The organism is Nostoc sp., assembly GCF_036919575.1.
In the GTDB taxonomy this organism is placed as follows: domain Bacteria; phylum Cyanobacteriota; class Cyanobacteriia; order Cyanobacteriales; family Nostocaceae; genus Nostoc.
Genome location: NZ_JBALBY010000110.1, coordinates 57,672 through 111,588, shown reverse-complemented (window position 1 = coordinate 111,588; position 53,917 = coordinate 57,672). Strand labels below are relative to the sequence as shown.

The window sequence follows — 53,917 nt, the reverse complement described above, 5'->3', positions numbered from 1 at the left end:
TTGGTTCTTCAAGAAAAACACTCACTTACCAAAGATCAGCAAAAACGCCAATTAACACTAGCTGCAATCACAGCTATTGCAGATTATGCACCGGGTACTGAATTAAATATATTCTCGGACTTAGAGGGAGAAGACTTTTGCGATGATCCAGATGAAGACTTCTACAACTCAGGGACTTATGTACAGAGGTGAAGTCTGGCTAGTTAATTTAGATCCAACTGTCGGAACGGAAATTAGCAAAAAACGTCCTTGTATCATAGTCAATGATGATGCTATTGGGATTTTGCCTTTGAAGGTCATTGTCCCAGTTACGGATTGGAAAGAAAGATATGCAGTCAGACCTTGGATGGTGCGGTTAGAACCAAGCATAGAAAACAGTTTAGCCAAAGTTTCTGGTGTAGATACTTTTCAAATACGTTCAGTTTCAGAAATAAGATTAGTTAGAAAACTAGGTCAACTCTCCGACTCAGAAATGCAACTTGTTTCTCAAGCATTAGCTGTTGTCTTAAATATTTCTCATCCAACACTTTAGCGATCGCTTTTTTATCTCACGCAGAGGAAGAAGAGAGCGATGCCAACGGCTGGCTTTCCTGCGGAACGCTACGCGAACGCCTATGTACACTGAAGATTTTGCAGGCGATGCCAACGGCTGGCTTCGCCTACGCTTTTCAATGATTCACTCACCCTGATGTTTATATTGAGTTTTCTTTAAAAATGTTTTCAAAGGCTTACCATTTCGATTATATGTAACTACAATTTGTAGTTACAAGGGAATTATGGAGTTTGAATGGGATGAAAATAAAAGACTTGCCAATATCCGTAAGCATGGAATCGACTTTATTGATGTGGAAGAAGTATTTGAGGGTGACACGGTAACGGTTAAAGATGATCGTTTTAATTATGGAGAAGAGCGTTTTATTACATTTGGATTAATTGAGGGACGGGTTATTGCTGTTGTCGATACTGAACGAGACAACCTGATACGTATAATTTCTGCAAGGAAGTCAACAAAAAATGAAGAAATCAGATATTTCCAACAAATCGCAGACTGATTGGGAACGGTTGGATGCTATGAAAGATGAAGATATTAACCTTTCAGATTGCTCAGAAGTAACGCCGGAGATGTTTGCATCCGCTGTTGTGCGTCGTGGTTTAAAGTCTAATCCCAAGAAAGTACAAGTGACATTGCGAGTTGATAGTGATGTTTTGGAATGGTTTAAAGCAAGAGGAAGCGGATATCAGACGCAGATGAACGCGCTACTTAGAGCATATATGGAAGCACATCAATAATTAACGCGATCGCATATCCGATAAAGTCAGGTTAGGCGATCGCTTTTTTAACTCACATAAAGGCGCAAAGGAAGAAGAGAGCGATGCCTTCGGCTGGCTTCGCCTACGCACCGTGGAGATTTTGCAGGCGATCGCTCTTTTTAACGAACCACAGAGCAAGAAGAGAGCGATCGCTTAATTGATTACCTCGATCAGGAACCGATCCTTAATCTATTGGATAGCATGTAAGCGTCGGGACTTGATCAGGAAACTAAAAGAGCCATTCACGCTAAAATATAATATAACTACCAATACTAAAACCAATTAATATCTACTCGTGTTATTAAATTATGTACTTGGAAGGTCTTTATGAACAATAATCAACCTATCACAGCACAATCATCAACTACACCCCGCGCTGATTTATTATTAGAGATTGAACAAACTCCAGAAGAATATCTCCCAGAATTACTGCAATTTGTACGTCTATTTCGTCAAACTGTGACGATGAAACAGACATCATTAAATCAGTGGAAAAATGCTATCAATGAAATTAATCATAGTGATACCCTTAAACAACAAGAAAGGAAAACAAACATTAAAGAATTATTTGAGTCATGGAATGAGTTAGATGAACAAGAAGAACAACAGAAAACCTTAGAAATTATTGAATCTATGAAAGGCATTTCTATTTAGAATAGGATGAGTAAGGTTATTATCTTAGATTCTGCACCTGTGGGATTAATTACTAATCCCAAAGCAACACCTCTAGCTGTGCAATGTCAAGAATGGTTTTATACGCTCTTTGAGAGAGGGTATGAAGTAATTTTACCAGAAATTATAGATTATGAAATTAGACGGGAATTGTTAAGGGCAAATAAATTATCAGGAATTAGAAAACTTAATCAACTCAAGTCAGAAATAATCTATCTTCCTATTACAACAGAAGTGATGTTGAAAGCCGCAGAGTTATGGGCTGAGGTCAGAAATAAAGGTAAATCTACAGCAGATAATAAAGCTTTAGATGGTGATGTAATTTTGGCATCTCAATCTATTTTAGTTGCTAATTATGGACATGAGGTTATTATTGCCACAAGTAATAAAAAACATTTATCTATTTTTATTGATGCTAGAGAATGGCAAGAAATTTAGAAAAATAACCGAGCGATCGCAGGAGATTTAGCGATACCTTCGGCGGGCTTCGCCTACGCTTTTTTATCTAACGCAAAGGCGAAAAGACGCAAAGAAAGAAGAGAGCGATGCCTTCGGCTGGCTTCGCCTACGCACGCTGGAGATTTTGCAGGCGATCGCTTTTTTATCTCACGCAAAGAAAGAAGAGAGCGATGCCTTCGGCTGGCTTCGCCTACGCACACTGGAGATTTTGCAGGCGATCGCTCTTTTTATCTCATGCAAAGGCGCAAAGGAAGAGAAGAGGGCGATCGCACGCTGGAGATTTTGCAGGCGATCGCTTTTTTTAAAGAACCCCCAAGGACGTTATTGGCGTACTTTTTGAAGACCAATTTTTTGAATTATTATCAACTCTTAATTTTAACTTAAATCCTTGAAAGGGTGGATCAAGATTATATTCTGATGTAGTAGATTTGACAAATTCTTCAATTTGTAGTTTTCTGGTTTTTGAAACTATATCACGGTTTTCATTAGACACTGACGCTGCAAAAGTGAAAACAAGCCAAGCTTTATTCCAAATAAATGCTCCTAATTTTTCGGTCAACAAAATTATTGTTCTTTTTTCTTCTGGACGGAATCTTGTTTCATCTAAACGGGAAACATAAATTAATGTATCGATTGTATTCAAATCAACACTATTAATAATCAAATCTAAATATTTTTTGTCACACTCTATATCATCTTCCGCTAATCCTGGTGTATCAATCAGGCAAATATCACCTAAATGGCTAATATGATCATAATGCCTAATTATTTTAGTACAAGCTTCATATTTTGAGGTTTCAGCAATAGATTTGCCAACAACTGAGTTAATGAAGCTTGATTTCCCAACCCCTGTACGTCCAACAATTAAAAAATTACGCATTTCTACGACGGTCTAACTCCATCCATAGTCCCACTGCGGAACCTAGTAAACCACCAACTATTATTCCTCCTGGTCCAAATATTTGACCAACAACTGCCCCACCATAAGCCAATCCCCCAATCAAAAGTTTATTAATCTTTTTGTTAACTTCAGCCTTTTGCTTATCATCAAGATCAATTCTTGCTTCACCTGAAGATGAAGTTAAGCTGTCTTTCATTGCTGCTGCAAACGGTAAAGAACCCGATTCAGATGCTCTCATAAAAACTTTTGTGAAAAATTCTCCCAGCCATGTTTTTCCATCAGGAGTTGTCTTACTTTGATTATCTACTGCTACTGAAGGAATTTTACCAGCTTTATCTTCTCCAATGTATTTAGCAATTTCATGTCGGATTAATTCTGTTCTTTTATCTAAAGCTTCTTGATATCTTGATGCAGGGACAGAGTTCGCAAATGTAAAGACAATAACAGAATAGTCCCATACTTTTGTTCCCAAGTTTTCTGAAATTAGTTTAATACCTCGTTTTTCATCACTCGTAACTCTTGTTTCATCCAAACGGCTTACAAACAACATTGAATCCATTTGAGTTGTTTTTGAATTAATTAACTCCAAGTATTGTTGATCATTGCCAACTTCTTCTAGCTCATCACATAAACCTGGAGTATCAACTATTGCAAGTTTTAATCCATTTATTTCATGTCTATATAATGTAGCTGACATGGTTGTTGCTTCATAGTCACCAACTTTAGCGACTTGGCTACCTAAAAGGTTATTGATGGTACTAGATTTTCCAACACCTGTACGACCCACAAGTACAAATAAAAACTTCTTCTCAATTATTCTTTTAACCTTATCTTTTAATTCTGTGCTGATTAGTGGCAAGCCATCAATTTCTCGACAGAGGTTTTCTACTGATTCAGTTTTAGCACGTTCTTCATATATCCTCATGAGAAAAAGTTCCAAACCAATCTTAGTAAGAAGATCCCCCAGGACTCCAGTAAATCCAAGTACTGCAATCCCTCCAAGCATACCAGCCGGACCACCGAGAAATGCTAATGCTGATACGATAGCAGCCCCGCCAGCAAGACCTGTAGTTGCCATCACAATCACAAGTATTACACCTGGTAATCCCATAGCAACAACTTTTCTGATAACTTCATCCATAATGCTATATTTTCGAGAAAGGGAGTTCAAGTATAACTTATGACTTTTATTTTTACAAAAATCTAGTTGTTATTGTTTAGTAGCAGAAAGTACTTAGTAGCTTACAAAAAAATTGCCTCAGAAGCATCAAACCCCCAAGGCAAGCCAACCCTCTACATTCTTTCTTTACTCCGCGCTCTCTGCGCCTCTGCGGTTCGTTAAAGCTGCTTCACTTCCGAAACCAACTTCGACACCATATCTTTAGCGCCACCAAAGAGCATCGTCGTCTTATCCTTGTAGAACAACTCATTATCTACACCGGCAAAACCCGTACTCATCCCGCGCTTAATTACAATCGTCTGCTTCGCCCGATCTACTTCCAAAATTGGCATACCATAAATCGGACTATTTTTATCACTCCGCGCCGCCGGATTTACCACATCATTTGCCCCAATTACTAAAGCCACATCTGCTTGCTCAAACTGGGGATTAATATCATCCATATCGTACAACTGCGTATAAGGCACATTTGCCTCCGCCAACAACACATTCATGTGCCCCGGCATTCTCCCAGCAACGGGGTGAATCGCATACTTGACATCAACGCCCATCCGTTCTAGCTGATCTGACAATTCCCGGACGCTATGTTGCGCTTGGGCAACTGCCATACCATAACCAGGTACAATTACCACAGAACGGGCATAACCCAACATCATCGCCCCTTCTTCGGCATCGATGCTGCGGACAGTTTGATCAGTTGCACCACCAGTAGCAGCAGCACCACCAGAACTAGAACCTGTACCAAAAGCGCTGAACAGCACACTAAATAACGAGCGGTTCATCGCCTTACACATAATCTCGGTGAGGATTAACCCAGATGCTCCCACCAAAGCCCCAGCGATGATTAACATATTATTCATCACTACGAACCCCGCCGCCGCCGCCGCCACACCTGACAACGAGTTCAACAGCGAGATTACCACTGGCATATCGCCGCCACCAATGGGGAGAACGAACATCACGCCCAGCACCAATGAAACGCCAACCACTCCCAAGAATATAGGTAAGCTATCTGGTGTGATGATTAAATAGGCACTACCTACTAGATAAGCACCCAGAAGCAAGAGGTTAAATGGTTGCTGGAATGGAAATGTAATCGGCGAACCGCTAATTAAACCTTGCAATTTGGCAAAGGCTAAAAAACTACCTGTGAAGGTAATACCACCGATTAAGACGTCCAACAGGATGGAAATGTTGATATCTAGGGGTATGGACTGAGAACTATCTAATAACCGCCAGAATTCGGCAACGGCTACTAATGCCGAAGCCGCACCGCCCAAACCGTTGAGTAAACCCACCATTTGGGGCATTTCCGTCATTTGGACTTTGTAGGCAACGATCGCACCAATTCCCGATCCAATCGCCAAGCCCAACAATATCATCTCGTAGTTCAACACATGTTGATCCAGCATTGTCGCTGCGATCGCCAGCAACATCCCCACAGCCGCTACGAGATTACCGTTTCTCGCTGTAGCAGGTGAACCCAGCTTTTTCAACCCCAGAATGAATAACGATGCAGCGACTAAGTACGTCAGCTGAATGCCAGTTGGTAAAAAGTCGCTCACGCCTTAATCTCCTTCTTCTTGAACATTTGCAACATTCTGTCTGTCACTAAAAAACCACCCACAACGTTGACTGTTGCCAATACCACAGCAATCAAACCGAGAATTACTGATACATTCGTTTCTCTGGCACCAGCAGCAACGATTGCTCCAAGTACCGCAATTCCAGAAATCGCGTTTGAGCCTGACATTAAGGGCGTGTGTAGAGTCGGTGGTATTTTGTTGATGACTTCAAAGCCGATAAAAGATGCCAAAACAAATACAAACAAAGCAGCAAGTAATGCCTCTGTCATGAAATCAAAACTCCTTAATGTAAATGGGCATTGGGCACTTGTACTGAGCGAAGTCGAAGTATTGGGCATTGGGCATTAGTTCTTCCTCCTCATCTCCCTCATCTCCCTCATCTCCCTCATCTCCCAATTCCCTAACTAACCGCCGGTTCTTGAGTATTCAAAGCTTGTAGCGCATCCCGCACTCGTTGATTACGAATTTCACCAGCGTGGGTAACGCAAGCTGCATCAACGATGTCGTCGCCAAAGTCCACCTGCAAAGCTTTGTCTTTAATTAGCAGTTGCATCAACGATGTTATGTTCTTGGCATACAATTGGCTGGCATGAATTGGCATCGATGATGGGAGATTTATGGGGCCGATAATTGTCACGCCGTTCCAGACAATATCTTTGCCGGGTTCAGTACAAGCGCAGTTACCCCCCTGTTCAGCGGCCAAATCCACAATTACTGAACCGGGTTTCATCTGTGCCACCATTTCTTCTGTAACTAGCCGTGGTGCTTGTCTCCCAGGCACTTGAGCAGTGGTAATCACCACATCAGAATTTTTGACGTGTTCGGCGACAACTTCTTGAGTACGTTGTTTGCTAGCCTCAGAAATTTCCTTGGCGTAACCGCCAGCAGCGACAGTTTCTTCCTCTAATTTGACTTCAACGAATTTTGCCCCTAAGCTTTGCACTTCTTCTTTGACGGCGGGACGAATATCAAAGGCTTCTACCACTGCTCCCAAACGTCTAGCGGTGGCGATCGCTTGCAATCCGGCTACACCAGCGCCCATAATAAATACTTTCGCTGGAGCGATCGTACCTGCGGCTGTGGTTAACATCGGGAAATATTTCGGTAATGCTGCTGCGGCAATTAATACAGCCTTGTAACCTGCTAATGAAGCTTGCGAGGACAAAGCATCCATACTTTGCGCCCTGGTAGTACGGGGAATCATTTCCATACTCAAAGCTGTGACTTTGCGATTTGCTAGCTGCTGCGCCACAACGGGATTTCCCAAGGGATTCAGGAAACTGACTAAAACAGCCCCTTCCCGGAGTAATTCAATTTCTGAGCGTCCATCTTCTCGTTCTTGCGGTGGGCTGACTTTCAGCAGAATATCAGCTTCACCCCATAATTTGGCAGTATCGCTGATGATTGTGGCTCCTGCTGCAAGATATGCAGAATCGCTGAAAAAAGCTCCCTCTCCTGCACCTGTTTCTACCCAGACTTCCAAACCTTGTTTTACCAATCGGGCAACGGCGTCAGGAATTAATGCCACACGACGTTCACAAACTTCAATTTCTTTAGCAACTGCTATTCTCATGAAATCTCCTGAAGATAAATACCTAATCTCTGCTAAGTAAGCGATTGTCCAAATGAGGAGTATTCCGCACTTAATAATACTTAGGCAGGAACATCATCTATGAATTTTACTGGTAGATTGAACCTTGAATGTTTCCTTTCCCACTCTTAGCTCTCCAGGCAAAGCCTGACTTTGACGCTCGCAGAGGTCATATTTTCAGATAGTTGCAAACAGGGTTACGTATTGCACATCCTAAATTGATGATTCCCAAATTTTGCATCTTGATCTTCAGCTTATTTTCGGGATTGAGAAATTTTGGTATTCCTTTCTTATAGAGTAATATTGACCAAATTTTGAAAGTTTTATAATTTCCAAATTAAATTTTAAGGATTACGACTTTGATTCAAACTTATTTTAATCAATTTAGCGCAAGTTAAGTGGCGATCGCTAATGTTGCGGCTCAATTTTTATAACGAAATTCTCAAATTTAGATACACTTGTACATATTTGGAAACACAATCCAATCCTAACTGTGTTTCTATCTAGTTCAAATTTGACCAAGTTAGTCATCAAACCAGGACTCTACAAGGGTAATAAATTAAATCGAGTATATGTTAAATTTATATCTAAGTAATTTTGCTGTCGTCCAAACCTCTGCGAGGACGGCACTTTTTATTGTTATTAAACGTCCATTCTTAGGAAGTCAGTAGTAAAGTTTAGTAAAGAATACTAACACACAGTTATTTTAGATAACAGATTTACATTTTGGTAGAGGAAGCCCAATTATGCGACGTTTACTTTCTGCTTTAGCCTTGACTAGTTTTTTGGTTACTGGATTACCAGCCCTAACTTGGGCACAAAGCTTACCTGGATTGACGCTGTTTAGCGGTGTCAAAGGCGAAAATCAGTTGCCCTTTAGGTTAGATTTTGGTGGACAAGCTAATGGTTGGGATCGATACATATTGAGGATTCCAGCCAAAAGAATGAAATTGGCAGTTGGTCAATTTGCCATTACCTACCCTGATTATTACAAAGGAACTTTTGACCCGAAAAAAATTGAAGTTCGAGTCAAAGGCAAAGCAGTTCCGCTTTCCGAGGTGAAGTGGGACAAAGAAGGTAAGCTGATTAATATTTTTCCCCAAGAGCCGGTGCCAGCAGGTAGCCCAGTTGAGTTAGTCTTATCTAACGTCCAAAACCCAGCCTTCGGCGGTACTTACTATTTCAACTGTCAAGTTCTCTCCCCTGGCGATGTGCCGCTACTACGCTACATAGGAACATGGATTTTGAGTGTCAATTAAGGTGGGAGTAAGAATTTTAGATTTTGCGAAAAGTTGCGTGCGGGGGTTCCCCCCGTTGAGCAAACTTTTCAAGACAGATTTTGGATTAAAGAATTGAAATTTAATCCAAAATCCAAAATTGAATCGTCCAATTCCCAATTCCCTAAGAAAGTGATACAATATGAGATTGTGAGTTTTTATAAAAATCACCTAAGCGGAGAACTGTATGAAAAGAACACTGGGCGGCACTAGCCGTAAGAGAAAAAGAACCTCTGGTTTTCGCGCCAGGATGCGGACACCAGACGGCAGAAACGTCATTAGCGCCAGGAGAAGAAAGGGACGTCACCGCCTGAGCGTTTAGGGCATATCAAGCTAAAAGAGCATCTGTGGCTTTGCCCAAAGCAAATCGGCTAAAATCCCGCAAGGATTTCCAGGCAGTTTTCCGGGAAGGAATTCGGCGTCATGGCTCTTATTTAACATTGAGAGCCTTAAAGCCGTTATATTCAACCAAACCTTCTTTGGACACTGCCACCCAGACTACACAAGCAACTGACTCAGCAGATATTGCCAGCACGCGGATTGGCATTTCCATAAGCACAAAAGTCAGTAAGAGGGCAGTGGTTCGCAACCGAATCAAACGTCAAATTACTGGTGCTTTACATAACTTACTGCCTAAATTATCACCAGGATGGCGGCTAGTGGTGATTGTCAAACCCGCAGCAGCAGAATCTAAGTGCGTAAGCCCACAATTTCTGCAAGAATTAGAGCAGTTGTTGGCACAAGCTGAGGTGTTCGATGGGAATTCGTGAAGATGTTTATTATGAAGGTGGCCCCCATCTTGGGGATTTAATTATCAACCTGCTGATTGGGCTAACCATTGTCGGGATACCATTAACAGTCGGGGCAATTGTCAGGGCATTGTGGCTGCGTTTCCGCATCACCGATCGCCGAATTACCGTGATCGGAGGTTGGCAGGGGCGCGATCGCACTGACGTAATTTACTCAGAAATTGTCAAAATTGTCAAAGTTCCCCGTGGCATTGGCTTTTGGGGTGATATGGTGCTAACCCTAAAAAACGGTAGTCGTCTCGAATTGCGTGCAATTCCCAAATTTAGGGAAGTCTATGACTACATCAACGAAAGAATTGCAGCGAAAAATCCCGAATATAGCGCCTCTGCGAACAAGTGATGGGAGTAGGGAGTAGGGAGTAGGGAGTAGTGAATACAAAATTTACTCAGATAAAATCCCAAATCCAAATTAAGAACTTCCCACTTACCAAAAACTACATACCACTCCCCACTCCCCACTCCCCACTCCCCACTCCCCACTCCCCATTTTTAGGAATGTGCGGCTATCCGTAGCAAAAGATAGTCGCCGACAAATTATGATTTAGATAAATTAGATTCAGTTTACAGTACCTCAGGTTTAATTCAGAATAATGGATTTTGGTATCGGCTTTCTCTCGAACAACGTGATGCTGCCAATCATAGATTTTTTCTATGGTATTGTGCCTAGCTACGGATTAGCGATCGTTGCTTTGACACTGATAGTCCGCTTTGCGCTCTATCCCCTGAGTGCTGGCTCAATTCGCAATATGCGGAAAATGCGAATTGTACAACCTTTGATGCAAAAGCGGATGGCAGCAATCAAAGAGCGCTATAAGGATGATCCCCAAAAGCAGCAGGAGGAAATGGTCAATGTTCAAAAAGAATTTGGCAACCCTTTAGCAGGTTGTTTTCCATTACTAGTGCAAATGCCAGTCTTGTTAGCGCTGTTCGCCACTTTGCGGGGTTCGCCTTTTGCAGGTGTGAACTACAGTGTTAACCTAGAAATCTTTCCCGCAGAACAAATCGAACAAATTCAACCGCAAGCCTTTGCCACAGCTCCTCAAAATATTTACGTTGCCGATGGCGAACACGTTAAAGTAGCTGCAATCCTTCCCAGTGGTAACAAACTAGCGGTGGGAGAACAAACCAAGATACAATATCAGACCGTTGACGGGAAACCATTTCAAGTACTCTTAGCAGAACACCCTGAAAATAAGCTGATTCCTGATTGGAAAGTCACCAAAGGGGAAGATCGGATCAAAATTGATGCTCAAGGCAATGTCGAAGCCTTGCAGCCGGGAGAAGTTACCATTCAAGGAACTATTCCTGGACTAGCAGCAGACAAAGGCTTTTTATTCATTGATGCCTTAGGCAGGGTTGGCGCAAATGATCCAGATGGCACAATCCACTGGGATATTGTCGCCATGATTGTCTTTTTTGGGATCAGCCTTTATGTTAGCCAAATGCTTTCTGGGCAAAATTCCAGTGGTGGCAATCCGCAGCAGGATACAGTTAACAAAATCACCCCAGTCATCTTTTCTGGGATGTTTTTGTTCTTCCCCTTACCAGCTGGGGTGCTGATGTATATGGTGATTGGTAATATTTTCCAAACCGCACAAACTTATCTTCTCTCCCGCGAACCTCTATCAGAAGAACTGCAAAAAATCGTAGAAACCCAGGAGAAAGAAGCAGCAGTCACAGAACAAAAGGCATTGCCGTTTGAACCAAAAAGTGGTAAGAAAAAGGCCACAGGGGGATCATGAGCAACATTCCGATGCAACGAGGTCAGCAGTGGTTAAAAACACTGCTGGAACTCACTGGGATACCTGCTGAGATTCAGGGTCATTTAGAAACTGCCCAATCTCAAGATGGCGATTCCCCAGAACCAGATAACTACTGGTTGACAATTGACCAAACCAACTTTACGTCAGAACACATCCAGGTATTAATTGGTGCCGATGGTTCTGTGCTAGATGCGATTCAGTATCTAGCAAATTCGGTTCTTAACCTCAGCCAACCCCCGGAAGAACAAGCTTCTTACACTATTGAGTTGAATGGCTACCGGGTCAAAAGAGAAGCCGAAATTCGCGCATTAGCAGAAGCAGCAGCCGATGAAGTGCGCTTTTCTGGTAGAGAAGTGGAAATCAAATCCCTGAGTTCTGCTGAACGGCGTCAAATCCATACCTTCTTGAAGGAATTTGGAGATTTGGAAACCTTTAGTCGCGGTAAAGAGCCGCATCGTCATCTGGTTGTGCGTCCGGCTTCCTTGGAAGGAGTAGGGAGTAGGGAGTAGGGAGTAGGGAGAGACGCGATTAATCGCGTCTGTACAGGAGTTATGAGTTTGGAGTTAATTGAAAACTCATAACGATATAGTTTTAAAATTTCTCTTGTTCTTAAGAGAGAAAGTAAAAATGTAATATCAGTATAATTGCTGATAATCAAGATAAATTTTTAGTGAGGATGTCTCACAAATCCTATGGACGCAATTTATATTCCGCAGCTAACTCAAGCCCCGGAGCGGACAGAGGAAGTTCAGGTTCAGGAATTTCTGCCTGGTCTGGAAACGTTGACACCAGTTCGCGGTCATGTGCGCGTGCAGCATCATGGCAATTACTTGGAAGTGTCCAGTCAGGCAGAAACAATTATTACTTGTACCTGCAATCGCTGTTTGCAGCAATACAATCGACGTTTAGGGCTTGATACGAAGGAAATTATCTGGTTGGACGAAACTGCAAATCAGCTAAATGACTTGCCTTTAGAAAGGGAAGTGATTATGGAAGAATTGCTTGAAACTCTACCGCCCGATGGTTATTTTTATCCCAACGAATGGCTGTATGAACAGATGTGTTTGGCAGTTCCCCAACGCCAGCTGTGCGATCGCAATTGTCCAGGTATTCCTGTAAGTAGTACTATTGATAGTTCTGATAGTCCTGAAACTCCAGTTGATAATCGTTGGGCTTCGCTAGAAGCACTGAAAAAGCAACTTCCGGGATCGTAGCTTATTGCTTATGCCTCAAATTCTGTGATTTCCCGCCCGTGCGTAGTTTACCGCCGTAGGTCTTACCCTGAGCCTGCGCCGAAGGGCATCGCTTTCGGGAATATTAACTCGACAGAGACAGCATGGGTGGCAAATATATGAGGCTTGTAAGATGCGATCGGAAAGTTTATGTCTACTATTGTATCTCGGCTCGACATTACACAAATATTCTGTGATGTAGATGACTTCTGTAAGCAGTGGGAAAACTTATGGCAACAAATACCACTTTTACAAGGCATCACCGGAAAAATTAGGGTGACTGACCATCAATAACATTTAGAAAATCTTCAGCCGTGATAATCGGGCAAGAAAAATTATCTTTTAGACTGAGTAAATCGCGATCGCCGGTCACGAGATAATCAGCCTCACTGACCACAGCCAAAAGTAAAAAAGGCACATCAAACGGATCACGACATTCAGGAATTACAGGCAAGCGGTCGGGCATCGCTACAGCTTCACAAAAGAGTATGTAATCCGATAGTAAATCTTCTTGCTCAGTTGGCGTGAGCTTAAACTTTGGATAAGCCAGCACTCGGATTAACTCAGTTGTTGTCGCTTTAGAAACCAGCGGAGTGAAGAGATCGTCCTGCCATGCCAAACGAAGCCTAGATACTCTACCCCCAAATATCAGCGCCGAGATGATGATATTAGTATCAATTACCACCCGTGGACAAACCATTACGCTTGACGCGCCCAAGCCACTGCATCAGCCACATCCTGCTCACTCAGTCCTAAATCCGCCAGCTTAGATCGAACCGCATCAGCCCGATGAATTTTTACAGGAGTCAGAATAATTTGCCCTCCCTCCACCTTTACCTCAAAATACTCAGCCTCACCGATTTCACGAGTAATACTTTTAGGCAGCGTTAGTTGATTTTTAGAAGTTAACTTGGCGAGCATGACTTGCCTCCTAGCCTTTGCTATCAAATGTAAGGATTCCTTACTTGAGTATATACATTCTACCTTACTAAATCTAAAACCTTCCCAGGTTTGGTAACAGAACATTAAACCCACAGAATATGACAAGACTGGAATTAAAAAATCATCAAGTCTGGCAAGATTTAACTGAAATATTAGAAAATTTAGATGCCAATATTCTTGTTCAAGAGCATCTTAACCAAGGTGATTATAAAGTGTGCGGTTACTGGGATGAACAAGATGAATATTATGAAACAATTACGTTGCCTCGTATCCTAGATGCCGAATTAGTTAGCAGTTCTATTGGTGTTACTCACCAAAAACGTTTTTTACAACTAAAGTTTTCACTTATAGCTGATGGTGCTGATGCCACACAAGCGCAAAATAATCATACTCAAAAGATTGGTGAGTTAGTTCTTGTTTATGATGTAAATCTAGAATTTCTTGATGAGAATTGGCTTTTAGATGTAGATTCTCCAATGCTTGAGATAAGTTGAACTTCAGTCATTGCTTGCATCGATTTCTGGACAAAATTCGTCGTGACGCAAGACTCGGATCATCTCTCGACCAGGATGTTTGAACAACACATCAAACTCACTATTGGGCATTCTCAAGTTTTCAGGAATGAGATAGGTTTGGATTGGTTCTGTTAGCACTAACCCATGCCCAGGAAAGAGGATAATACTAATTTCACCACCACGCAGGCATCCTAAAACTCGTGCTGGGACACGCGCATAAAAGCACGAACTGTTAATAGCCATAACTTTTTGGGCATTTGGTGTATTTTCCTAGCGACTGCTATCTATATAGATGAGATTTTATTCACTCACCACGGTGGCTATGCCCTTTGGTGCTGTGTCAACAATGATCATCCATCCTGTCGTGACCAATCCTCAATCTTTAAAGAAGGCACTTGAGAAAAATCTCGATAGTTTCGCGCCACTACAACTGCATCATTCACCAAGGCAATTGCCGCAATTCGCATATCTTTCTGTAATCGCTGTTTCGATAACGTGGGATTTTCTAATCGCAATCGCACAAACGTACAAGCAGCAAAATCATCAAAATCCAACACCCTCACCCGTCCAAATAGAGCAACTGTCCGGCTCAACTTTCCATACAGTCGCACAACATCTTCAACTTTTCGCGCACTATTGATTCTCACCACCCAACCATTAAACAATTCCTGAACCGTCACAATAGAAATCGCTACCTCTGCTCCCACCTCTGACACCCGACGGCTCACGAATGGATGTCGCTCTAATAGAAGCGACACATGATCTGTATCTAACACCCAAAGGCTCATACAGTGCTATTTATATCTAATTCGCGCTCAGTACGGAGTTCCTGAGCAAGAGTTGCAAACTCATCATCTCCTTCAAACATCCCAATAAAATCTGTCCAAGGATTATTGGCAACTTCTAGCGTCAGTACCTCAATATTTGCCAGTCTCACTCTAACTTGCTCTTGTACAGCCGCGATCGCATCCGAACGGGTTTCAGCTTCGGCTACACAATCAGGTAACTCTGGCACTGAGGCGATAAAATGCCCCTTGGATGCCTGTTCAACCAGAACATGAAGAGACAGCCTATTCAAACTTGTGACTCTTTGAAGATTCATAGACAGCGATACTAGATTCACTTTCCCCATAATTATGCCTTAATCAAAACTCAAATACGTGATGCAAATAGGCATTGAGCCGAGAGATGAACGAAAAAGGTAATTCAGAAATGTTTACGTCTAAGTGTATTATAAAAATCTTGGTTTTTCGTTAGTCCACGGAGGCGGTCACTGAGCTTGTCGAAGTGTGGACTTTGTTTGTGTAGCGGTGAATTCTATTCGCCTAATATTTTGCTGAACAATGAGAGAATAATTAATAACCACAGCTATATATGAACTTTCGTGAAGAGTTTAAACTGCTGCTACGCGCCCGCTACCCCTTGATTTATATTCCTACCTACGAGGAAGAACGGGTAGAAGCAGCGATCCGGGAAGAAGCAACCAACCAGGGTAATCGCCCAGTGTATACTTGGGATTTTGTCGATGGCTACCAGGGAAACCCCAATGATGCTGGGTTTGGGCGGCGTAACCCGTTGCAAGCTTTAGAATTTATCGAAAAATTACCAGCTTCGGCACCTGCGGTATTAATTCTCCGAGACTATCATCGCTTTTTAGATGATGTAGCGATCGCCCGCAAACTCCGCAATCTGTCCAGGCTTCTCAAGTCGCAACCAAAAAATATTGTCCTATTGTCGCCACGCATCGCCATCCCTGACGACTTAACCGAAGTGCTGACAGTCGTCGAGTTTCCCTTACCCGCCGCCCCAGAAATTAAAGTGGAGGTGGAACGCTTACTACAAAGTACTAGTAACTCCCTTTCTGGCAAAGTTTTAGATGATTTGGTGCGTTCTTGTCAAGGACTTTCGATGGAACGGATTCGCCGGGTTTTGGCAAAAGCGATCGCTACCCACGGAGAATTGCAACCAGAAGACGTGGATCTGGTTTTGGAAGAAAAGCGCCAAACTATCCGCCAAACCCAAATCCTGGACTTCTACCCCGCCACTGAGCAAATTTCTGATATTGGCGGACTGGATAACCTCAAAGACTGGCTGATTCGTCGGGGAGGCTCGTTTACTGAGAAGGCGCGACAGTACGGATTACCGCACCCCCGTGGTTTAATGTTGGTGGGTATTCAGGGAACTGGTAAATCGTTAACGGCAAAAGCGATCGCTCATCACTGGCATTTACCCTTGCTACGTCTGGATGTCGGGAGGTTATTTGGTGGTTTGGTGGGTGAATCAGAATCTCGGACTCGCCAAATGATCCAAGTAGCTGAAGCCCTCGCCCCCTGTATTTTGTGGATTGATGAAATAGATAAAGCCTTTGCTGGAGTTGGTAGCAAAGGTGATGCTGGAACAGCCAGCCGTGTATTTGGTACTTTTATTAACTGGCTAGCCGAAAAAAGCTCACCCGTTTTTGTCGTCGCTACCGCCAACGACATCCAAGCTTTACCGCCGGAAATGCTCCGTAAGGGGCGATTTGATGAAATTTTCTTTGTGGGTTTGCCTACCCAAGAGGAGAGAAAAGCAATTTATGATGTTCATTTATCCCGATTGCGCCCCCATAACTTGAAAAGTTATGACATCGACAGGTTAGCTTATGAAACGCCCGATTTTTCTGGGGCAGAGATTGAGCAAACTTTAATTGAAGCGATGCATATTGGATTTAGCCAAAACCGCGACTTTGCTACCGACGACATTTTAGAAGCAGCTAGTCAGATCATACCCTTGGCGCGAACTGCTGTAGAGCAAATTCAGCAACTTCAAGAATGGGCTGCTGCTGGGAGAGCGCGTTTAGCATCGAAACACAATCCTTTGAGCGATCGCCTCCGGCGCACTCCGTAAACACACTCAGTTGGCAGCTACAATAATGAGTTAGTCAATAATTACTAGTTAATAGTCAATGTTGATAAGACTTACGCACTGAAAACCTGAAACCTCGTTCGCGTAGCGTGCGCGAAGCGCACTCCCCCCTAACCCCCCTTTTTAAGGGCAGGGTGGTTTCATACGAAAAAATAAAAATATGGAAGTCTTTATTTCTCGTGTATAACCATAGATTTTGCCCCCGCTTCCAAACCTCTCCCCGTTGGCGTCAGCCTGCCGTCAGGCAAGCGGGGAGAGGCTTTGAAACCCAGTTTTAGTTTTTCTCTGCTTGTATGAAACCACCCTGCTAACCCCCCTTTTTAAGGGGGGATCTGAAAAGCCCCCTTTTTAAGGGGGTTGGGGGATCTATAAATGCGTAAGTTCTATATGAATTACTATTGACTATTGACCACTGACGATCAAATTTTAACTATGTTGTCTGGCTTCACAAAATTTATACTTGGGTTTTTATTAGCGATCGCTGTGTTAATCGGTGGCGGTGTTGCAGTTGCACTCTATTTCATGAATCGCACTGGCATAGCCCCTGCCAAACCCGTTTTTTCCAACGATAGTCCCTCGGTGAAAGCCCAAGCTCCAAAAGGAACTGAGCCTGGAGGAGGTAAACCCACCCTTAAACCTGGGACTCAGGCTCAATCCTCTCCAAGTTCCGCTCCCACAGAATCACCAAAGGCTACCCCATCACCAAAACCATTGCCATCGGGAGCTTATCGAGGGCGTGTTAGTTGGGCTCAAGGGTTGAGTTTGCGATCGCAACCAAATCAAGAAGCTGAACGTATTGGTGGGGTTGGTTTTAATCAAAAAATTATTGTTTTAGAAGAAAGCGAGGACAAATCCTGGCAAAAGATCCGTTTGGAAGGTAGCGAACAAGAAGGTTGGGTAAAAGCAGGTAATACTGAAAAAGTTGATAAACAATAGCTTAAAAAATCAAATACTAGTACAGCACGGCGTAAATAAACCACCCATTTCAAATCAATAAAACGCTTACGCTGTATACCTGTTTGAATTTTGAATTTTGAATTTTGAATTCCGCCTTGCGGTACTAGTCCTAATAGTAATTTTCAACAAAACTAACTAATACCACAGGCTGCTAGTTTTACAGCTAAAGCATTGGGATATCGCCACGGTTGAGAACCACCAATCCAAATGCGTGAGGGTAAATGACCGATTGGTGCTTTGAGACTAAAATTGAATTCCGACTTGGCATAACTATAATTGTATATATGCCAACCAACTTGATTACAAAAAATTCCATAGTCTCCATTCACGTTTTTGTAAATAAGTGTTTGCACGCTAAAACCAAAGCGTCCATGACTGTAATTCACCCATAAATGGTCAATGGCCTGCAAATCTTGACAGGTAAATGTATCAATATTACTACTAAATATATAGCTACCTTTAGGCTTTGCTAGTGCCTGACACATCAGTTCCCAAGTTTCTCGATCTGCTAATTGCCATTTTCCTTTTGCTAATAAATTACGCAAATGCGTGTAATCAATAGTAGCTAATGTCTGATAATTAGAAATATTTAGCAATTTTTTTGGTTGTTGTTCTAGTGTCTGCAACGCTTCTGTTGCAGATTGGAAGCGTTGCGAAACCGCATTTTTTAAAAGTTTATCTAAGATTTCACAGAGGCGAATGCTAACAGTATTGCCTGCTGGTAAATATTCTTGCCATACCCAGCGATCGTTAGCAATATCGAACAAATCAAAGGGAGAGACATCGGTGAGTAAGTAAATACATGTTACACCCAAGCTGTAAAGATCGCTGGCTGCTAATGCCTTTCCTCGCAATTGTTCGGGAGCAACATATTCTGGACTACCTACTATTGTGCCTGTACGAAGTCGCCTCGTATTAGTGGCTAATTTAGCAACTCCGAAATCTATTAAAACCAAGTCTCCTTGAACCGAACGGCGCATAATATTTTCCGGTTTAATATCTCGGTGGATTACTTGTCGGGAATGGATAAATTGCAGTGTGATCAATAAACTTTTTAATATCTCCCAAATTTGCAGTTCTTTAAAAACGCCTTGTTGTTGTAATTCCTGGGCGAGTGTTTGTCCATCTACTAATTCCTCGACGATATAAAACTTTTTATTTTGTTCAAAGTGTGCTAGTAATTTGGGTATTTGAGAGTGTTCTAGTTCATTGAGACGAAGCGCTTCTTGGTGAAATAGTTTGACTGCTTTGTGCCACACCTCAGTATTTTCCTCTTGAAAAGATAGCTGTTTGATCGCGCATTTGGGTTGACCTGGAAGATGTTCATCAATAGCTAAAAACGTTCTCCCAAAGCCACCACGTCCAATGAGAGCGAGTGGGCGATATCGCTGTTTGAGTAACAATTCCTGCCCACAACTATTACAAAAATGAGAGATGTCAGAATTTTGCGGACGCAGGCAATCAATATTGGTACAGTAGCTCATACTATAGGAGTCTTATTTGTTGCAATTACTATATATAAAGTATTCCCATGCGATCGCCCTCTTACTAACCTAAACAGGATCTCAAATTCAGTCGCGGCTGGGAAAATTTCTTGTAAAGAATCATACTAAAAAAAATATAATACAGAGCAAATAGTATAATTGCGTATAGCCATAACTTCAAAAAAGCAAGTGAAAACAGGGGTAGATAGCTATTTAACCAAGCTTGCCTCAGTCTACGAGGCATCCGAAAGTGTCAAGGTTGTTCCTACCGTAGCTAATTTCAAATTTTTGAATTGGAAAAATTTATCTAGCAGTGCGGCGATGCGTCTTTTGTCTGTGGCACTGACTATGGGGCTTCTGAGTATTGCTGGGCAAGCTTTAGCGCTTCAGAAAATCGGAAGTAATGGGGCTGAAGTTAGCAGTAGCCAGAGGTGCTTAAAAAAATTAGGCTACTTTAACGGTCCGGTGAGTGGCAAGTTTGCTACCTTGACTAAAAATGCTGTGATCAAATTCCAGCAAGCCAATAGAATAGCTGCTGATGGAGTTGTGGGTATTAGTACTCAACGAGCCTTGCAACGAGCCTGTCAAGGTAAAACTTCTAGTAGAAATACCAGTGGCACATTGCGTAGGCGCAGCCCAACCCAGGCATCGCCAGTTGGTGAATACCCTACTCTTTCTCAAGGTAAAACTGGTGCAGCCGTGACCAGGTTGCAACAGCGTCTCCGGCAGTTAGGCTACTTGAATGCTAATCCCACGGGTAATTTTGGACAAATTACAAAAGATGCTGTAATTGCGTTCCAGCAAAATTATCGCCTACCTGCTAACGGGATTGTGAATCGACAAACTTGGAACAAACTACGAGGTTCCTCTCCGACTCCAGCGAGATCGAGTCTCTCGACTCAACAAGTGAGAGAACTACAAGTACGTTTGCGGCAGCTAGGTTATTTTAAGACTAGTCCCACTGGGAATATTGGCCCAATGACTAGAGAAGCTGTAATTGCATTCCAGCGAAATTACCGCTTACCTGTTGATGGTATCGCCAATGCCCAAGTTTTGGAGTCAGTACGTAGTGCCTCCACGGTTGGATCTACTATTCAACAACCAGGTAGAAATTATCTGACTGTAGGCGATCGCGGAGAAAATGTCAGATTAGTTCAAGAGCGTTTGTCGCAGTTGGGTTTCTCTAATACCAATCCTGATGGCCTTTTCAATGATTACACCAGACAATCTGTGATTGCATTCCAGCAATCTTCTCGACTTAATTCTACTGGAAATGTAGATTGGCAAACTTGGCAAGCTTTAGGGTTGAATAGCTCTACTGTAAGTAATTCTGTTGAGACTAATGGTGATGCATTACTTCAGACTACTCGCAATGTATTACCTCCTACTAATGACTATGTAGAACCTGTTACCAATGGCAACACATTAGTTGCTAATAATCCCTACAGAGTAATAGTGCCAATTTCCAATAATGATACTCTGAGTAAAGTGCAACAGTATATACCCAATGCTGTCACGGAGGAATCCGGTCTAGGGGATTATGTGAATGCTGGGGCATTTAGCGATCGCACCCAAGCCGAAACGCTAACGAAAAAGCTCCGCTCCTATGGTCTTGATGCACGGGTAAAATACAATTAAAGAAGAATGCAGAATTCAGAATTCAGAATTCAGAATTGTGTTCGCGCAGCGACGACCATAGGAGAAGAACCCCACCCCCAGCCCCTCCCCGCCGGCGGGGAGGGGAGACAAAGCTACGCTTTGGCGGGGTGGGGTTCCGGGTATTATGCTTAATTACCCGGACATGATATGACTCCTGACTCCTGACTCTTGAATTCTTCCTGTTAAATTGACAAACTCAACTGCGAACCTTCCTGAGTTTTATTCACTTCAATCCGGGCTTGAAAAGCTTCTTTGAGGTGGGGCATGTGGGTTACAGTGAGAATGCAGGCAAAATCAGAGGCGATCGCATTAATCGCGGCAATCAAGCGATCGCATCCTTCAGCATCCTGTGTACCAAAACCTTCATCCACAATCAACAATTGCAACGCCGCCCCCGCCCGTTGCGCTAATAATTTCGCCAGGGCTAAACGGATGGCAAAGTTAATTCTAAAAGCTTCCCCACCTGAGTAAGTTTCATAAGATCGCGTTCCTCTAGAATCGGCGATTAAAATATCTAAAGTGTCTATCAATTTGGCATTTTTCTTGGTTGATTTCGCACTGCGCCCAGCTTTTTGAGTAATAAACTGTACATGAAACTGATTCCCACTCAACCGCGAAAGTAGTTGATTAGTCTCGGCTTCCAGTTGCGGCAACACATTCTCAATCATCAGTGCTTGGATACCATTTTTACCAAAAGCTTGCGCTAATTCCTGATAAACACGATATTCCTGCTTGCAAGATTGTAATTGCTGCTGCTGTTGATCATACTGAATTTGCAGCGTTTCCAGTTGATGCGCTAGCTGTTCTAAACGCCCCAACTTTGTTATTTGCTCATCAAGTTGCCGTCTACGTATTGCTAACTGTTGCTCTAGAGCTTGAATTTGGGCAGATGGGTTAGCTGTAGCTTGTAGTTGCTGGATAATGCTTTCGATTTGTCCGCCGAGTTTTTGGCGCTCCGTTAATCTGGCGTTTCTGGACTCCTCTAACTCTTGCAATCTCGTCTGGAGTTGGGGATACTGCTGCTGGGCTGATAGTAGTTGTTGATACCGCAAATGCCAAGATTGAGCTTTCTTTACAGCTATACGCAGGTTGTTATGCTGCTCAGAACTGTAGCCAATTTCAGTAATGTGACGCTCAAGAGCCGCGATTTGTTTAGCACATTCCGAATCAGTCTGATCCTGTTGGATTCTGGTTTGTAATTGGGCAATAGCGGCTTGAAGTTCTGGTTTTCGGGCTAATAGTTGCGCTTGTCGCTTAGTCGCATCTTTAATTTGCCCTTGTTTAATTTCTGCCCATCGCCACCGCTCAACTTCGCTCCGCGCCAGGGCGTGATCTTGTTCATTATAATTAGCTTGTTGGAGATATTGGTCTAGTTGCCGGAGTTCGGCTTGTTTATCGGGAGCGTAATCACCACCTTGGAGCGATCGCTCTAAATGCTGTTTTTCGGCGGCAATTTGTTGTAACTGTTGTTGGACATCAGTTGTAGCCTCTAACTGTGCTGCCAACTGTCCCCGTTGTTCACGTAAACCATCGTAGCCCGCCAATTGTTGGGAAATTTCCCGATATTCCTGCCTAAGTACCTGAATTTCTCTGTCAGACACAGCCATTTGTTCCCGCACTACCCAAAACTGCCCTTGAGTATCTTCTAACTCAGCCTGGGTTTTTTCCACCACCCGACTCCAGTGATGTTCATCTAAAGGACGCTCACATAATGGACAAAGAGCTTCAGGATTTTGGAGCATTTGCAATTTCTGCTCTAATTCTGCCAGCAGTTTTTCATAATCCCGTTGGTGAGCTTGCAGACGTTCGATAAAGTGCCGCCTTTCTTGCCCTTTTTCTTGCACTCGTTGCAGATAAACTCGCTTTTTCTCCAGTTCCTCAATCTGGATTCCCACATCCATCACCGCTTGTTGCAGTTGCGGTTGGCGGCGTTGCTGGCGTTGCAATTGGTTCTCAGTAGTTTGGAGTTGTTCGAGTCGCGCTACTAAACCCGCATGAGTGCGATCGAGTTGGCTTTGTAAAGTTGCTCGTTGTTGCAACAAGGGAGTCACTTGCATTTGCAGTTGATCTAAACGAGCAACATGATGACGTGCTGCGGCCAGTTGTGACAAAGCCGCTTCTACTTCACCGGATTTAGTCAGAGTTTGCTGAATGTCTCGCTCTTGTTGCTGTAAAGCTTCAATTTGGGCTTGGGCTTGTTGCAATTGCCGTTCGATTTCGTGAATTTGTTTGGTAAGCTGTTGTTGCTTTTGTTGACGATTCTGCCCGGCGCGGGTGTATTCTTCAAATTTGACAGCAAAAGCTTCTTCTTGAGATTGTAGACTTTGATATTGGGCGTATCCAGCTTTAATCTCAGCTTCTTGGTGTAATATTTTTTCTAAATCCGATCGCTGAGAGCCAATAGCTGATTGTTCTTGTTGGAGGCGATCGCAATCTTGGGTAAGATTTTGGTATTGCTGCTTGACAAAGTTGAGTTGTTGTTCCCAATTTTGGCGCTGGTGCTGGACAACTTGCAAACTTTGTAATTGAATATTATCAAAAGCTTGCACTTGTTGCAGTTGGTTAAGTTCGGCTTCTAACTCGACTCTTTGCGCTTCGGTTGTCTGGCGTTGTTGCAACTGAATTTTTATCGACTCCAAAGAACGCTCTAACTCTAATGCCTGTGCTTTGAACTGACGAGAAGATTCCTTTGCCCGTTCTTCTAAATCATCGTACTGATTGAGTTTCAACAACTCCGCTAAAATTTCTTTGCGTTCGGTGGGGCGCTTGAGCATGAATTCATCTGCACGACCTTGACGTAAGTAGGCAGAATTAATAAATGTATCATAATCTAGCTTGATATGTTCTAAAATCAAATCTTGGGTTGCTCTTACCCCTTTGCCAGTGAGTGAGCGAAACCCAGATGGTATTTCTATTTGAAATTCCAGGACGCTAGTACCTGCCCGAATTCGGGTACGAATCACCCGATATTTTTGCTGATTACTTTGGAAAGTAAAATCAACCCGAACTTCTTTGGCACCAGAATAGATGACATCATCTTCAGCAGTGGCGCGACTTTCACCCCAAATCGCCCAAGTGATTGCTTCCAGAAGTGAAGATTTCCCCGCACCATTGGAACCACAAATACAAGCCGTATGCAAACCGCGAAAATCTAAAGTTGCATCACGGTAACTAAGAAAGTTTTTGAGAACAAGTTGTACTGGGATCATTAAGACTATAGCGCCACATCTACTTTTAATAATTAAGAGTACAGATGCACTGTTTGCTAGTTTAGCTATCTAAATATCAGGTTTATACTTTTGAAGACATCAACTTTACAAAATTTAACAATAGAATAAGTAAATTTTTATTGTTGCATGAATAATTTTGCGATCTTCGGAGAAAAATGAAACTTCCGTGGAGGCTTCTGGTTATTTTTCCCTGTTGGGGGAAGAAGCGTTAATATACTCAGTAAAGATAGACATCATAAACCAATGGATATAGCTGTTCAACTGGTTAAATTTCTCGCTCCCTATCTGCCATTTTTGTTAAATGTCGGTAATAAAGCCGTAGAAGGGGCATCTCAGAAAGTAGGTGAGGATGTTTGGAATAAAGCCAAAGTTATTTGGGCTAAGTTACAACCAAAAGTGGAAGCGAAGGAAGCAGCGAAAGAAGCAGCAACGGATGTAGCGCAAAATCCAGAAGATGAAGATTTACAAGCAAGTTTGCGAGTGCAATTGAAGAAGATTTTAGAAGCGGATACAGCACTTGCGGAGGAAATAGCTAAGATTTTGCAAGCATCGACTGACAAACCAGGAGACAATATTCAGGTCAGCGCTAATGCTTATGACCAAAGTACGGTAAAACAAGTTGGGAAGATTGACGCAAACCAAGTAAGTTTTTAATTGAGTAATTAAAAGTTAAAAGGGCGGTTAGAAACCGCGTCTACACGAGGCTTTACCCACCTCCGTGGGTTAATAATCCTTGATTTTGTATTAGTCCACGGAGGTGGACTTTGTTTGTGTAACCGCGTTCGCGTCAGCGTGCCGGAGGCTCTATTCTATTCGCCCCGGCTCTAAGTTCCCTCGTTCCCAGTCAGAGACTGGGAATGCCTATAGAAGGCTCCGCCTTCTGACTTGCGGCAGAGCCGCAATGATCAGCATTTCCAGCCAGAGGCTGTAAACGAGGTTTTGAAAAATTTTGATGTTTCGAGTTCTGAACACCAACTTCCGAGTTCTGAACACCAACTTCCGAGTTCCGAACATAAACTTCCGAGTTCTGAACACCAACTTCCGAGTTCTGAACACCAACTGCCGAGTTCCGAACACCAACTTCCGAGTTCCGAACACCAACTTCCGAGTTCTGAACGCCAACTACCGAGTTCTGAACGCCAACTACCGAGTTCAGAACACGAACTACCGAGTTCACAACGACAACACCCAGCAAAATTTTTACCTGTGCTGATTAACTATGGCGGAAGAACCAAACCCCAGTAGTCAAAAAATCATTAAGGTGGAGGGAACTGCTAAAGATCAGAGCAAACTAACTCAAATTGGTTCTATTAAAGCAGAGAATTTTTATTTGACCGCAGAACAGTTGCAAATTCTTGTTCAGCTAGAAAGCATTAATAAACCAGAATCGCCTGGAGTTCTCAAAGCTGGCAACCCTAACAAAAGTTTGGCTTACTGGCAGGGACGTAAAATAGAAATTGCCCAGATACAGCAATGGTTAACTGATAAAAATACCTTCCTAATTGGCATAGAAGGCATCGGTGGCACCGGTAAATCGATGCTAGCAGCTAAAATTTATGACGAAATTGAGGGTTTCCCGAAGGGATTTAGGGGATTTTGTCGAATTGGTAGATGGGCATCCCCTGTTGTTGAAATTGGTCGCAGATTTATTAAAAGAAGAATATCCCCAAGACCGGGATTTAAGACGATTGGCAGATTTAGGCTTAGGGAATTTGCGGCAGTTGTTGACAGATCCCCAAGTGGTAGGTATCCATCGTCGGGAAAATGTGGGGATGGTGTTGGTGTTGGATGCCAGTTTTGAGCGGTTGAGTGAATTACAAAAGACGTTGTTGCTGAATATTAGTGTTTATCGTGGTGCTGTTGATAGTGCAGCAGCAGTGGCTATGTTGCCGGGAAGTTCAGCACCAGAGATTGAGAAAGAATTGAGGAATCTGGTTAAGCGTTCTTTGTTGGTAGACAAACTCAATGGTAAGCGGCAATTTGATTTTCAGCCCGTGATTTTGGAGTATGTGCGCTATCAGGCTGGCGATCAGAGTGAGGCGCATCAAAAAGCTATAGGTTATTATTACTCAATTGCTAAACAACCGCCTTGGAAAACAAAAGATGATGTTAAAGAATACTTGGAAATCTTTGATCACTTTTATCAGTTGCAAGATTATAACTCTGCCTTTGATAGTATTTGGATTTGCAATGATTTTTTAACCTTGCGGGGTTATTATGCAGACCAAGTAGAATTATATGGGCAATTGGTAAGTAAATGGGAAGAAATTGGCGCTACAGAAAATTGGAATTATCGGGCTGCTCTCACTTCATTAGGCAATGCTTACAACTCCCTGGGACAGTACCAACGGGCGATAGAGTTCCACCAGCAGTCTTTGGAAATATCTAGGGAGATAGGCGATCGCAATGGCGAAGGTAATTCCTTAAACAATTTGGGCAGTGCTTACTGTTCCCTGGGACAGTACCAACAGACGATTAAGTTCTTGCAGCAGTCTTTGGAAATATTTAGGGAGATAGGCGATCGCAATGGCGAAGGTAAATCCTTAATCAGTTTGGGCAATGCTTACAAGTCCCTGGGACAGTACCAACGGGCGATTGAATTCTACCAGCAGTCTTTGGAAATATTTAGGGAGATAGGCGATCGCAATGGCGAAGGTAATTCCTTAATCGGTTTGGGCAATGCTTACGACTCCCTGGAACAGTACCAACGGGCGATTAAGTTCCACCAGCAGTCTTTGGAAATCAAAAGGGAGATAGGCGATATTCAAGGGGAAGCGATCGCATGGTTTAATTTAGGTCTGTCATTAGAAAACCTCAACCGAGAATCAGACGCGCTGGGTGCTTATCGCAACGCCCGCGAACTTTATCAGGCGATGGGACTTGATGCTGATGTGCAAGATTGCAACAATGCAATTGAGCGTCTTTCTCAACCAAAAACGCCTGTAGTCTCTCGTCGTGATTTTTGGCGTTGGTTGCATCGGTTGTGGCGTTGGGTACGCAGTTGGTTTTGGCAGTAAAATAAGGTGTAGGAATAGTGATGAACATAAATTTAAGACAGGATAATATTTGACACTATGTTACAAAATACCTATCAACTCCCCTTGACATTTGAACAAATTCTTACCCTAGTTAAACAACTTTCTGATTCAGAAAAATTGTTACTTAGCAAAGAGCTAGAAAAAGAAACCTTGAATAAAAATTTAACGCAATTACTAGAAGTATTTCAAACAGATGAATTATCTCTAGAGGAAATTACAGAGGAAGTAGAAATCGTCCGTTCTCAAATTTATGCCAGAAAACAAAACAATCAAGATAATCATTGATACTAATCTTTGGATTAGCTTTCTAATTGGTAAGGAATTAAAACAACTACAAAATCTTTTACTTGAAGAAACAATTCAAGTGGTAGTTTCTGAAGAGATATTAGAAGAAATTATCTTGGTTACTCAACGTCCTAAGTTCCAAAAATATTTTCCCCCTAACAAAGTCGATGAATTAATTCAAATTTTGCGAACTATTGGTTTATTTATAAATATAATATCCGAAGTTTATCTTTGTCGGGATGCAAAAGATAATTATCTTTTAGCACTAGCAAAAGATAGTGATGCTAATTTTTTACTCACAGGTGATCAAGATTTATTAGAGATTACAAAATTTGAAAATACTGAAATTATTACCTACCAAGAATTCTTACTGAAATTATAAATTTATTGAATAATAGTAAATTGAAAAAATAGCTGCGGAGAACTTGGATAAATAAACAACAATTATGACTCAAACAACAACTACTGAATATAAACATATTTTAGTCGATGAAGGCAATGTTCCTTTCATTAAAGGGACATCTATGAAAATTGTGGAATTAATTACTTCCATTCATGCTTATGGTTGGAGTCCAGAAGAATTACATTTTCAATATCCACATTTGAGCATGAGCCAGATTTATTCGGCTTTAGCTTATTATTGGGAACATAAAGAAGAAATTGATGCTGATATGCAGCAACGCTTTGACTATGCGGAAAGATTACGTTTAGAAACAGGAGAATCTCCATTATCTAAAAGACTCCGTGCAGAAGGATTAATTAAATGAGTGTTGCTCTTTATATTGATGAGAATGTGCATCGAGGAATTACAGATGGATTACGGATTCGGGGTAACAGTACAAGAAGATGGGCGGACTAGCTTTCCTGATCCTCTTATACTTGACCGTGCGACAGAACTTGAGCGTGTTTTGTTTTCCCAAGATGACGATTTTCTAGCTGAAGCGAACCGTCGTCAAGACAAACAAATAAATTTTGCTGGTGTTATTTATGCCCATAAACTCAGAGTTACTGTTGGTGATTGTGTTCGTGATTTAGAAATTATTGCTAAAACTGCCTATCTTGAAGAATTAAGCAATCGTGTTCAATACTTACCTTTGTAAGATTCGTGGAGACATGAGATGGAAACTGAAAGTGTAAATAAACCAGAATCATTCTACATTGCTATAATTCTCTATAAATCATCTTCAGATAAACCTGATTATCAACCTTTGTACCAAGAAAGCTTTGTTTTGATTAAAGCCACTTCTTTAGAGGAAGCAAAAACAAAGGCTTTGAATCATGGTAAAAATGAAAGTGTCAGCTATACAAATGAAAATGGAGAAACTATTACTTGGTCTTTGCAGCAAGTAGTAGACGTAAATTCAGTTTTAGATGATGACTTTGATTCATCTGAGGATATTGTTGATTTATATGCTCGACATTTTCGGAATTATGACGCTTACCAGTTATTTGAGCCATTATTGTCTAAAGAGCAACTTTAGGATTTACGCATTCTCTGATCGTGAGCTATAATTACTCACAACATTTCATAGAGTCAATCCTGGATAAGAAAAAATTCTTTCCTTGACTCTTACCCCTGATTTCAGGCGTGGGGTATTCTGAATTCTGAATTCTGAATTCTGAATTCTGAATTCTGTCTACTGACTCCTGCTCACTAATTTTTCTAGTCAACAACTCTCAACAAATAGTTAATTATGCTAGAAACAATTGCTAGCACAATTGAACCTAGCAAAGCAGGTAAAAAACCCTGAATCTCAAAACCATAACCAGGAGTTAAGGCACTTGCCAGCCAAAGGGTTAAGGCGTTGATCACTAATGTAAATAAACCAAAGGTGAGTAAGGTAATTGGAAACGTCAAAATCTGCAAAATTGGTCTAATAAATGCATTAACCAGACCAATAACAAGGGCAGCGACTAAGGCAGTCAGAAAATTCTTGATAAAGAATCCCGGAACGATATTAGCAGTAATAAATAACGCCACCGCACTACCGAGCCAAGTTAATAAAAAGTGTTGCATAAGTTTTTTTAGAGGAATTAGCAGTTTAATTAATTTGACTCTTGCCAGTTGTAATCTGTAACACTATCAGGTGTCGTTGTACTTAGCTCCGAAAGTTGCCATCATCTTTTATCAGCCCAAAAACAATGTAATTTTTCAGCGATCGCATCGAGAGATAGTTTCAATCAGGGTATCTTTATCGTATTGCAGGATGTACCACGAATTAAATTCATTAAAAATGATCTGAGCAGCAAAACTCCTACAGAGATTGCTCTCGGTCGAGAAACCTCCCGATCTAAAAGAGCCTGTATAGCATAAGCAAGCTCCAAAGTCAATAAGGGAACTGGCAAAATTGCACTATAGTGGATGGCAACTTTAGGATCAGCCTAACGCTGTTGGGGCGATCGCCGCAAAAGAACCTCCCAGGTAGAGCCACCAACTACACCGTCAGCTTCTAAACCATACCGCTTTTGTGCAGCTTTCACAGCTTCCTCGGTTGTCACGCCAAAGTCTCCATCGGCACCGCCTTTCAAAAAACCAAGCTTTTTCAGCTGTTGTTGCAACTTAACAACTTCAGAACCACGTAACCCTATACGCAAAATTGGCAATCCTTCTGAGGTGTATTGAACACCAGGAGTTCGCTTAGTAGTTGTGTTTGACTGAGTGGGAGTACTTGATGTAGTACGATTCGGCGTTTTCCGTGTGCTTGAAGTTGTAGCTTTTTTTGGGGTAGCAGGTTTTGGCTCCGGGTTGGTCGCAACAGCTTTTTTTGGGGTAGTAGGTTTTGGCTTGGGGCTAGTCGCAACAGCTTTTTTTGGTGTAGTAGGTTTTGGTTGAGGGCTAGCCGCAACTGCTGTTACAGCTTGTCTTGGAGGGTTGGGGTTGGGATTTGCAACGTTGGTGAGGTTGCTAGCCTGGGTTGGAACAGGAAAATTTGTGGTTGAGTTAAATCTTGGCTGGGATGAAGGGACGGTTGATGCTGCTACCGATTCATTGGGGAAAAGTCGTTGCCAAGTGCTGGCATCAACAACGCCATCTGGATTTAAGCCAGCTGCTTTTTTAAACCGGGAAACAGCACTGGCCGTATTCTGACTATATACACCATCGACGGCACCAGAATAATAACCCAAAAGTTTTAAAGCTCCTTGAAGTTCAGACACGCGTTCGCCTTGACTACCAACTTTGAGGGTAGGGCGGTTGATCGCAACTCCAGGATTTACTTGGGCAATTTTTTGTGGTGCAGCTATTGATACTACAGGCGTTGAGGCAATCAAGAGAGGTGTAGTGGAGAACAAGAGTATTTCAATCGCTGATAAACATTTACAGCTTTGTCTCCACCAACCTTTTTGCCGTTTTTCCATCCGAAAGCGATTTACAGTTGGATCTAGTAATTTTAAGTAACTCAAAATACTTGCTGTCAGGCTGCTTTGCATGGAATTTACTCCCAGAATATTCTCATGCTAATAGTACAGCCGCTTGGTCTAAAAAACAGCTGCATTTACGATGTCTTTGACGGGCGTAGCTGCGGCACACAATCCAATATCCCTAACCGTTCTCAAAAAAGAGAGAATTAAGGCAAAGCTATACGATCGCATTATTAATTGCTTCTTCTTGACCAACTAAAGACAAGTAAGGTGATTTTAAATACTTACAAGCTGAAGCGATCGCATCTTTGGCACTCACAGCCGCAATCAATTCTTGAAACTTTGTATCAAAATCAATTCCTAAGCCCAAAATTTCATACCAGCCGTATATTTGAGCAATTTGACCGTTTGTTTGTTTACCCAAGGCGTACTGCCCCAGAATCTTGTTTTTAGCAGCTTGGAGTGCGCTTTCGGTGACTTCGGCGGTAGACAATAAATCTACTTCTGTACGCAGTCCCTCTAGGGCGATGCTGGTGTTCTCCGGTGCTGTACCCATGTAAACCACAAATGACGCTGGAAATAGCCTTGTGGAGTAAAAGGCAGATACTTCGTAAGCTAAACCTCTTTTTTCTCGTAATTCCACAAACAAGCGACTAGAAAGCCCATTTCCCAAGTAGGTAGACAGCAACTTCAGTGGGGCGTAGTCAACAGAACTCACCGATGTTCCCAAATAACCAAGCATGACGATTGATTGTTGTGTCTGTACTGCCTTCAATCTTACCTGCGGTTCTACCTTAATCTCAGGTAAACTCAGTATTGGCAGTGCTTGGGCTGTAGTTTGCCAATCACCAAAAACTTCTTCCACCAATGCTACTGCATCTGTAGGTGTGACTCTACCAGCAATACTAATTACTAGATTATCTGGACGGAAATAAGTTTGGTGATACTGCACTAAATCCGCACGAGTTAAGCGGCTCATGGTGGTTTCATCTCCCAGCACTGACATAGAGTAGGGATGATTTTGGTACATTACCTGCCGCATTTGTTCAAAGGCGACATTGAACGGTTGCTCTTTTTGGGAACGAATATCTTGGAGTGCTAAACGCCGTTCTAGTTCCACTTCAGCTTCGGGAAAAGTAGGCGATCGCAAAATCCGCCCTGCCAATGTTAAAATTTCTGCAAAATCGGATGTTACCGTTTTGAAAGATAGCAAAAAATAATCAGTACTGGCATCTGCACTCAAACTCGCCCCTACAGACTCGACAATTTCAGCAATTTCCAAACTAGAAAGGCCATCGCACCCCTTTGTCATCACTGCTGATAGCAAATGTGCCAACCCTGCTTGCTCCCGGTTTTCGTGACAACTACCGGCACGCACAAAGATTCGCGCCGCAACAATATCCGCAGCCGGATTTTCTGCCACCAGCAAGACAATGCCATTATTCAATACAGTGCGATGGATAGGCGATTTTTGCAGCAAGGTTGTCATTTGTCATTTGTCCTTTGTCATTTGTCATTTGTCAGTTGTCCTTTGTCATTTGTCTTTTGCTAATGACTAATGACTAATGACTAATGACTAATAACTAACACGGTTTAAGTACAGTAACCGCATAATTTTGCGGCGAGAGATACTGTTTAGCTAATTTTTGCAGTTCTTGGGCATCAAAAGACTGAATCTGCTGGAGATATGTCACAGCTAATTCAGCTTGGGCGATGGTATTGTAATACCCATAAAGCCCCGTTAGCTGATTTGGCGTTTCGGTAGAAAACGCATACTCATTACATAGCAGCCTGCGTGTACGGGCAAGTTCCTGTTCACTAATTCCTCTAGTCTGCAAATCATCCAAATGAGCGCAAATTAAACACTCAACTTTCTCCAAATTTTCTGGTTCCAACCAAGCAGTAATTGTAAATAAACTTGATTCCCGTTGTAGAGAAAAACTACTGCCAATTCCCTGTACCAATTGCAAATCTTCTCGCAAATCGCGCACTAAACGCGAAGTCCGCCCTTCTGCCAATAACACCGACAACATATCTAAACCATAGCCAGTGCGGATTGACTCTACTCCGGGTACTAGCCACGCCATCAACAATCGCGCTTGCTCTATGCGTGGTAAACACAGTTCTTCACGCTGAATTCCTGTTATCACTGGCTTTGCCACTTTCTCAAACTGCGGACAATTCGAGCGTTCGGCAAAATCAGCAAATGAATGATTTAGCATTTCCCAAGCTGGTTGCTGGGCTATACCTCCGGCAATTACTACCGTCATGTTTTCCGGCTGATAGTAAGTGCGGTGAAAACAGCGCATTGCTTCTGGTGACTGCTGCATCAGTTCTTGCTCAGTACCCAGCACCGAACGTCCGTAAGGATGATGCTGATAGATGCTTTGAATCAGAGCTTGGAATCCTATCCAGTCGGAATCGTCTTGACAAGAGCGAATTTCCTCTAGCACCACGTCCCGTTCGCGGCTAAATTCATCTTCTGGAATTGCCGCATTCAGCAGTAGTTCTCCCAAGTAGGGCAGAGTATCTTTTAAATAAGGGGCAGCTGTGGTCAGTGAATAATGAGCATAATCATAGCTTGTCGCCGCATTACTGACGCCACCCCGGTTTTCAACCTTATAATCGAACATTCCAGGGGGTAGCGTCGCCGTACCTTTAAAAATCATGTGTTCTAAAAAGTGCGCCATGCCGAACCACGGTTTTGGCTCTAGGCTTGCTCCAGCACGCACCCAAACATCCGCCACAACTACAGGGGTAGTGGGAATTTCTTGATGAATAAAGGTTAAACCACTCTCTAGTCGGAAGACCGAAGCTGGAAATACGCTATTAGTTAGTTGTTTTAACAATTTTTTGTAGCTTTAACCACAATTTAAGATAATTTTGTTATCTTAACTCTGAACGAGACCTAATTTAGAATCAAGTTATACAGATTTTGTTTTTATCACCAGCTATTGCTAACTTCAGTAGACGTGACTCTTTTGTAAGTTGACAAAATAATAAGGGTTTGTGCCGATGTTTTTGGGACTGACAACAGCAAGCGCAAGCGATCGCAGAAGAAATTTTTTACAATCAATCCTATTGCTCAAAAAACTGTATCATAAAGTACTATATTTTAGCGATACCTTCGATAGCTTTGGTGAACTACCTGATACATTTCTGGATTTCGCCGAATGAACTGAATACAAGCATCTACACAACGAAGGAATTCTTCACCCAAACCAAGTTCCTGCTCTTGATACCAGATACAAGCCTGAGCCACATCTTCTTCGGCCTCTGGCAAAATAATCAGATTTATAAGCACCATACTGTCTAGTACGAATTCGCTCGTTAACTTCTTCCCAGGAACTACCTGAGTCAGGATTTTGTAAATAGATTGCTTTTCTCTTAGCAAGTTCTTCTTTTTGCCAGTCAAGCACAGGAATTTGTTCTGGAACTTGGGCAATGCTATCCCATAAGTCTTCAACAAGCTGCAATTTTTCTGAGAGGGTTAACTCAAAAATCTGGGTGAACTCTGCGTTCATACCAACCTCGTTCAGTAAACCTCTTGCGAAAATACTTGAACCGCCAGGGACTCAAGTCCCTCTCTTATAGCAAAAGTCCGTTGAAACGGACTGAAACTACTGTTATTAGTCGGTTTAAACCGACTAGAGCTATAAGAAAAGAAAATTTATTTTCGGGTGGATGTTCGACTTTTGCAAGAGGTCTAGTGACTAGCAATTTTGTTCTAAGTCTATCACTGGCAACACCGATGCTTTCAGAATGGCGTTTTGAAAAGCTTATTAAAAAGTCTTATTTTCTACCAATTCCAGTGGCACTTGTTGCAGTGCTATAAGTTTTTCTGATTTAAATTATTAAAGCTCCCAAATTCTAACTGACTTTGGGAGCTAATAATTTTAAGTTCACCGCGACGCCGTTTTACCTAAGTTTATGACCTGGTTTAACCAGGTGGGAACCTAAATTCCTCGTTTAAAGTTTCCGGGTACATGCCCGGTTTACTGCCACGAGAACTGTTTGACTCCCTTGTCTTTAAAGGCATAGATCAAAAAACTTGATGGCAGTCACCAACGTCGTAGTGCAACTCACTCATTATAACTTTCAAAAAGATGTTGTGTGTTCAATATCGAAAGTTTCTGAAAAATTTACCTGGGATACCAGATGGATTCTATGGTGTGGGCGATCGCTGCGCCGACACCGTTGGCGATCGCACTTCCCGATTCTCTATTTTGATTATCCAGCAAAACGGTGACATGTCCTAACTTTCGCCCCGGACGTGATTCTGTCTTCCCATACCAATGAAGGTGCGCTTGGGGAATCTCTGCTATTTTTTGACGCTGGCTTTGGTAGTCGCTGTGAGAATTTTCATACCCCAGTAAGTTCACCATCACAGCGCCAGCACACTGCAAAGCCGGATTTCCCAAAGGTAAACCACAAACGGCTCTCAGGTGTTGCTCAAACTGAGAAGTTTCACAAGCGTCTAGGGAAAAATGCCCAGAATTGTGAGTACGGGGCGCAATTTCATTTACTACGATTTTGCCATCAGCACCCAGAAATAGTTCAATTCCAAAAATTCCCACTACTTCTAGGCTATTTAATAGAGTATGTGCGATCGCTTGGATTTCTGCTATTTGATTGGGCGTAATCTCGGCTGGTGCAATCACCCGCCGACACACTTGTTGTTCTTGTTGGGTTTCTACCACTGGATAAGTTACAATTTCTCCCTCCACAGAACGCACTGCAATTATTGCTAGTTCCCGTTCAAATGGGACAAATTCTTCTAACAAGAAAAGTGATTGATTTAAAGTTAGCTTTTGCTCTAAAGTAGCAAAATCCTGAATTATGAAAGTACCCTGACCATCATAACCGTGGCGTCGGGATTTGAGGACTAGGGGAAAACCTAGATATTCTATTTTTGATTTAAGATTTTCCGCTTCCTCAAGGGCGAAAAACTGAGGAACTGGTAAGCCCAAATCGCGTAAATAGCAACGCTGATGATATTTATCTAAAAGAGGAGCTAAAGCTTCTAATCGTGGGCGGAAACAAACGCCTTGCTGTGCTAAAACAGATAAAGCTTGCAGGTTAACAAATTCGTTTTCAAAGGTGATAACATCACATTTTTGAGCTAATATTTCTGTAGCACTGGCATCATCTACCGGGGCGAAAACGATTTCCTGAGCAATTGACACCGCCGGGTCGTGTTCACTAGGAGTTTGTATGACCAATTCTAATCCTAGCTTCTCTGCTGCATCTGCCATCATCCAGGCAAGTTGTCCGCCACCAATTACACCAACACGCTTCATTGACATCCTAGAGAATCACGAGTTTGCACACCTGTTTTGGAATTCACACCACTGGCTGTCTGGCACAGTTCTTTGATTTGCGCCCTATCCAAAATTGCATCTGTAAAATCTGCACCGTCGATATTCACATCATTAAAGATAGCCCGGAGTAAAAGAGCTTCTTTGAAAACTGCATCGCTCAAATTAGCCTTAGTCAAGTTTACCTGATCAACCATTGCATTAGTTAAATCTGCTCCGTGGAGATTTGCTTTTGTCATCACCGAAGCGCTCATGACTGCTCCCCGCAAGTCAGCGTTTGCAAAGTTAGCCAGTTCCATATTAGCGTTAGAAAACTCCGCAGCTTGCAAACTTTCACCAGAAAAATCACGTCTTGACAACTCTGCATTGCTAAATGACAGTGGATGAGTCCAGTCTACTGCCAATGCGGGATCAGCCACGCACCAGATAATAATTCCTAGAAGGAACGCCAACCCTTGGCGCCAAAATATATCGAGAGTCAATTTGGTGTCTAATCGCTGCATTTAAGCTTACCGCATTTGAATATTAGCAAGACTGGCTTATCCTAATTGAGACTCGCAGCCTTGCTACCGGACTTGGGGAATGTGTATTTCCCTTGCTTAATATTTTCTAACGCAAAAACGGCATAGGTGTAGCCCTTCGCGGACATCACCTTTAGCTAGAGAGCGGCAATATTAGGAGCATTAGGAGCGATCGCACTCAGTATATAGCGTTTGGGTAGAGCAACTGAGGTACACTCAAATCTTTTTACCAAGGTTAGTAACTTTGAAAACGTACCTCAGCAAGTCGGGAACTACTATATTTACACATCACGCGTTTTGAAAAAATTATAGATAGCAAGGGCAATGGCTAAAAGCAACACTGCATGAATTAAATTTCCAGCAATATGAAGTGCCAGTCCTAATGCCCAAACAGCAATCAGTACAACAACAATACCCCAAAGTATATTCAACATATATTTGCTCTGAGTCCAGTAAGTTTTAATTTGCTCATAGATTTTACTCCTAGCTTCACTTTGATTCTATTTACCCTCAGAGAGGTATATAAATTTAAATCATCTTTCTTGAGAAAGAAAATTAATTACATGGGCAATTATCGCAATTTGCGATTACTGCTTTTTACTTACAGCACTTGTTGTAGCAATGGGTCAACTAGAGCATCACACGGCCGGCAATACTTTTCAGTTCAGCGTAAACTACTCCCTGATGTTTTGGGTGACAGAGAAGTATTAAGATACCATGCCTTTCTGGAAAATAGATTGTGGCATGTGTAGTAAGAGAGCAAATAGCACTTGATGCTCAATTTAGCTTAAGGGGGTCTAATGATTGATCGCTTTGTGAATTTAATTTTTATCGATTCCTTTGCCCTGGTAATTAATTTGACGTTTGGTACATTGCTTCGCACTAAAATCTGCAACTATTCATGGGATGGAATTGTAGGTGATAAGCTTTCAACACCAGAGAGTAGCGCTAGTTCTTCTGAATCGTCACCATCCTTGGAGGAAGTAGATACAACCACTTCTATTTCATGAAGCCTGCCTGCTATTGTGTCGAACGCGATTGCAATCGGAACAGTGCCGTTATGCAATCGCTCGAAGGTCAAACAGGACTTACGCAAACAATAGCCGAAACCCTCATTTTCTTCTTAGGGGCAATTCATGAATTGCCCCTGAGCGCGTGTAGTTTTGCTTTAGTCCTATCAAACTTGAAATTCCTAACTCTAAAGGAATGGTTTAGCCGGATAAAACAATGTCTCCGATGGGCTATTCGGTGACGCTCGTTAATTTATTCACAATTCTTCATATTTAGATTTCAATTTTAGGGTACAAAGAGTTTTATTAAGCAGTAATACTGACCAAATTATTTACAATACTTTACTTTCAATTTTCCAAGTAAAGTTTATTGTCTTTCAAAGTAAACAGCCCCGATAAACTGTTAATCTTTTAATTAATCAAAGCAAGGTTTGAGCGTAATTATATGCGTCTCAATTGCTTAACAAAGCTTAAAAGTCGGATAATTAGCGTTAATTTTATAACGATTAGTTGGTTCTTCAGGAATCTCCAAGAGTTTACATTCACCAAGTACACAACTTCCACAAACCGAACTCTGAAACCCGATGATGAATCATTACTCACTTCAATGGATTGAGGCATGGTGCCAAGAAAATGGCTGGACAGATTTATTTGTAGAGCGACGTAACAACTTCTGGGCTTTCCCTCCGGGTGGGGTAATGCCGGAACCAATTCCAGTTCATGTTCTCAGATTGATTAAAGCCGAAAAGGGATTGACTTTTGAAGAACGATTGTGGTCGATGTCCGCAGTAATTGGCACAATCCTAGCTGTTTTTTTTACCTTTTGGTTTCAGTCGCCGATGCCATTAGTTTTGGCTTTTGCTTTTAACGCGGTTACGGTGGCTCAGTTTGAACTTGAAGATGCCTAAATTCTTATGTTGGGCTTTGCTATTAAAAACTGCTCTTGTCTACTTTCAGCAAGAGCAGTTTTTAATTTCAGAAAAAGAGACTAAATCACCACAGTTTTTGCTAAAGATTATTAGTTACTAATTATCGATTGACCAATGCAGCTTCTCTAAAATTATGATTCTTTGTTAGCGCACAGACGCGTAGCAGTGGCGTTAGCGACTACGAGCATAACCTAAAGGGCTTACCGTTAGGTATCGCAGCAGAAAACCTCATCAACAAGCATTAAAAGAATTTTGTTCGTTGGCTGATCGCGTAGTATTAGCATTTGACAAGCACATTAGTCACATTGCTGCGAAACTGCACCATCGCTTCACTCGCACCAAAATGTGTTGCAATCTGAGGTAACAGCATCTTTCGTTGTGTCGCCCATAATAACGCACGTTGAAAACAGGAAATCAAAGACTAGACAGGCTAATTGATTCTCTATCCACAGTCGCTAAAATGCCCCACAATCTCACCGTGCAATCTCCTAACCCCGTAGATGACGCCGCCAAGATCATGAATGATTTTTCACGGGAACAGGTTGTGGGGACGGGATTGTGAGGTTATGAAAAACTTTTTATAAGGACAGACTTATATATCTTAAGATTAGTAAACAGGAATAGTTATTTTTTGTCTTAAATTTGTAGCTTACTAAAAACGTGAGGTTATACTGCACTTGAGTAATTTATGACACGCCGTCAGTATAGTAATCCACCAATAGAAGAGGCAATCTGTGAGTTTCGCTTTGCTCCTGGACAAGCATGGAATTTTACAATCCCAGGCTTGTTCTATGAAAAAGCAAGAGATTTATACACAGGTGAGCCACAGGAGCAAAGCTTAATAACAACGGAATTTAAATTTGGGCGGGTGCCGCCTGCAAAGCCTGAGATTACGGTAACACAAGAGATGCCCAAGTTTTTGTTCCCTTCTGCCGATGCCACAAAAATAGTAGGTGTGGGGCCTGATGCACTGAGCATCCATAGCCTTCGCCCTTATGAAGGGTGGGATGAATTTAGTCACAGAATTGATCAGGCATTCCAATTTTATTTAGAAGTTGCTAAACCTGTTGGTATAACCCGTATTTCTCTTCGCTACATAAATCGAATAGTTATTTCAGCTGATGAGGCAGTTGACCTTAGTGAGTATTTCAATATATATCCTCAGTTTCCAGATAGCCTTCCAAGCAACATATCAGGATTGGTGACGCGAACTGAATCAATTTATGAAGATATTCCAATTAGGCTAGTGATAACCTTATCAGATGCCGAACCACCATCTGAACAAGTTGTATTTATACTTGATTTGGACATTTCTCAAACCTGGATAGAAAAGCCTTTATCCCTTAAAGAAGTGCTTTCTAATTTACATGAATTAAAGAGTAGAGAAGGACAAGCCTTTGAGAGTTTGATTACTGATCGCACAAGGGAGTTATTCAATGTCAAGTAAAGCCGCCTATTACACAAAAGACGAACATCGCAATTCAGAGACAACAGCGCTATCTCAGATACGCGGCAAATTAACCCAACTTCCGCTTTCTCAATCAGCAGAAGGCTTACAAAGTGCATCGGTTGGGCAAAACGCCAATCTTGTTATTCTTGCGACAGACAGAACATCAACCGTGGGGAGTTGGAAGTATCGGTCTAAAATAGCTGCTTCTTCAGTTCAAAGGGTCAAGGCTATCTCTGGACAATCTGATAATTATGTAGCTTTGGAACTTTTAAGCTGGAGCTATTCACCAGCTCACAAAACTCACAGAAGAATTGCTGAACTAGGATCTGACAATGAAACTTATAAATACGCCATAGAATGGTTGAAGCGACTACGCACGGTTGTTGCTGCTGACCAAATGTGGTGGGGTGAACCACTGGTAAATCTGAGCTTTGACTCAGAAATAGTTTTTGAGTGGTGGCACGGAACCAAAAAGTTAACTGTTTATATTCTGGGAAATACCGCAGAATACATCAAAGTTTGGGGGACTGACATTGACAATGAAATGGAAGACGGCGCGTGTGCATCACCTGCTCAACTTACGGCTCTCTGGAAATGGCTAGTTTCATAGAGGTTTGCAGTGAGCGATGTGGTTACAGATGATGAGCTATTGTATCGGTGCATTTTTCGTGGATTAGACAAATATTACCGCATTGGAGAGTTTGGATTAGAACTTAGCTCACAAGCATTTACAGATAGAAATCAAGCTCCTTCTGTTGACAGAGCAAAGCTTCGTGGTTATGACCCACAATGCACGCAGAAAAACCCAGATGATGGTGTAGTGAGCTTAATTGCTGGCGAAGTTCGGATGATAAATGTTTCTCAAAACGATCCAAAAGGCAACCCAGTTTTTGATTATAAAATTGATGTCTGTCCAAGACCAACAGACGACAATCCATCTCACGCACAAATTGAGCCATCTCCTAGTTACACGAACAAAGGAACTTTTAAAAAAGTTGCAGAAAAGCTGGCACGGCTTGCAACCGAGAGAATCAAGAAAGAGGATTGGGAGATTAAGCCACAGGATTTACCAACCTAGTCCTTCGCAATATCCTTATCATCTGTTCACATTCACTTAAAACACCACTCGACACAGTGGTGTTTTTGTTTGAGCTTGCGATCGCCCTATCGAGAGGTGATGAAAGATTTTTCAGCACGCTAGACTTGTTCCTGCTCTGCCTCTTGTTGAATGCCAATAAATTCTCTTCTTAATTCGTCGTCGGACGGTCTTTGTGGATACTCTGTATGCGTGTATATCCAAAACAAATAAACGACGCGCTTCGTCTCGTTGACCACATACATGAAGCGACATTTCTTCGCCGCTCCATCTAATCCAGGCGCTCTAAATCGGATTTTTCTAAACTTAAAATCCGTTCTATACGTTCCTTTAGGAAAATTTTCATCGTCTGAAAATGAATTAGAGCTAGGATTCTCACGGAGTTGACTAATATAGCCATTAACTAACTCCTCAAAAGAATCTCTAGCTCTTTCATTTTTACGGTAGTGTTTTCTGATTAATTTTTCGAGACTAGTCTCAAACTTCTCTAATGGCTCTATCTGATATGCTTCGCAGCCAGTCACGGGTTTCCTCCGGCTTTAACTCTTTGCTTTGCATTGTACCTGAGTACAACTGTTCTAGAGTATCAGATAAAACCGCTTGATAGCTCGGATCTTCGCGCTCAACAGCATCTAAAATAGTGTCAATCAGTGTATCCATAGCCTTCATACAAGACCTGAAAGCTTCTGTCTGATTGGTTGTGTGCAAATATAAAAGGTAAATTATTGCCCAAATTTTACTCTTTAAGCTAAAAACACCTTTGGTAGGTGGTTCCAGCCATTTATATGCAAACTCTTTTAACCCTTCGCGGTCTTCAACAGCAAGGTCGCTCCACTCCTGCTTGACTCTATGGGTTAATTTACGAATCTTGGCAGTTAACTGCTCAAAATTCGATGACGAACCGATCTTTCTTTGCCGGATCTGCTCAAACTCATGAGTAAAAATTACGATCGCAGTGGACACCGCTACACTCTCCTACTTTTTGTGCCTTTGGACAACACCAATCAAGAACCGTTTGACCTTGACAAACTATATCTACAGCTTTTTACCGCGTATATACGGCTTTTATCTATTGTATTACAAGAGATACTTGCTGTCTTCCGCAGTCAACTGGAGGCAGATGTTTGATAATTACCGTTACAGTAATCATCAAAGTTTTACAATTGGATAGCTAGCTATCCAATCAAGTCGAGCTTTCCAGGCAAAGTGATCGATCCACTAGCTAAACAATTTTTCAACCGCTGTGCTTTGCTACCATATATATGGACTTGTGGACGATAGGGGAGTTGAACCCCTTGGAACCGGGATTAGGAGTCACGTCCAGCACCACGCATCGCCCATGAGCTAACCAAGGCAGTAAGTTTTACTTACTGCCTTGACTTAAAATCATGATTTCGCGTTTAAATTTGTCAAAGATGGATTGAAATCGATTGTTTCGTTTAGCCGTTTGCTTTTTTGTTCTGCAAGGAATTTCCCGACTTTGCGAATATTATCCATCAAAGGGATTGCCTCTGCTATATGCTCAGGAGATAAATACAAAGCTGAAGCGAGTCTTACCGATTCTAAAGGATAAATTCCACATTTAATCAGCGTAGTAGTTACACGACTGATAGCGCTGTAGTCATTAAGCGGTTGAGTATCATAAAAATCACGAATAAGAACGTGCTTGGGCAAGCTATTTTTTAGCTTGATTTCTTTAGAACTTAACCCTTGCAGCATCTTGTTGATTTCATCGTGAGTATCGGAAAAAATAGCTCTACTCTGGCGATGAACCTCTCTCCACTCGTTTACAGCACGCATTAAATCGCAACGAATCTTGTCCTTGAGCAAATTTCTTGTTTTAACTCTCTGCTCATGTTCCTGCAATAACTTGCGAAATTGTTCGTCGTTGCATTGGAGATACCAACCCGTTTTAAGGTGAATTAACTGGCGCATACCGATGTCACGAATTAATATACGCGACTGTTGTGCTTTTAGGTTGTTTTTCGCATCTTGGGCATCAGACGCAAAATATTCAGTCAAGGCAGCACAAAACCGATCTTCTAGTATGCTGCGCCCTTGAGGGTCTTTATAGTTCACCAGCTTTACGTCCTTGCCAGCAAAAGCTTTCAAGTATTCTGGGAGGTTATTTTCCACCAGGTCTGCCTTTTCAACGCGCTCAACCCAGTAAATAATTGCCGTATGATCTTTGCCAACAAACCGTGCTAATCCACGATGCGACATTCCAGATAACCCAGTTTTTTTAACTGTGAAATATTCTATTCCGTCTTCGTCACATCGCAACAATTGTTCAGACGAATATTTACGTTGATTCATGTGTAATCTAGGTAATTTGACAGCCTACTTTTCTACTAGCAAAAGTTGCTTGCAAGTGAAATACCAAAACAAAACTAAGCATTCAATAAGTCTGCGTGACTTTAAAAGCAGGCAATTGAAAAGTAATATGGTATCGAACTAAACTAGCTTTAAGGCTTTGAGTTAGATACTTTATTTACAGGTATCAAATATTTTATCTTGCTTGCGTATAAAGACAAGCGGTTTTAAAAGTCTCTAAGCCTTATTGATTACGGTTTCCCAAATCTTGAGCAGCTCAAGCGCCGATTTACCGCCAAGTTTTTCCACTTCCTGCTCAATCTGCATGGTTTGATGACGAAGATTAGTCCATTCTTTCATCTTCGCTACTAAATCTTCAGCAACTTGCGATACAGTGTTTTCGCTTGATACCTGTTGGGTAGATGTGGATGTATCCATAGTCTCGTTTTCAATTTTGTGATTTGCTGTGAAGTGATTAGCAGAAATATTAGAAGTGCAGCCGTTTTGTTCACTCTCAGAGAAATGTTCTTGCACTACTTCTACGCTAGCGCCAGGAACATTTTTCAAAGTAGGTGATGCGATTGGAAATTCCACTGCACGAAAATAGACATGCTGTGTTTCACTGACATCACGCCGTACAAGTTTCAGTCCAAGCAAATACTTAAGATACTTGTGAACCGAGGTGTAATCAACCTTTGTAACAGGCTTTTTTAAAGACTGTGCTGTGCTTCCTTCCGGCTTGATTGCCCAAAAAACCTCTTTTGCCCTTGGGTGTAAGGAGTCAAGAACAGAAGTTAGTTCAGCTAAATTACTAGCTGATCCCTCATATTCTGCTGCCTCTACCCCTTCATTGTTATTGCGTTGACCTATTGGCAACCCAGATAGTTGATTTTTGATATCAGAATAGTCTAAACTATGGACAGTACGATCCATAGCAATCCTCCTTTTATGGGGTTTGCGCTTATAGAATATCCGCTTCCAAACTAGTTAATCCGATGAGGGTGGCACTTCATTTTTCTTAACTTTTGGGAGCGGTATTCTTTTGGACAGGGTAATTTACTCTGCCTCAATTAATACTAAAACATAGTAATGAATTTAATCAAGGGAAATCGAGAGTATTTTCACTTATCTCGATTTTTATTCGATAAGCAAAACTAATCTAAAGAGGCAATGGATAGAACTATGTATAGAATCTTTACAGATTAGTATTTTTAAACAGATTAATCGCGCTCTCTCGATTGAATTAAAGTTTTGCGCTCGCCAAGGTTGAACAGCAAGACCGATGTTCGCAAAAATTATGTAATTTAAGTATCTCCTAAATTAGAGTAGTTCGAGACTGGTTCAATGCCAGATTTTACCTTTTCGATTCTTGAGAAACATAGGTAATCAAGATTTAGATTTATTTATTTACTCTCGAACGCAAATAGTCAATTGTCCAAGTGATTTTATCACTCTTGGGGATGCGTACCCTTTGAACTTTCACTATACTTTTAAAGGCTGTTGTTTACAAAAAGTAATTTTACCCTTTATTAATGACTCCTGTGCTATGGAAGAAGAAAAGTGAGATATTTTCTATCGTGCTTTCTTTTTGAGAACTGGCACAGGTTTAGCTTTTGCCGATGGCTACTACGTAGGCCGTGCAGCCAGGAGCCAGTGTGGGAAAGTATCTGGTGTAAGTGGAGTGTGTGGTCTACTCTTTGCTTGAGTGCTGAGTTAGAAGTTGGGAATTAATAGTTAGCGATTAGGTATTGTGTATTGGGAAGAATTCAGTCCCCAATGCTCAATACCCAATTCAATAAGCTTGTAATAAACATTTGCTGGATGCTACCTTCTACAAGGTGACACAGGATTTTGAGTGATTTTTTTAACCATGAAGCGTAGACACAAAGTAGCTTATAGCTTGACATCGCTGATCAGTCTCAATTTAATATCTAGCTTAGTTGCATTTGATTGGGCGATCGCCACACCAACGTCTCCGACAAACGCCACACCACCAAGAACCCCAGACAAAAGTATCAACTGTGAAATTTTAGTTGTGGGTGGTGGACTATCTGGCGTCGCCACAGCTTACGAGGCGTTACTAGCAGGACGAACAGTTTGCCTCACGGAAATTACTGACTGGCTGGGAGGACAAATTTCGGCTCAAGGGACATCTGCGTTAGACGAACGCCCAACTCAGCGAGCTCTCAAATTCTATTCTCGCGGCTACCTAGAATTGCGAAACCGGATTGGGCGCAAATACGGCAAACTTAACCCCGGTGACTGTTGGGTAAGTGAATCTTGTTTTCTTCCCCGCGATGCTCACACCATTTTGACCCAGATGCTTAAAGATGCTGAAAAGCGCGGCAGAGGGAAGCTGCAATGGTTTCCCAACACAGTAATTAAGGATTTAGAAATCGCTGCTGATGGCAAAATAATTAATAGTGCGATCGCTATCCAACATCAACCAGCAAAAGGCGCACCACCTCTCAATACTTTTACTTTATCTCAAACCATTGAAGATGCCTATCGCTACGAAAACTCATCTCAATTTACTAAAACTATTCTCCGTTTCATCCCCAAGGCAGCGAAAGGGGATGCTCCTAAATGGTACGTCGTAGACGCTAGCGAAACTGGAGAAATTATCGCTCTTGCTGATGTTCCCTACCGATTAGGCATTGATGCCCGTTCCTATCTAGAACCTTCGGCTTCGGGCATCAACAACGACCCATATTGCCCTCAAGGTTTTACCTACACCTTTGCAATGGAGGCAACCAAGGAACCGCAACCGCAGACGATGCCCCCATTTTATTTACAATACGCGCCATATTTCAGCTATGAATTAATGCGACTGGCTAACTTTGATTTGGTTTTCACATATCGTCGCATTTGGAGTCCAAACAAAGGGAAACCAGCAAAATTCGGCGGTGTCAATTTTACTGCATCCACGCCAGGGGATATCTCCATGCAAAACTGGACTTGGGGTAACGACTACCGCCCAGGAACAGCCAAGGATAACTTGATTTACAGTCGCCAACAGTTACAAGCTACTGGACAGTTACAGCCAGGAGGCTGGATGGGGGGACTGCGGATACAAACCCTCCGCAACGCTGAGGAAAATGCCCTATCTTTCTATTACTGGTTGGTAGCTGGGACTACAGATTCCCAACTGGGGGAGGGTATAAAGCAGCAGCAAGCCAATAACCGCTTGTTGTCAGGGCTAAATTCTCCGATGGGGACAGTGCATGGCTTATCAAAATATCCTTATATGCGTGAAGGACGGCGCATCATTGGCCGCCCCAGTTGGGGACAACCCGCAGGCTTTGGTATTTGGGAAATTGATATTTCTCGCCGAGATTACAATGATGAGTATTACTCCAAAACTCTGCCAGCAGATATGTATCGTAGGCTACGAGCAGCACTTGCAGGTTTAGAAGCAGTATCAGTAATTGACGGTAAAGTTTCACCAGACAAAGCAATGCGACGGACTCGTTCTACCATCTTTCCCGATGCTGTGGGTATTGGTCACTACGCGATAGATTTCCATCCTTGCATGGTGAATAGTCCTCCAGAAGCCCCTGGTAACACAGAACGTCCAGGCGAAAGACGTGGTGCAGGACTTGCTTATCCCTTCCAAATTGCTCTGAGGGCGATGATTCCCCAGAAAATTGATAATTTGTTGGTAGGAGGCAAAAGCATTGCTACTAGTCATATTGCTGCTGCTGCCTATCGGGTACATTCCTTTGAATGGTCATCTGGCGCAGCTGCGGGGACTGTGGCTAGTTTTGCCATCAAAAATGCGATCGCACCTTACCAACTAGTCGATGACTTACCCAAACAAGAGCCACAACTAGAAGCACTCAAACGGCTTTTGCAACAAAATGGCAACCCTACCGCTTTCCCCGATACATCTATTTTTAACGAAAACTGGGATAATTGGAAATAGGGCATTGGGCATGGGGCATTGGGCATTGGGCATTGGGCATTGGGCATTGGGCATTGTGCATGGGGCATTAGTTATTTCTTCCTCATCTTCCTCATCTTCCTCATCTCCCTCATCTCCCTCATCTCCCCACTCCCCACTCCCTACTCCCCACTCCCTACTCCCCACTCCCCAGACAATAGACTAAACTAGTTATTTATTTGTAAAATTATCTTGCTCAATTGTTCTATGGTTATGACATTTTCAGCAGATGTTTACGAGATGGCCACAGCACCAACTATAGCTCCTGAACGGTCTAATCAAGTTACCAGCAAGCCGTATCCAAATTACAAAGTGATTGTATTAAATGATGATTTTAATACATTCCAACATGTGGCTGAATGTTTGATGAAATATATTCCGGGAATGACTGGCGATCGCGCGTGGGATCTGACTAATCAGGTACACTATGAAGGTCAAGCGATCGTCTGGGTCGGTCCCCAAGAACCTGCGGAACTTTATCATCAGCAGCTGCGCCGAGCAGGTTTGACACTGGCACCTCTAGAAGCAGCTTAATCATCATGGGCAAACCCACCGTAGATCCCCTCCGGGCAGCTTCCCAAAAAGCTGCCAGACTGGTTTGGAATCACTCGACACACCTTTCTGGTCTCATCCCCATTTTAGAACGTCTTTGTCAGCAGGATAGCATCCAAACCGTGACGCCGGGAGTAATCGGGCGGTCAAAAGGTCATTGTCCAAAAATGCAACTGCGTGTCTCAGTACCAATTCGCGGCGGCTATAAAGTAATTGCACGGCAGGGGAAGACGGTACAAGAGGTGTTTATTTTGACCCCTTTGGCTCAGTCAGAACTGGAAACGGCATTAGCGATCGCGATGAAATCTTAATCATGCCCAATACAGCAGAATTCAGAATTAAGGAGTCAGAATTCAGAAGTAAAACAGGCTTTATACCTGGGTTTGAGACGAATCGTTGTGTACTTCACCTTCTTTGAAATCTGCTGTAATTATTCCTCAACACGGTGTACTGCAAATTTGTGTAGTGGCAGACTCACAATGCAAGAAAAAGTTAAGAAATATGACAGAGCCGTAGTTATTTTCAAAGGCATGAGTACAGATTCCCAGTCGGGTAAAACTATTTTCTCCATGCCAAAGGCTACACAATAAACTAGCCAGTAAGTAAAGCTCATTCTAAACAAAATCCGCTCTGTTTCTTCCATCTCATTTTTTTGCTGCTTACCGTCCCACAATAATACCAGTCCAATAATGCAAGCTACAAAGGAAACAGCAACTACAAATTCGTGACAAAATATATTTAACGAATGCATTTGTGTTTATCCCCACATTTTTCACTTGAGATTCAGTCTAAAGGAATATTCCTTGCAGAAATACAAAATATTTACAAACCTCAATAGAGTCATGTAGTTTATGTAAACAAATGCAACAAAAATAGTTGTTTTACAAATCTAGATATTTTTAATAAAAATTAAGTATTGCGATTAGGTATTGCGATCGCCAGTGTTAACACTTTACTGGGGAATTGTGCGATCGCTCAAATTACTTCAAATGGTACTCTAGCCATAAACGTAGGTTAAAGAACTCTCAACCAGCAACTAGCGCAGCACAAATCATAGTTTGCTAATTGCTGGATGAATTGCTGCGTGTTCAAGAGATTGCACTTGTTTGAAGACAATAGCTCAGAAATCTTAACTTTCATTCGGTGGGTTTAAGTCACCGGCTACAAAAGAAGCCGCAAGTTTTGTGGCAATGAGTCTTTATCCCCTATACATTACTGTACCCAACGGCTACGCTCAGGGCATCGCTTCCGACTTGCGACTTCCGACTTGCGACTTCTTTAACAATTTTCTCCTGATGTTTCACAAGCACCAATACTCACCCAGCAGCTAGAACCATCTTCCCAATGCTCTTTCTTCCAAATGGGAGCATTGTGTTTAAGCGTATCAATAGCATACTGACAAGCTTCAAACGCCTCACTCCGATGAGGACAACCCACTGCTACTAAAACGCTAATTTCTCCAACTTGTAAACGTCCGGTGCGATGATGAATCACTACCCGATTCACATCAGGCATAGATAAGCGAATATCAGCAGCAATTTGATAAAATATCCGCAATGCCATAGGTTCGTAAGCTTGATACTCTAGAGCAATTACAGGTTTACCATCAGTTTGGTTGCGAACCACGCCACTCATTATCACCACAGCACCGTTGGCTGGATCGTCAGACTTAGCATAGATTTCTTCAAGAGACAATGGTGCAAAGCTAATGGCAAAACTATCTTCGGCTCTTGGTTTAACAGCAGAGGCAAGTGTAGTCGTCATAACTGCGTTGGTATTATGTAGGCTTTTTCTATTCTCTCTGAACAAAACGCTGCTGGTGGATGTTTAGTTGCTCTTGCTAATGCTTTTGGGCAAAACAAGGATTTTTGAGATTACAACTATTTTCAGGTAAATAGACCACGCGGGTAGGGGCACAGCAATGCTCATTGGTGTCAACTTAAGGTGAAAGCCTTTTAAAACCTCGTTTCCAGCCTCTGGCTGGAAATGCACCTCATAGCGGCTCTGCCGCAAGTCTTGAGGCGGAGCCTCTGGGAATGCATTCCCAGTCAGAGACTGGGAACGAGACTATCTCTGAAAGCTGGTTCTAGACTGGCTTTAACCTTAAGTTGACACGCATGAGCAATGCTGTGCCCCTACGACAGATGTGGTTCAAATACATGATTTCTGCTGTAATAACAAGAAAAATTTCATCTATGTAAATTGATGTATAATTAAGATAGTTATATATATTACTACTTAGCTATCTTAGTCTAAGTAATTTTATTTCCCCACAAAAAATTATTAGGGTGTAAATATGCAAAAATTTAGTTAAAATAACCAGAATTCATCGATCATCCTTCTGAAAGCAGATTAGTATAATTAAAGTCATCAAGCTATATGCTTGCTATGTTATTTAAATCTGATCGTGACTTTATTAAGCTATCAAGTGCAGTCAGAGAGAGCTAAATTGATCAAGAAGCAAATTTCCGATTTGGGCTACTAATTAGCAGATGTATATTATAGGACTTAAAGCCTGTCTCTTAGTAAGTAGTATTTTAGCGCCGCTACCCTAAGAAGCGTGGATTCACAAAGCTTCTGTTTAGTAGGTGCAACGTTCGATAGCGTAAGGCATCTTAATAAAAGCTGTAAGTTATTACAACGCTTTGCAAATGATTTAGACCACAAATCGTCGGGTGGGCAAGTTGTCATTCAGCAATAGTTAGGAACAATTTAATGAAATCTTTAGTGTGTAATAATGAAGCAGCAAGGCTTGAGGTTCTGCGCCAGTACCAGATTCTCGACACTCCACCAGAAGAAACATTTGACGATTTAGCGTTCTTAGCCGCACAGATTTGTAACACACCGATCGCCTTGATAAATCTAATTGACGCTAACCGTCAGTGGTTTAAAGCCAAGGTGGGGTTAGATGTACAGGAAATGCCACGAGATACCGGATTCGGCTCGATTTGTATGGAAAGTGGCGAAGTTTTGATTATTCCTGACACCTTATCTGATGAACGATTTGCTACGAATCCTCTAGTCACTTATGCTGAAATTTGTGTGAGATTTTATGCAGGCGTACCTTTGTTAGCACCAGGAGGAGAAGCGATCGGGACTCTGTGTATAGTTGATCGCGTACCACGCCAAATCAGTTCCAAACAGGTAGAAGCACTGCAAAATCTTAGCCGCGTGGTAGTTAGACAACTAGAGTTCCGGCGGAACTTAGTTGAACTGGCAAGCATCAAACAGGAATATAAAGAGGCATTACACCAAAGCGAATCTATTTTGGACAATTTCTTTGAACAAGCAGCATTGCTGGATATTGTCAGTGATGCAATTGTCGTGCAAGATTTGTCTAACAAAATTTTATTATGGAATAAAAATGCTGAGAAAGTTTATGGATGGAAGTCCGAAGAAGCTATAGGTAAGCAGTCAGATGAACTTTTTTCTACTCAACCTTTGTCGCAAAATCTAGAAATTTATCAGACTGTCTTAAAGGATGGATCTTGGCAAGGTGAGTTACAGAAAACCAGCAAATCTGGCAAAAAACTCATCGTTGAAAGTCGCTGGACGCTGATAAATAATCAACATTCTCAAGCCAAATCAATCCTGATCGTTGATACTGATCTTACCCAGAAAAAACAAATAGAAAAAAAAATTTTACGCGCTCAACGCCTGGAAAGTATAGGCACTCTTGCTAGTGGCATTGCTCACGATTTAAATAATGTGTTATCACCAATTTTGATGTCAGTGCATCTGATCAAAGCTAAAACCTACGACCAACAGATTAACCAGATATTGTCAATAATAGAAAGCAATGCCAAACGTGGTGCTGATTTAGTAAAGCAAGTGCTGTTATTTGCTAGGGGAATTGAAGGCGATGTCCAAGGACAAGTCGCTACGCGTCAACATACTGTGCTTCAAGTCAAACACCTGATTTTAGAAATGCAGCAAATTATCTCACAAACATTTCCCAAATCAATCGCATTGTACACAGAAATTCAGGAGGAATTATTACCTATTTGTGCTGATAGTACCCAACTGCATCAGGTATTAATTAATTTGTCTCTGAATGCGCGGGATGCCATGCCTACAGGCGGAACTTTAACAATATCTGCCGAGAATATTTGGATTGATGAAACTTATGCCAGTATGCATCTAGAAGCTACAGTTGGTGCTTACATTGTCCTGACAGTTGCTGATACGGGGCTTGGAATCAACAGTGAAATATTAGATAGAATATTTGAACCATTTTTTACCACAAAAGAGTTGGGTAAAGGTACAGGACTTGGGCTATCAACAGTAATGGGAATTATTAAAGAACACGGTGGTTTTATCATCGTGTCAAGTTGTGTAGGCAAGGGGACAAAGTTTAAGGTGTATTTGCCAGCAGTTAATCAAGTTCCAATCCCGTTGTTAGAAGATATAGAAATACCAACCGGTTCTGGAGAATGTATTTTGGTTGTAGATGATGAAGCTGCTATTCAAGAAATTACTAAAACATCCCTAGAAAACTATAATTACACAGCAATTACTGCTAGTGATGGCATGGAAGCATTAGCAATTTACGCCCAGCATAAAGATAAAATTAGTGCCGCCATTATCGATATGATTATGTCGAATATGGATGGAGCAACTACTATTCGCACATTGCAAAATCTAAATCCGTTATTGCCGATTGTTGTTGTCAGTGGACTTGCAACAACTGAACAAATACCAATCGAGCAAACAGATGAGCATACAGCCTTTTTACCCAAACCTTACACAACGCAAGAATTATTGAAAACTCTACATGCAGTTATTAGTCAATAGTATAATTTCCATTATCTAGACGATCGCAGTCATATTTTCCTTTAATCTCTTGATTGAAGAAGCTGCCAATTGAATCAGAGGAATGTAAATCTTCCCAAGTATCGTTGTCTACACCTAAGTACTGATAAACAGCTCCACTTTGAAACTCAACTTGCAAAATGTGTTCGTTGCGATCGTAGCCTACAGCCATGGCCATTGAGGAGATAACTGGTAGCATGACAATTGGTTCTTCTTCAAAGGGTAGTAGAGTCGTTTCAGCGATAACCTCGTTAAGTTCTTGCAATCCTTCATAAGCTTGTATCGGCGCGGGAATTTCCAAAAACTCCAGTTCGTCACCTCGATCGAGCAATAACTGCAAATATCCGTCAGAGTGAGCGATCGCTACTAAACTGCTCAAGTCTACCTTAGATAGCTTCATTTATTTTGTGCCTGTTGGCGTAGTCGGGAGTGTTAAAGTTTTATACAACACTTAAGGGCTTATATAGTACAAAAATACTATATAAGCCCTTCGCTGTCAAGTTTTTTTCACTAAGGGAGAATTTACAGCTATTTTCGTCTTAAATAGACCACGCGGTAGAGGCACGCAAATGGAATGAGACTGTTGGCGAATAAGTGAGGGGTTAAACCCCCCAGCCCTAAAAGCTCGGCTTTGCGTTGCTTTCGGGCCCTGCAATAAATTGCGGGCTAATAGTTAAAGTACGTTGAAACGCACTGAAATTAATATTCAGCAGTTTTCTCCTAACTACTCAACGCCTTTAAGAATCGTTGCAAACTCTTAAACACACTGGGCTTTCTCTGTGGTGTCGGATCTGTTGTTGTTTGCGGTTGTCCTTTTG

At 42.0% G+C, this 53,917-nt stretch carries 69 protein-coding genes, 1 other RNA gene and 1 pseudogene (2 of these 71 only partly in view); 40 read left to right on the top strand and 31 right to left on the bottom strand.

The window, feature by feature from the left end:
• The 4 genes from V7K27_RS29260 to V7K27_RS29245 all read left to right on the top strand — a co-directional run.
• Window positions 1-192 carry the 3' portion of a hypothetical protein gene (locus tag V7K27_RS29260; protein ID WP_334951961.1) on the top strand. Its footprint begins 81 nt before the window's first position, so 192 of the gene's 273 nt are visible here — the last part of the coding sequence; its start codon lies beyond the left edge, outside the window; the stop codon is at window positions 190-192.
• Window positions 179-532 (top strand): type II toxin-antitoxin system PemK/MazF family toxin, encoded by a 354-nt coding sequence (locus V7K27_RS29255; protein ID WP_334951960.1) that lies wholly within the window; start codon window positions 179-181, stop codon window positions 530-532. The genes V7K27_RS29260 and V7K27_RS29255 overlap by 14 nt, the downstream gene beginning before the upstream one ends.
• Window positions 533-776: 244 nt before the next feature.
• On the top strand, window positions 777-1,052 hold the full coding sequence (locus V7K27_RS29250; protein ID WP_334951959.1) for a BrnT family toxin: 276 nt from the start codon (window positions 777-779) through the stop codon (window positions 1,050-1,052).
• Window positions 1,015-1,290, top strand: a complete 276-nt coding sequence (locus tag V7K27_RS29245) for a BrnA antitoxin family protein (protein WP_334951958.1) — start codon at window positions 1,015-1,017, stop codon at window positions 1,288-1,290. The genes V7K27_RS29250 and V7K27_RS29245 overlap by 38 nt, the downstream gene beginning before the upstream one ends.
• Here V7K27_RS29245 and V7K27_RS29240 read toward each other — a convergent pair whose 3' ends face one another.
• Window positions 1,291-1,449 (bottom strand): hypothetical protein, encoded by a 159-nt coding sequence (locus tag V7K27_RS29240; RefSeq protein ID WP_334951957.1) that lies wholly within the window; start codon window positions 1,447-1,449, stop codon window positions 1,291-1,293.
• 189 nt (window positions 1,450-1,638) lie between these two features.
• On the opposite strand from V7K27_RS29240, the gene V7K27_RS29235 reads away from it, so the two are divergent.
• The 3 genes from V7K27_RS29235 to V7K27_RS29225 all read left to right on the top strand — a co-directional run bounded on the left by V7K27_RS29235 (window position 1,639) and on the right by V7K27_RS29225 (window position 2,747).
• Window positions 1,639-1,965 carry a hypothetical protein gene (locus V7K27_RS29235; protein ID WP_334951956.1) on the top strand — a complete coding sequence of 109 codons (327 nt, stop codon included), beginning with the start codon at window positions 1,639-1,641 and terminating at the stop codon, window positions 1,963-1,965.
• Window positions 1,966-1,971: 6 nt separating this feature from the next.
• Entirely contained in the window at window positions 1,972-2,421 is a 450-nt protein-coding gene (locus tag V7K27_RS29230) for a nucleic acid-binding protein (RefSeq protein ID WP_334951955.1), read from the top strand.
• A gap of 107 nt (window positions 2,422-2,528) precedes the next feature.
• Window positions 2,529-2,747: a hypothetical protein gene (locus tag V7K27_RS29225; protein WP_334951954.1), complete on the top strand. Its 219-nt coding sequence runs from the start codon at window positions 2,529-2,531 to the stop codon at window positions 2,745-2,747.
• On the opposite strand, the gene V7K27_RS29220 is transcribed toward V7K27_RS29225, so the two are convergent.
• The 5 genes from V7K27_RS29220 to V7K27_RS29200 all read right to left on the bottom strand — a co-directional run bounded on the left by V7K27_RS29220 (window position 2,744) and on the right by V7K27_RS29200 (window position 7,682).
• Window positions 2,744-3,322 (bottom strand): GTPase, encoded by a 579-nt coding sequence (locus V7K27_RS29220; protein ID WP_334951953.1) that lies wholly within the window; start codon window positions 3,320-3,322, stop codon window positions 2,744-2,746. The genes V7K27_RS29225 and V7K27_RS29220 overlap by 4 nt on opposite strands.
• Complete coding sequence (locus tag V7K27_RS29215) at window positions 3,315-4,484, bottom strand: GTPase (protein ID WP_334951952.1); 1,170 nt, start codon at window positions 4,482-4,484, stop codon at window positions 3,315-3,317. Before V7K27_RS29215 ends, V7K27_RS29220 begins: the two co-directional genes overlap by 8 nt.
• 197 nt (window positions 4,485-4,681) lie before the next feature.
• On the bottom strand, window positions 4,682-6,088 hold the full coding sequence (locus tag V7K27_RS29210; RefSeq protein ID WP_334951951.1) for an NAD(P)(+) transhydrogenase (Re/Si-specific) subunit beta: 1,407 nt from the start codon (window positions 6,086-6,088) through the stop codon (window positions 4,682-4,684).
• On the bottom strand, window positions 6,085-6,378 hold the full coding sequence (locus V7K27_RS29205) for an NAD(P) transhydrogenase subunit alpha (RefSeq protein WP_229547018.1): 294 nt from the start codon (window positions 6,376-6,378) through the stop codon (window positions 6,085-6,087). Before V7K27_RS29205 ends, V7K27_RS29210 begins: the two co-directional genes overlap by 4 nt.
• Before the next feature lie 131 nt (window positions 6,379-6,509).
• Complete coding sequence (locus V7K27_RS29200) at window positions 6,510-7,682, bottom strand: Re/Si-specific NAD(P)(+) transhydrogenase subunit alpha (RefSeq protein WP_334951949.1); 1,173 nt, start codon at window positions 7,680-7,682, stop codon at window positions 6,510-6,512.
• 764 nt (window positions 7,683-8,446) lie between these two features.
• On the opposite strand from V7K27_RS29200, the gene V7K27_RS29195 reads away from it, so the two are divergent.
• The 9 genes and pseudogenes from V7K27_RS29195 to V7K27_RS29155 form a co-directional block, all read left to right on the top strand.
• Window positions 8,447-8,959 (top strand): DUF2808 domain-containing protein, encoded by a 513-nt coding sequence (locus tag V7K27_RS29195; RefSeq protein ID WP_334951948.1) that lies wholly within the window; start codon window positions 8,447-8,449, stop codon window positions 8,957-8,959.
• Between the two features lie 205 nt (window positions 8,960-9,164).
• The gene (gene rpmH, locus V7K27_RS29190; protein WP_094327629.1) at window positions 9,165-9,299 is read left to right on the top strand and encodes a 50S ribosomal protein L34; all 135 of its coding nucleotides are present in this window, start codon (window positions 9,165-9,167) and stop codon (window positions 9,297-9,299) included.
• Between the two features lie 25 nt (window positions 9,300-9,324).
• A complete protein-coding gene (gene rnpA / locus V7K27_RS29185; RefSeq protein WP_334951947.1) occupies window positions 9,325-9,747 on the top strand; it encodes a ribonuclease P protein component in 423 nt (140 codons plus the stop codon).
• Window positions 9,734-10,126, top strand: coding sequence for a PH domain-containing protein (locus V7K27_RS29180; RefSeq protein ID WP_334951945.1), 393 nt, complete (start codon window positions 9,734-9,736; stop codon window positions 10,124-10,126). The genes rnpA and V7K27_RS29180 overlap by 14 nt, the downstream gene beginning before the upstream one ends.
• Before the next feature lie 29 nt (window positions 10,127-10,155).
• The gene (locus V7K27_RS29175; RefSeq protein ID WP_334951943.1) at window positions 10,156-10,299 is read left to right on the top strand and encodes a hypothetical protein; all 144 of its coding nucleotides are present in this window, start codon (window positions 10,156-10,158) and stop codon (window positions 10,297-10,299) included.
• Window positions 10,300-10,376: 77 nt separating this feature from the next.
• A complete protein-coding gene (gene yidC / locus V7K27_RS29170; protein WP_334951941.1) occupies window positions 10,377-11,528 on the top strand; it encodes a membrane protein insertase YidC in 1,152 nt (383 codons plus the stop codon).
• Window positions 11,525-12,058, top strand: coding sequence for a Jag family protein (locus V7K27_RS29165; RefSeq protein ID WP_334951939.1), 534 nt, complete (start codon window positions 11,525-11,527; stop codon window positions 12,056-12,058). The genes yidC and V7K27_RS29165 overlap by 4 nt, the downstream gene beginning before the upstream one ends.
• 183 nt (window positions 12,059-12,241) lie before the next feature.
• Window positions 12,242-12,763 carry a YceD family protein gene (locus V7K27_RS29160; RefSeq protein WP_334951936.1) on the top strand — a complete coding sequence of 174 codons (522 nt, stop codon included), beginning with the start codon at window positions 12,242-12,244 and terminating at the stop codon, window positions 12,761-12,763.
• Window positions 12,764-12,931: 168 nt separating this feature from the next.
• Window positions 12,932-13,063 (top strand): annotated as a pseudogene (locus V7K27_RS29155) (IS982 family transposase); the annotation flags it as partial.
• On the opposite strand, the gene V7K27_RS29150 reads toward V7K27_RS29155, so the two are convergent.
• Complete coding sequence (locus tag V7K27_RS29150) at window positions 13,053-13,481, bottom strand: putative toxin-antitoxin system toxin component, PIN family (protein ID WP_323230999.1); 429 nt, start codon at window positions 13,479-13,481, stop codon at window positions 13,053-13,055. The pseudogene V7K27_RS29155 and the gene V7K27_RS29150 overlap by 11 nt on opposite strands.
• The gene (locus tag V7K27_RS29145; RefSeq protein ID WP_334951933.1) at window positions 13,481-13,702 is read right to left on the bottom strand and encodes an AbrB/MazE/SpoVT family DNA-binding domain-containing protein; all 222 of its coding nucleotides are present in this window, start codon (window positions 13,700-13,702) and stop codon (window positions 13,481-13,483) included. Before V7K27_RS29145 ends, V7K27_RS29150 begins: the two co-directional genes overlap by 1 nt.
• Before the next feature lie 119 nt (window positions 13,703-13,821).
• Between V7K27_RS29145 and V7K27_RS29140 the strand changes: the two genes are divergently transcribed.
• Window positions 13,822-14,217, top strand: coding sequence for a hypothetical protein (locus V7K27_RS29140; RefSeq protein ID WP_334951931.1), 396 nt, complete (start codon window positions 13,822-13,824; stop codon window positions 14,215-14,217).
• 3 nt (window positions 14,218-14,220) lie between these two features.
• On the opposite strand, the gene V7K27_RS29135 is transcribed toward V7K27_RS29140, so the two are convergent.
• The 3 genes from V7K27_RS29135 to V7K27_RS29125 all read right to left on the bottom strand — a co-directional run bounded on the left by V7K27_RS29135 (window position 14,221) and on the right by V7K27_RS29125 (window position 15,370).
• Window positions 14,221-14,481: a hypothetical protein gene (locus V7K27_RS29135; RefSeq protein WP_334951929.1), complete on the bottom strand. Its 261-nt coding sequence runs from the start codon at window positions 14,479-14,481 to the stop codon at window positions 14,221-14,223.
• A 107-nt stretch (window positions 14,482-14,588) separates the two neighbouring features.
• Complete coding sequence (locus tag V7K27_RS29130; RefSeq protein ID WP_334951927.1) at window positions 14,589-15,026, bottom strand: type II toxin-antitoxin system VapC family toxin; 438 nt, start codon at window positions 15,024-15,026, stop codon at window positions 14,589-14,591.
• The gene (locus V7K27_RS29125; RefSeq protein WP_334951925.1) at window positions 15,023-15,370 is read right to left on the bottom strand and encodes a type II toxin-antitoxin system HicB family antitoxin; all 348 of its coding nucleotides are present in this window, start codon (window positions 15,368-15,370) and stop codon (window positions 15,023-15,025) included. The genes V7K27_RS29130 and V7K27_RS29125 overlap by 4 nt, the downstream gene beginning before the upstream one ends.
• 242 nt (window positions 15,371-15,612) lie before the next feature.
• On the opposite strand from V7K27_RS29125, the gene V7K27_RS29120 reads away from it, so the two are divergent.
• Window positions 15,613-17,124: an AAA family ATPase gene (locus V7K27_RS29120; RefSeq protein WP_334951923.1), complete on the top strand. Its 1,512-nt coding sequence runs from the start codon at window positions 15,613-15,615 to the stop codon at window positions 17,122-17,124.
• Between the two features lie 450 nt (window positions 17,125-17,574).
• Entirely contained in the window at window positions 17,575-18,078 is a 504-nt protein-coding gene (locus V7K27_RS29115; RefSeq protein ID WP_334952000.1) for an SH3 domain-containing protein, read from the top strand.
• A 152-nt stretch (window positions 18,079-18,230) separates the two neighbouring features.
• On the opposite strand, the gene V7K27_RS29110 is transcribed toward V7K27_RS29115, so the two are convergent.
• Window positions 18,231-19,583, bottom strand: coding sequence for a serine/threonine-protein kinase (locus V7K27_RS29110; RefSeq protein WP_334951921.1), 1,353 nt, complete (start codon window positions 19,581-19,583; stop codon window positions 18,231-18,233).
• 189 nt (window positions 19,584-19,772) lie between these two features.
• On the opposite strand from V7K27_RS29110, the gene V7K27_RS29105 reads away from it, so the two are divergent.
• Complete coding sequence (locus V7K27_RS29105; protein ID WP_334951919.1) at window positions 19,773-21,221, top strand: peptidoglycan-binding domain-containing protein; 1,449 nt, start codon at window positions 19,773-19,775, stop codon at window positions 21,219-21,221.
• Window positions 21,222-21,424: 203 nt separating this feature from the next.
• Here the strand turns inward: V7K27_RS29105 and V7K27_RS29100 are convergent, their stop codons facing one another.
• Window positions 21,425-24,451, bottom strand: coding sequence for an SMC family ATPase (locus V7K27_RS29100; RefSeq protein ID WP_334951917.1), 3,027 nt, complete (start codon window positions 24,449-24,451; stop codon window positions 21,425-21,427).
• A 264-nt stretch (window positions 24,452-24,715) separates the two neighbouring features.
• On the opposite strand from V7K27_RS29100, the gene V7K27_RS29095 reads away from it, so the two are divergent.
• The 9 genes from V7K27_RS29095 to V7K27_RS29055 all read left to right on the top strand — a co-directional run bounded on the left by V7K27_RS29095 (window position 24,716) and on the right by V7K27_RS29055 (window position 29,276).
• Complete coding sequence (locus V7K27_RS29095; protein WP_334951915.1) at window positions 24,716-25,126, top strand: hypothetical protein; 411 nt, start codon at window positions 24,716-24,718, stop codon at window positions 25,124-25,126.
• A 231-nt stretch (window positions 25,127-25,357) separates the two neighbouring features.
• On the top strand, window positions 25,358-25,717 hold the full coding sequence (locus V7K27_RS29090) for a hypothetical protein (RefSeq protein ID WP_334951913.1): 360 nt from the start codon (window positions 25,358-25,360) through the stop codon (window positions 25,715-25,717).
• Entirely contained in the window at window positions 25,692-26,273 is a 582-nt protein-coding gene (locus tag V7K27_RS29085) for a hypothetical protein (protein ID WP_334951911.1), read from the top strand. The genes V7K27_RS29090 and V7K27_RS29085 overlap by 26 nt, the downstream gene beginning before the upstream one ends.
• Window positions 26,197-27,489: a tetratricopeptide repeat protein gene (locus V7K27_RS29080; RefSeq protein WP_334951909.1), complete on the top strand. Its 1,293-nt coding sequence runs from the start codon at window positions 26,197-26,199 to the stop codon at window positions 27,487-27,489. The genes V7K27_RS29085 and V7K27_RS29080 overlap by 77 nt, the downstream gene beginning before the upstream one ends.
• A 57-nt stretch (window positions 27,490-27,546) precedes the next feature.
• Window positions 27,547-27,795, top strand: a complete 249-nt coding sequence (gene vap15 / locus V7K27_RS29075; RefSeq protein WP_334951908.1) for a type II toxin-antitoxin system VapB15 family antitoxin — start codon at window positions 27,547-27,549, stop codon at window positions 27,793-27,795.
• Complete coding sequence (locus V7K27_RS29070) at window positions 27,761-28,177, top strand: putative toxin-antitoxin system toxin component, PIN family (protein ID WP_334951906.1); 417 nt, start codon at window positions 27,761-27,763, stop codon at window positions 28,175-28,177. The genes vap15 and V7K27_RS29070 overlap by 35 nt, the downstream gene beginning before the upstream one ends.
• A 64-nt stretch (window positions 28,178-28,241) precedes the next feature.
• The gene (locus V7K27_RS29065) at window positions 28,242-28,562 is read left to right on the top strand and encodes a DUF433 domain-containing protein (protein WP_334951904.1); all 321 of its coding nucleotides are present in this window, start codon (window positions 28,242-28,244) and stop codon (window positions 28,560-28,562) included.
• A gap of 18 nt (window positions 28,563-28,580) precedes the next feature.
• Complete coding sequence (locus tag V7K27_RS29060) at window positions 28,581-28,895, top strand: DUF5615 family PIN-like protein (protein ID WP_442947657.1); 315 nt, start codon at window positions 28,581-28,583, stop codon at window positions 28,893-28,895.
• Between the two features lie 18 nt (window positions 28,896-28,913).
• On the top strand, window positions 28,914-29,276 hold the full coding sequence (locus V7K27_RS29055; protein WP_334951901.1) for a DUF4288 domain-containing protein: 363 nt from the start codon (window positions 28,914-28,916) through the stop codon (window positions 29,274-29,276).
• A gap of 182 nt (window positions 29,277-29,458) precedes the next feature.
• Here V7K27_RS29055 and V7K27_RS29050 read toward each other — a convergent pair whose 3' ends face one another.
• The 4 genes from V7K27_RS29050 to V7K27_RS29035 all read right to left on the bottom strand — a co-directional run bounded on the left by V7K27_RS29050 (window position 29,459) and on the right by V7K27_RS29035 (window position 34,004).
• On the bottom strand, window positions 29,459-29,812 hold the full coding sequence (locus V7K27_RS29050; protein WP_334951899.1) for a phage holin family protein: 354 nt from the start codon (window positions 29,810-29,812) through the stop codon (window positions 29,459-29,461).
• A 365-nt stretch (window positions 29,813-30,177) separates the two neighbouring features.
• Window positions 30,178-31,224 carry a peptidoglycan-binding protein gene (locus V7K27_RS29045; protein WP_334951898.1) on the bottom strand — a complete coding sequence of 349 codons (1,047 nt, stop codon included), beginning with the start codon at window positions 31,222-31,224 and terminating at the stop codon, window positions 30,178-30,180.
• Window positions 31,225-31,372: 148 nt separating this feature from the next.
• Complete coding sequence (locus V7K27_RS29040) at window positions 31,373-32,644, bottom strand: M16 family metallopeptidase (protein ID WP_334951896.1); 1,272 nt, start codon at window positions 32,642-32,644, stop codon at window positions 31,373-31,375.
• Window positions 32,645-32,738: 94 nt separating this feature from the next.
• Window positions 32,739-34,004, bottom strand: a complete 1,266-nt coding sequence (locus V7K27_RS29035) for a M16 family metallopeptidase (protein WP_334951895.1) — start codon at window positions 34,002-34,004, stop codon at window positions 32,739-32,741.
• Window positions 34,005-34,164: 160 nt separating this feature from the next.
• Between V7K27_RS29035 and V7K27_RS29030 the strand changes: the two genes are divergently transcribed.
• Window positions 34,165-34,332 (top strand): hypothetical protein, encoded by a 168-nt coding sequence (locus V7K27_RS29030; protein WP_334951894.1) that lies wholly within the window; start codon window positions 34,165-34,167, stop codon window positions 34,330-34,332.
• A 35-nt stretch (window positions 34,333-34,367) separates the two neighbouring features.
• Here the strand turns inward: V7K27_RS29030 and V7K27_RS29025 are convergent, their stop codons facing one another.
• The 6 genes from V7K27_RS29025 to V7K27_RS29000 form a co-directional block, all read right to left on the bottom strand.
• Entirely contained in the window at window positions 34,368-34,679 is a 312-nt protein-coding gene (locus V7K27_RS29025; protein WP_334951892.1) for an addiction module protein, read from the bottom strand.
• 374 nt (window positions 34,680-35,053) lie between these two features.
• A non-coding RNA gene (gene ssrS / locus V7K27_RS29020) (6S RNA) lies at window positions 35,054-35,237 on the bottom strand.
• 60 nt (window positions 35,238-35,297) lie between these two features.
• A complete protein-coding gene (locus V7K27_RS29015; protein WP_334951998.1) occupies window positions 35,298-36,455 on the bottom strand; it encodes a 5-(carboxyamino)imidazole ribonucleotide synthase in 1,158 nt (385 codons plus the stop codon).
• Window positions 36,452-36,976 (bottom strand): pentapeptide repeat-containing protein, encoded by a 525-nt coding sequence (locus tag V7K27_RS29010; protein WP_334951890.1) that lies wholly within the window; start codon window positions 36,974-36,976, stop codon window positions 36,452-36,454. Before V7K27_RS29010 ends, V7K27_RS29015 begins: the two co-directional genes overlap by 4 nt.
• A gap of 299 nt (window positions 36,977-37,275) precedes the next feature.
• Complete coding sequence (locus V7K27_RS29005; protein WP_334951888.1) at window positions 37,276-37,428, bottom strand: lmo0937 family membrane protein; 153 nt, start codon at window positions 37,426-37,428, stop codon at window positions 37,276-37,278.
• A 461-nt stretch (window positions 37,429-37,889) separates the two neighbouring features.
• Entirely contained in the window at window positions 37,890-38,075 is a 186-nt protein-coding gene (locus V7K27_RS29000) for a hypothetical protein (RefSeq protein WP_334951887.1), read from the bottom strand.
• 513 nt (window positions 38,076-38,588) lie between these two features.
• Between V7K27_RS29000 and V7K27_RS28995 the strand changes: the two genes are divergently transcribed.
• From V7K27_RS28995 to V7K27_RS28975, 5 genes are all read left to right on the top strand, one after another.
• Window positions 38,589-38,912, top strand: coding sequence for a hypothetical protein (locus V7K27_RS28995; RefSeq protein ID WP_334951885.1), 324 nt, complete (start codon window positions 38,589-38,591; stop codon window positions 38,910-38,912).
• 421 nt (window positions 38,913-39,333) lie between these two features.
• The gene (locus V7K27_RS28990; RefSeq protein ID WP_334951884.1) at window positions 39,334-39,495 is read left to right on the top strand and encodes a hypothetical protein; all 162 of its coding nucleotides are present in this window, start codon (window positions 39,334-39,336) and stop codon (window positions 39,493-39,495) included.
• 126 nt (window positions 39,496-39,621) lie between these two features.
• The gene (locus tag V7K27_RS28985; RefSeq protein WP_334951882.1) at window positions 39,622-40,380 is read left to right on the top strand and encodes a TIGR04255 family protein; all 759 of its coding nucleotides are present in this window, start codon (window positions 39,622-39,624) and stop codon (window positions 40,378-40,380) included.
• Window positions 40,370-40,993 carry a hypothetical protein gene (locus V7K27_RS28980; RefSeq protein WP_334951880.1) on the top strand — a complete coding sequence of 208 codons (624 nt, stop codon included), beginning with the start codon at window positions 40,370-40,372 and terminating at the stop codon, window positions 40,991-40,993. Before V7K27_RS28985 ends, V7K27_RS28980 begins: the two co-directional genes overlap by 11 nt.
• Window positions 40,994-41,002: 9 nt before the next feature.
• Window positions 41,003-41,461 carry a hypothetical protein gene (locus V7K27_RS28975; RefSeq protein ID WP_334951879.1) on the top strand — a complete coding sequence of 153 codons (459 nt, stop codon included), beginning with the start codon at window positions 41,003-41,005 and terminating at the stop codon, window positions 41,459-41,461.
• A 119-nt stretch (window positions 41,462-41,580) separates the two neighbouring features.
• On the opposite strand, the gene V7K27_RS28970 is transcribed toward V7K27_RS28975, so the two are convergent.
• From V7K27_RS28970 to V7K27_RS28955, 4 genes are all read right to left on the bottom strand, one after another.
• Window positions 41,581-42,003, bottom strand: coding sequence for a hypothetical protein (locus V7K27_RS28970; protein ID WP_334951877.1), 423 nt, complete (start codon window positions 42,001-42,003; stop codon window positions 41,581-41,583).
• On the bottom strand, window positions 41,957-42,442 hold the full coding sequence (locus tag V7K27_RS28965) for a hypothetical protein (protein ID WP_334951875.1): 486 nt from the start codon (window positions 42,440-42,442) through the stop codon (window positions 41,957-41,959). The genes V7K27_RS28970 and V7K27_RS28965 overlap by 47 nt, the downstream gene beginning before the upstream one ends.
• Window positions 42,443-42,865: 423 nt before the next feature.
• Complete coding sequence (locus V7K27_RS28960) at window positions 42,866-43,795, bottom strand: hypothetical protein (RefSeq protein WP_334951874.1); 930 nt, start codon at window positions 43,793-43,795, stop codon at window positions 42,866-42,868.
• A 234-nt stretch (window positions 43,796-44,029) separates the two neighbouring features.
• Window positions 44,030-44,725, bottom strand: coding sequence for a hypothetical protein (locus V7K27_RS28955; protein WP_334951872.1), 696 nt, complete (start codon window positions 44,723-44,725; stop codon window positions 44,030-44,032).
• 937 nt (window positions 44,726-45,662) lie between these two features.
• Between V7K27_RS28955 and V7K27_RS28950 the strand changes: the two genes are divergently transcribed.
• Genes V7K27_RS28950 through V7K27_RS28935 form a run of 4 tightly spaced genes read left to right on the top strand, consistent with a single transcriptional unit; the run spans window position 45,663 to window position 48,598 of the window.
• The gene (locus V7K27_RS28950; protein WP_334951870.1) at window positions 45,663-47,717 is read left to right on the top strand and encodes an FAD-dependent oxidoreductase; all 2,055 of its coding nucleotides are present in this window, start codon (window positions 45,663-45,665) and stop codon (window positions 47,715-47,717) included.
• 10 nt (window positions 47,718-47,727) lie between these two features.
• Entirely contained in the window at window positions 47,728-47,901 is a 174-nt protein-coding gene (locus tag V7K27_RS28945; RefSeq protein ID WP_334951868.1) for a hypothetical protein, read from the top strand.
• Window positions 47,902-47,942: 41 nt separating this feature from the next.
• Window positions 47,943-48,269, top strand: a complete 327-nt coding sequence (gene clpS, locus V7K27_RS28940; protein WP_334951866.1) for an ATP-dependent Clp protease adapter ClpS — start codon at window positions 47,943-47,945, stop codon at window positions 48,267-48,269.
• 5 nt (window positions 48,270-48,274) lie between these two features.
• Entirely contained in the window at window positions 48,275-48,598 is a 324-nt protein-coding gene (locus V7K27_RS28935; protein WP_334951864.1) for a DUF2103 domain-containing protein, read from the top strand.
• Window positions 48,599-48,717: 119 nt separating this feature from the next.
• Here the strand turns inward: V7K27_RS28935 and V7K27_RS28930 are convergent, their stop codons facing one another.
• Window positions 48,718-49,038, bottom strand: coding sequence for a hypothetical protein (locus V7K27_RS28930; RefSeq protein ID WP_334951862.1), 321 nt, complete (start codon window positions 49,036-49,038; stop codon window positions 48,718-48,720).
• Window positions 49,039-49,565: 527 nt separating this feature from the next.
• A complete protein-coding gene (locus V7K27_RS28925; protein ID WP_334951861.1) occupies window positions 49,566-50,051 on the bottom strand; it encodes a molybdenum cofactor biosynthesis protein MoaE in 486 nt (161 codons plus the stop codon).
• Window positions 50,052-51,002: 951 nt separating this feature from the next.
• Here V7K27_RS28925 and V7K27_RS28920 point away from each other — a divergent pair.
• Window positions 51,003-53,081, top strand: a complete 2,079-nt coding sequence (locus V7K27_RS28920; protein ID WP_334951859.1) for a hybrid sensor histidine kinase/response regulator — start codon at window positions 51,003-51,005, stop codon at window positions 53,079-53,081.
• Here V7K27_RS28920 and V7K27_RS28915 read toward each other — a convergent pair.
• Window positions 53,071-53,499, bottom strand: a complete 429-nt coding sequence (locus tag V7K27_RS28915; protein ID WP_334951857.1) for a KTSC domain-containing protein — start codon at window positions 53,497-53,499, stop codon at window positions 53,071-53,073. The genes V7K27_RS28920 and V7K27_RS28915 overlap by 11 nt on opposite strands.
• 320 nt (window positions 53,500-53,819) lie before the next feature.
• A protein-coding gene (locus V7K27_RS28910; protein ID WP_334951856.1) for a DUF1995 family protein crosses the window boundary here: on the bottom strand, window positions 53,820-53,917 show its end. 637 nt of this gene lie beyond the right edge of the window; only the last 98 of its 735 coding nucleotides appear in the window; its start codon lies off the right edge, out of view — the gene reads right to left on this strand; the stop codon is at window positions 53,820-53,822.

What these genes read in the sequence shown, in the direction of transcription:
- V7K27_RS29255 (WP_334951960.1), top strand. Translation starts at nt 179, where the DNA reads ATGTACAGAGGTGAAGTCTGGCTAGTTAATTTAGATCCAACTGTCGGA.
- V7K27_RS29250 (WP_334951959.1), top strand. Translation starts at nt 777, where the DNA reads ATGGAGTTTGAATGGGATGAAAATAAAAGACTTGCCAATATCCGTAAG.
- V7K27_RS29245 (WP_334951958.1), top strand. Translation starts at nt 1,015, where the DNA reads ATGAAGAAATCAGATATTTCCAACAAATCGCAGACTGATTGGGAACGG.
- V7K27_RS29235 (WP_334951956.1), top strand. Translation starts at nt 1,639, where the DNA reads ATGAACAATAATCAACCTATCACAGCACAATCATCAACTACACCCCGC.
- V7K27_RS29230 (WP_334951955.1), top strand. Translation starts at nt 1,972, where the DNA reads ATGAGTAAGGTTATTATCTTAGATTCTGCACCTGTGGGATTAATTACT.
- V7K27_RS29225 (WP_334951954.1), top strand. Translation starts at nt 2,529, where the DNA reads ATGCCTTCGGCTGGCTTCGCCTACGCACGCTGGAGATTTTGCAGGCGA.
- V7K27_RS29220 (WP_334951953.1), bottom strand. Translation starts at nt 3,322, where the DNA reads ATGCGTAATTTTTTAATTGTTGGACGTACAGGGGTTGGGAAATCAAGC.
- V7K27_RS29215 (WP_334951952.1), bottom strand. Translation starts at nt 4,484, where the DNA reads ATGGATGAAGTTATCAGAAAAGTTGTTGCTATGGGATTACCAGGTGTA.
- V7K27_RS29205 (WP_229547018.1), bottom strand. Translation starts at nt 6,378, where the DNA reads ATGACAGAGGCATTACTTGCTGCTTTGTTTGTATTTGTTTTGGCATCT.
- V7K27_RS29200 (WP_334951949.1), bottom strand. Translation starts at nt 7,682, where the DNA reads ATGAGAATAGCAGTTGCTAAAGAAATTGAAGTTTGTGAACGTCGTGTG.
- V7K27_RS29195 (WP_334951948.1), top strand. Translation starts at nt 8,447, where the DNA reads ATGCGACGTTTACTTTCTGCTTTAGCCTTGACTAGTTTTTTGGTTACT.
- rpmH (WP_094327629.1), top strand. Translation starts at nt 9,165, where the DNA reads ATGAAAAGAACACTGGGCGGCACTAGCCGTAAGAGAAAAAGAACCTCT.
- V7K27_RS29180 (WP_334951945.1), top strand. Translation starts at nt 9,734, where the DNA reads ATGGGAATTCGTGAAGATGTTTATTATGAAGGTGGCCCCCATCTTGGG.
- yidC (WP_334951941.1), top strand. Translation starts at nt 10,377, where the DNA reads ATGGATTTTGGTATCGGCTTTCTCTCGAACAACGTGATGCTGCCAATC.
- V7K27_RS29165 (WP_334951939.1), top strand. Translation starts at nt 11,525, where the DNA reads ATGAGCAACATTCCGATGCAACGAGGTCAGCAGTGGTTAAAAACACTG.
- V7K27_RS29160 (WP_334951936.1), top strand. Translation starts at nt 12,242, where the DNA reads ATGGACGCAATTTATATTCCGCAGCTAACTCAAGCCCCGGAGCGGACA.
- V7K27_RS29150 (WP_323230999.1), bottom strand. Translation starts at nt 13,481, where the DNA reads ATGGTTTGTCCACGGGTGGTAATTGATACTAATATCATCATCTCGGCG.
- V7K27_RS29145 (WP_334951933.1), bottom strand. Translation starts at nt 13,702, where the DNA reads ATGCTCGCCAAGTTAACTTCTAAAAATCAACTAACGCTGCCTAAAAGT.
- V7K27_RS29140 (WP_334951931.1), top strand. Translation starts at nt 13,822, where the DNA reads ATGACAAGACTGGAATTAAAAAATCATCAAGTCTGGCAAGATTTAACT.
- V7K27_RS29135 (WP_334951929.1), bottom strand. Translation starts at nt 14,481, where the DNA reads ATGGCTATTAACAGTTCGTGCTTTTATGCGCGTGTCCCAGCACGAGTT.
- V7K27_RS29130 (WP_334951927.1), bottom strand. Translation starts at nt 15,026, where the DNA reads ATGAGCCTTTGGGTGTTAGATACAGATCATGTGTCGCTTCTATTAGAG.
- V7K27_RS29125 (WP_334951925.1), bottom strand. Translation starts at nt 15,370, where the DNA reads ATGGGGAAAGTGAATCTAGTATCGCTGTCTATGAATCTTCAAAGAGTC.
- V7K27_RS29120 (WP_334951923.1), top strand. Translation starts at nt 15,613, where the DNA reads ATGAACTTTCGTGAAGAGTTTAAACTGCTGCTACGCGCCCGCTACCCC.
- V7K27_RS29115 (WP_334952000.1), top strand. Translation starts at nt 17,575, where the DNA reads ATGTTGTCTGGCTTCACAAAATTTATACTTGGGTTTTTATTAGCGATC.
- V7K27_RS29110 (WP_334951921.1), bottom strand. Translation starts at nt 19,583, where the DNA reads ATGAGCTACTGTACCAATATTGATTGCCTGCGTCCGCAAAATTCTGAC.
- V7K27_RS29100 (WP_334951917.1), bottom strand. Translation starts at nt 24,451, where the DNA reads ATGATCCCAGTACAACTTGTTCTCAAAAACTTTCTTAGTTACCGTGAT.
- V7K27_RS29095 (WP_334951915.1), top strand. Translation starts at nt 24,716, where the DNA reads ATGGATATAGCTGTTCAACTGGTTAAATTTCTCGCTCCCTATCTGCCA.
- V7K27_RS29085 (WP_334951911.1), top strand. Translation starts at nt 25,692, where the DNA reads ATGGCGGAAGAACCAAACCCCAGTAGTCAAAAAATCATTAAGGTGGAG.
- vap15 (WP_334951908.1), top strand. Translation starts at nt 27,547, where the DNA reads ATGTTACAAAATACCTATCAACTCCCCTTGACATTTGAACAAATTCTT.
- V7K27_RS29070 (WP_334951906.1), top strand. Translation starts at nt 27,761, where the DNA reads ATGCCAGAAAACAAAACAATCAAGATAATCATTGATACTAATCTTTGG.
- V7K27_RS29065 (WP_334951904.1), top strand. Translation starts at nt 28,242, where the DNA reads ATGACTCAAACAACAACTACTGAATATAAACATATTTTAGTCGATGAA.
- V7K27_RS29060 (WP_442947657.1), top strand. Translation starts at nt 28,581, where the DNA reads ATGAGAATGTGCATCGAGGAATTACAGATGGATTACGGATTCGGGGTA.
- V7K27_RS29055 (WP_334951901.1), top strand. Translation starts at nt 28,914, where the DNA reads ATGGAAACTGAAAGTGTAAATAAACCAGAATCATTCTACATTGCTATA.
- V7K27_RS29050 (WP_334951899.1), bottom strand. Translation starts at nt 29,812, where the DNA reads ATGCAACACTTTTTATTAACTTGGCTCGGTAGTGCGGTGGCGTTATTT.
- V7K27_RS29045 (WP_334951898.1), bottom strand. Translation starts at nt 31,224, where the DNA reads ATGCAAAGCAGCCTGACAGCAAGTATTTTGAGTTACTTAAAATTACTA.
- V7K27_RS29040 (WP_334951896.1), bottom strand. Translation starts at nt 32,644, where the DNA reads ATGACAACCTTGCTGCAAAAATCGCCTATCCATCGCACTGTATTGAAT.
- V7K27_RS29025 (WP_334951892.1), bottom strand. Translation starts at nt 34,679, where the DNA reads ATGAACGCAGAGTTCACCCAGATTTTTGAGTTAACCCTCTCAGAAAAA.
- V7K27_RS29015 (WP_334951998.1), bottom strand. Translation starts at nt 36,455, where the DNA reads ATGAAGCGTGTTGGTGTAATTGGTGGCGGACAACTTGCCTGGATGATG.
- V7K27_RS29010 (WP_334951890.1), bottom strand. Translation starts at nt 36,976, where the DNA reads ATGCAGCGATTAGACACCAAATTGACTCTCGATATATTTTGGCGCCAA.
- V7K27_RS29005 (WP_334951888.1), bottom strand. Translation starts at nt 37,428, where the DNA reads ATGTTGAATATACTTTGGGGTATTGTTGTTGTACTGATTGCTGTTTGG.
- V7K27_RS28995 (WP_334951885.1), top strand. Translation starts at nt 38,589, where the DNA reads ATGATGAATCATTACTCACTTCAATGGATTGAGGCATGGTGCCAAGAA.
- V7K27_RS28985 (WP_334951882.1), top strand. Translation starts at nt 39,622, where the DNA reads ATGACACGCCGTCAGTATAGTAATCCACCAATAGAAGAGGCAATCTGT.
- V7K27_RS28980 (WP_334951880.1), top strand. Translation starts at nt 40,370, where the DNA reads ATGTCAAGTAAAGCCGCCTATTACACAAAAGACGAACATCGCAATTCA.
- V7K27_RS28960 (WP_334951874.1), bottom strand. Translation starts at nt 43,795, where the DNA reads ATGAATCAACGTAAATATTCGTCTGAACAATTGTTGCGATGTGACGAA.
- V7K27_RS28955 (WP_334951872.1), bottom strand. Translation starts at nt 44,725, where the DNA reads ATGGATCGTACTGTCCATAGTTTAGACTATTCTGATATCAAAAATCAA.
- V7K27_RS28950 (WP_334951870.1), top strand. Translation starts at nt 45,663, where the DNA reads ATGAAGCGTAGACACAAAGTAGCTTATAGCTTGACATCGCTGATCAGT.
- V7K27_RS28945 (WP_334951868.1), top strand. Translation starts at nt 47,728, where the DNA reads ATGGGGCATTGGGCATTGGGCATTGGGCATTGGGCATTGGGCATTGTG.
- clpS (WP_334951866.1), top strand. Translation starts at nt 47,943, where the DNA reads ATGGTTATGACATTTTCAGCAGATGTTTACGAGATGGCCACAGCACCA.
- V7K27_RS28935 (WP_334951864.1), top strand. Translation starts at nt 48,275, where the DNA reads ATGGGCAAACCCACCGTAGATCCCCTCCGGGCAGCTTCCCAAAAAGCT.
- V7K27_RS28930 (WP_334951862.1), bottom strand. Translation starts at nt 49,038, where the DNA reads ATGCATTCGTTAAATATATTTTGTCACGAATTTGTAGTTGCTGTTTCC.
- V7K27_RS28925 (WP_334951861.1), bottom strand. Translation starts at nt 50,051, where the DNA reads ATGACGACTACACTTGCCTCTGCTGTTAAACCAAGAGCCGAAGATAGT.
- V7K27_RS28920 (WP_334951859.1), top strand. Translation starts at nt 51,003, where the DNA reads ATGAAATCTTTAGTGTGTAATAATGAAGCAGCAAGGCTTGAGGTTCTG.
- V7K27_RS28915 (WP_334951857.1), bottom strand. Translation starts at nt 53,499, where the DNA reads ATGAAGCTATCTAAGGTAGACTTGAGCAGTTTAGTAGCGATCGCTCAC.